The organism is Streptomyces luomodiensis (assembly GCF_031679605.1).
Lineage (GTDB): Bacteria > Actinomycetota > Actinomycetes > Streptomycetales > Streptomycetaceae > Streptomyces > Streptomyces luomodiensis.
Window position 1 is genome coordinate 7,166,907 of sequence record NZ_CP117522.1, and the last position, 56,596, is coordinate 7,223,502.

Genomic DNA, 56,596 nt, shown 5'->3' on the forward strand with positions numbered 1-56,596 from the left:
CGCACGGCTGCGCCGGGACCGGGCCGCGCTCGAACTCCGCTGGGTGACGCAGGAGATGATGCGGGGGCACCGGCGGTGACCGGGAATCACCAGAGCCTGGCGCTGCTGCTCTTCGGCGCCTTCGTGGCGGCCACCTTGGGGATCACCACCTGGGCGGGGCGCAGACGGTACGGCTCCCCGGAGGAGTTCTACGCGGGCGGGCGGCTGTTCTCCCCGGTGGAGAACGGCTTCGCCATCGCGGGTGACTACCTGTCCGCCGCCTCCTTCCTCGGGATCTCCGGACTCGTCGCGCTCTTCGGCTATGACGGGGTGCTGTACTGCGTGGGCTTCTTCGTGGCCTGGCTGGTGGTGCTGCTGGTCGCCGAACTGGTCCGCAACTGCGGCCGGTTCACCCTGGCCGATGTGGTGGCCGCCCGGACGCGGGAACGCCCGGTCCGGATCGCCGCGGGCGTCTCCTCGATCACGGTCTGCGTGCTCTACCTCGTCGCCCAGATGGTCGGCGCGGGCAGTCTGATCGCCCTGCTGATCGGGGAGACGGGCGGCCGCGCCCGCGCCTGGACGGTGATCGGCGTGGGCACCCTGATGGTGATCTTCGTGGCGCTGGGCGGGATGCGTGCCACGACCTGGATCCAGATCGTGAAGGCCGTCCTGCTGATGGCCGGGGCGATCGCGCTGACCGCCCTGGTCCTGATCCGCTTCCACGGCGATCTCGACGCGCTGCTCGGCACCGCGGCGCGGAACAGCGGACACGGCGCGGACTTCCTCGCCCCCGGGCTCCATTACGGCGGTGACTGGACCGCCCGGCTGGACTTCGTCAGCCTCGGCCTGGCCCTGGTGCTGGGCACCGCCGGGCTGCCGCACATCCTTACGCGCTTGTCCACCGTGCCCACCGCCCGTGCCGCCCGCCGGTCGGTGATCTGGTCCATCGGGCTGATCGGCGGCTTCTCCCTGATGACGATCGTGCTCGGCTTCGGCGCGGCCGCCGTGCTGGGCACCGATGCCGTACGGACCTCCGACGCGGCCGGGAACACGGCCGTTCCGCTGCTCGCGCTCGACCTCGGCGGGGGCGCCGGATCGACCGGGGGCACGGTGCTGTTCGCGGTCGTCGCCGCCGTCGCCTTCGCCACTATCCTCGCCGTCGTCGCCGGGATCACCCTCGCCTCCTCCGCCTCGGCCGCCCATGACCTCTACGGCGCGCTGAGCCGGCGGACGGACCGCACACCGCGCGGGGAGGTGGCGGTGGCGCGGATCGCCGCGGTGGGCATCGGGGCGGCCGCGATCGGGCTCGGGCTGCTCGCCGAGGACCTCAATGTCGCGTTCCTGGTGGGGCTCGCGTTCGCCGCCGCGGCCTCGGCGAACCTTCCGGTGCTGCTGTACTCGCTGTTCTGGCGGCGGTTCACCGCGCGCGGCGCGGTGTGGGCGGTGTACGGGGGACTGCTCCCGGCGGTGGTGCTGGTGGTGCTGTCCCCGGTGGTCTCCGGCAGCCCGGACGCGATCTGCTCCGGGGTGGACTTCCACCTCTTCCCGCTGCGGAACCCGGGCCTGGTCTCGGTGCCGCTCGGCTTCATCGCCGGCTGGCTCGGGACGGTCACCTCACTCGCGCCCGCCCCCGGGCATGCCGCCAAGCACGCCGAGACGGAGGTGCGGGCCCTCACCGGGGCGGGCGCGGCCTGACGGGCGGACCGGGGGCAGGGCGGGGTTCAGACCCAGGCATAGCGGTGCTCGGGGCGGCCGGTCTCGCCGTATTTGAGGCTGAGCCGCACCCTGCCGGTGCGCTCCAGCAGCTTGAGATAGCGCTGTGCGGTCTGCCTGCTGAGCGAGGAGCGCTCGGCCACCTCCTGTGCCGACAGCGGGCCCTCGGCGCCCCGCAGCACCTCCCGTACGAGGTCGGCGGTGAGCGCCGAGTGGCCCTTGGGCAGCTCGGTGGGGCCGGCCGAGGCGCCGCCCAGGGCGCCGAAGATCCGGTCCACCTGGTCCTGCCCCGCCTCCCCGCCGTCCTCGAGCGCACGGCGCAGCGCCGCGTAACCCTCCAACTTGGCGCGCAGCCCCGCGAAGGTGAACGGTTTGACCAGGTATTGCAGCGCGCCGTGGCGCATCGCCGCCTGGACGGTCGCGATATCGCGGGCCGCGGTCACCATGATCACGTCGGTGTGGTGGCCGAGCTGCCGCAGCCGCCGCACCAGCGCCAGCCCCGTCTCGTCCGGCAGATAGTGGTCGAGCAGCACCAGGTCGACGGGGGTGCCCGCCAGGAAGGCCAGCGCCTCGGCGGCGGTGTGCGCCTGCCCCGCGACGCGGAAACCGGTCACCTTCCCGACGTACGCCGCGTTGACCCGGGCCACCCGGACGTCGTCGTCCACGACCAGCACCTCCAGGGGCCCGTCCGGTCCGGTTCGATGGGTCATCGTGACTCTCCTGTCGCGGTCGGCGGCGTCCCGGCCGGCTGTTCGGCCAGCGCCTCGGGGAGGACGACGGTGAACTCCGCGCCCCCGCCCTCGCGGTCGGACACGCGTACGCTGCCACCCTGGCGTTCGGCGAGGCGGCGGACCAGCGCGAGCCCGATGCCGCGTTTCCCGTGCGCGGGCGGCTGCTTGGTCGACCAGCCCTCGGTGAAGACCACATCGCGCCGGTCGGCGGGGATTCCGGGGCCGGTGTCGGAGACCCGCAGCAGCACCGTGCGGTCGTCCGCGCCCAGCGCCACCTCGACCCGCGGCTCCGGCGAACCGGCCGCCGCGTCCACGGCGTTGTCGATGAGATTGCCGACGATCGTCACCAGACCCGGTGGATCCACCAGCCGGTTGGGCAGCAGGCTGTCCTCGGCGACGCACAGCGACACCCCGCGCTCGGTGGCCACCGTGGCCTTGCCGACCAGCAGGGAGGCCAGCAGCGGATCCCGCACCCGCTCGGTGACCTGTTCGGCGGTGGCCCGGTGCACCCCGATCGCCTCGGTGATGAACTCCATCGCCTCGTCGTGCAGCTCGAGTTCGAGCAGGCCCAGGAGGGTGTGCATCCGGTTGGCGTGCTCATGGTCCTGCGCCCGCAGGGCGTCGATCAGCCCGCGGGTGCCGTCCAGTTCGCGGCCCAGCCGCTCCAGCTCGGTGCGGTCACGCAGGGTGGCCACCGCACCGCCGTCGTCCGTCGGCATCCGGTTGGCCACCAGCACCCGGCCGCCGCTGACGGTCAGCAGATCGGCGCCGGTGACCCGGCCGGCCAGCACATCGGTGGTGCGGCCCGGGGGCAGCACCGCCTCCAGCGGCTGCCCGGTGTCCTCGGCGCGCAGATCCAGCAGCCGCTGCGCCTCGTCGTTGAGCAGCCGGATACGGCCGTGGGCGTCGAGGGCGACGACGCCTTCCCGGATGCCGTGCAGCATCGCCTCGCGCTCGGCGAGCAGTGCGGAGATATCCGAGAAGGCCAGGTCATGGGTGCGTCGCTGGAGCCGGCGGGCGACCAGGAAGGCCGCCAGGGCGCCGACGGCGAGCGCGCCGCCCGCGTAGGCGAGCATCTCGGGGACGGCGGCGACGAGCCGGGCGCGCACGCTCTCGTAGGAGATGCCCACCGAGACGGCGCCCACGATGCGGCCGTTCCCGGTGCGCAGCGGGACCTTGCCGCGGGCCGACCGGCCGAGGGTGCCCTCGTCGATCTCCATGATCTCCCGGCCGCCGAGGGCGGCGGTGGGGTCGGTCGAGACGTGCTTCCCGATCTCGTCGGGGGAGGTGTGCGACCAGCGCACCCCGCGCCGGTCCATGATCACGACGTATTCGGCGCCGGTCGCGAGGCGGATGCGCTCCGCCTCGGTCTGCACCGGTCCGTCGGGGCTGGGCCGGGTGTGCTGGAGCGCCTCGGCCAGCCGGGGCTCGGCGGCCGTGGTCTGGGCGATGGCCAGGGCGCGGCGCATGGCCTGGTCGTCGAGGTGGTCGCTGAGCGGCGCGAGGAAGAGGCCGGTCGCGAGCACGGTGACCCCCGTGGCGATGGCCAGCTGCATCAGCAGGACCTGGGAGAAGACGCGTCGGGGCCAGCCGATGCGCCACCTGGTGGCCGTGGCTGCCGGCCCCGGCGGTATCGCGGCGCTCATGGCAACGAAGGGTAACCAAGGGCAGCCCGCGGGAGCCCCGGCAGGATCCCGGAGCGCGGGGCCGGGGAAGGGTGGTCCGGGCCTGGGGGAGGTTGGGCTGGGGTCCTGTGGGTGTGGGGCCGGGAACGGCGGTCTGGGTGCCGCACGCGGGCCCGGGGGCGGCGGTTCGGGGCGCTACGGGCAGAGGCCGGGGAACGCGGGCCGGGTACTCCGGGGCAGGGCGCGGGCTCAGGAGTGGCCGGCGGCCATCGCCCGTACGCCGGAGGCGGGCCGCCGCCGGGCGGCCCGGATCCCGATGACCTCCATCCGGGCCGGGGAGCCCAGCGGGAAGCCGCAGCTCTGCGGCCGCGGCGGCGTCTCGGCGACCTGTGCGACGCTCACCCGCCAGGCCCGGCCGTCGCGGTGCGCGACGGTCACGGTCCAGACCGGGGCCCCGCCCTCGGCCCTCGCGACGGTCAGCGCGTCGGCCCCGTCCTCACCGGTCATCTCCCGGACGGCCAGCTCCGCCGCCTGACCGGGGCGCTCCCAGGTGGAGCGGCCACGGCAGTCGTCGGTGACGACCTTGCCGTGCCGCAGCGCCTCGATGACGTCCTTGACGCCCTGCGCGGTGGCGCGGCCGTAGGTGTAGCCGTGCGGCAGCACGACGAGGGTGGGGGAGAAGCGATGGCCGCCGATATGGGTGATCTCCCAGGTGCCGTGAACCCCGGAGGCGGCCAGCTCACCGGCGAGCGGGCGGCCGAGGAGGGCGCAACAGCGGTCGCGCTTGCCGTTGGTGCACACCAGCACCAGCGGGTCGCCGGTGTACTCCTCCCAGGCCGTGGGGTCGTGGGGGCGCAGGGTCAGCCCGGCGGGGTCGCCCGCGCCCAGCGCGGCGAAGTCCAGGCCGAGCAGCCGTGCGGGGTCGTCCAGGGCAGTGGTACGGATCCAGGAGCGGCCGGGCCCGGTGTGCGCCACGAACACCCGGTGCCGGGCGCCGGTGTGCAGATCGGCGTGGCGGCCGGGGCGGCGGATCAGCGCGACCCGCACGCCGGTGGTCTCGGCGGCGCGCTCCAGGGCGCGTCCGACGGCCGCGTCCAGACGGCTGGCGGTGAGGGCCTCGGCGCCCCAGGGGCCGGGTTGTTCCACCAGCAGCCAGGTGGAGGCGGTGGCCGCCGTCCCGGCGAGCGGCTCGGACAGGTCGCGGGAGGCGGTCGTGCACGTGCTCACGAAGGTTAGCCTAACCTCTCTTGATCGAGAACGCCCGCCGGAGCCGTGAGGGGGAGAGGCAACTGGCCGTATCCGCCCGCATTCGCCCGCATGCGCCTGTATCACGTCCGTATCCGGCCCGTATCCGGCTGGGTATCCGTCGCGTACCGCCGTTCCATGGGATGGGAGCGGGCGGGACAATGACGCCCCGGGGGCGGAGGGGGCGGATATGGGCGGCTTATGGGCGCGGTGGCGCAGACGCCGGGACAGACGCGCGGCGCGTTCGCTGGATCCCGCGCTGACGGCGAAAGTGAGGGCGGCCTACGACGAGGGGCGGCCGATTCCCGAACCGCTCGCCCGTCAGGCGGCCGAGGCCGGTGATCCGCGGGGGATGACCGTCTACGGCATCGTGCTGGGCAAGCGGGGCGCGTACGCCGAGGCGGTCCACTGGCTGGGCAAGGCCGCCGCGACGGGTGACATCCAGGCCATGGTGGTGCTCGGCACCCTCCACCTGGACCTCGGTGATGTGGGCGAGGCGGAGCGGCACTTCCGCCGGGCGGCGGACCGCGGACACGCCGGCGCGCGCCTCGCCCTCCAGCAGATGCGCGCCCGACGCAACGGCAGCGGCCACTGAGGGCGGTTTCCGCGGCCCTTACGCCGTCCGGGGGACGAGGCGGGCCGGGGCGGCGGATGGCGGTTCGGGGGCGAGGTCGAGGGCGTGGACGGCGCCGGGCGGGGGCGCGGGTGTGGATGGCGCGGTCCGGGGCGAACCCCGGACCCGGACACGAATGGCGCGGTGGGGGAGCGAGGTCGAGGGCGCGTACGCCGCCGGGCGGGGGCGTGGGTGTGGACGGCGTGGTCCGGGGGCGAACCCCGGACCCGGACACGAACGGCGGGTGGGGGAGCGAGGCCGAGGGCGCGGACGCGGCAGGGTCGAGGGCGTGGACGGCGCCGGGCGGGGGCGCGGGTGTGGACGGCGTGGTCCGGAGCGAACCCCGGACCCGGACATGAACGGCGCAGTGGGGGACCGAGGTCGAGGGCGCGGACGCGGCAGGGCCGAGGGCGCGGACGGCGCGGGGCCGGGAACGGCCAGGGGCGCGGCACTCTCGCGGTGCCGCGCCCCTGCGCGCTCGTCGTGCTCGTCCGGGCTACACCGGCCCGGCCACCACCGCCACCGGCTTGGTGAGCGGCACACCCGAGCCGTCCCGGCGCGGGTCGATCTCCGGCAGCGTGGCCGGGGTTCCGCTCGCCGTCGCCGCGCGGGCCGGTGCCGCGCCCGCCCAGGCCAGGACCAGGCGGTCCTCGCCCTTCAGGAACCGCTGGCAGCGCACCCCGCCCGTGGCCCGGCCCTTGCGCGGGTACTGGTCGAAGGGGGTGAGCTTGGCCGACTGCTGCACCGAGTCATCGAGCGTGCCGCTGGCCCCCGCGACCGTGAAGACCACCGCGTCGCCCGCCGGGTCGACGGCCGTGAACGAGATCACCTTGGCGCCGGAGCCGAGCTTGATGCCCGCCATACCACCCGCGGCGCGGCCCTGGGGCCGCACCTGGCTCGCCGCGTAGCGCAGCAGCTGGGCGTCGTCGCTGATGAAGACCAGGTCCTCCTCGCCGGTGCGCAGCTCCACCGCGCCCACGATCCGGTCGCCCTCCTTGAGGCTGATGACCTCCAACTCGTCCTTGTTGGCGGGGTAGTCGGGGACCACGCGCTTGACGACGCCCTGCTCCGTGCCGATCGCGAGCCCTGGTGAGGACTCGTCCAGGGTGGTGAGGCAGATCAGCTCCTCGCCGTCCTCCAGCGAGAGGAATTCGGCGATGGGCGCCCCGCCCGCCAGATTGGGGGACGCGGCCGACTCCGGGAGGATCGGGAGGTCGATCACCGAGAGCCGCAGCAGCCGCCCGTCCGAGGTCACCGCCCCCACGGAACCCCGGGCCGTGGCCGGGACCGCCGAGACGATCACATCGTGCTTGGCGCGCTTGGCCTTCGTCTCGCCGGGGAACGGCTCGCCGTTGGCGGTGCGGGCCAGCAGCCCGGTGGAGGACAGCAGCACCCGGCAGGGGTCGTCCGCGACCTCCAGCGGCACCGCGGTCACCGGTGCGTTGGAGGACTCCAGCAGCACCGTGCGGCGCGGGGTGCCGAACTTCTTGGCCACCGCGGCCAGCTCGCCGGAGACCAGCTTGCGCAGCTCGGCGTCGGAGTCGAGGATCCGGGTCAGCTCCTCGATCTCGGCGTTGAGCCTGTCGCGCTCCGACTCCAGCTCCAGCCGGTCGAACTTGGTCAGCCGGCGCAGCGGAGTGTCCAGGATGTACTGCGTCTGGATGTCGGAGAGGCCGAAGCGCTCGATGAGCGACCGCTTGGCCTCCGCCGCGTTCTCGCTCTGCCGGATGATGCGGATGACCTCGTCGATGTCGAGGAGGGCCACCAGCAGACCCTCGACCAGGTGCAGCCGGTCGCGCCGCTTGGTGCGGCGGAACTCGCTACGCCGCCGGACCACGTCGAAGCGGTGGTCGAGGTAGACCTCCAGCAGCTCCTTCAGCCCCAGCGTGAGCGGCTGGCCGTCCACCAGCGCCACGTTGTTGATGCCGAAGGACTCCTCCATCGGTGTGAGCTTGTAGAGCTGCTCCAGCACGGCCTCGGGGTTGAAGCCGTTCTTGATCTCGATCACCAGCCGCAGCCCGTGCTCACGGTCGGTGAGGTCCTTGACGTCCGCGATGCCCTGGAGCTTCTTCGCGCCGACCAGGTCCTTGATCTTGGAGATGACCTTCTCGGGGCCCACGGCGAAGGGCAGTTCGGTGACGACCAGACCCTTGCGGCGGGCCGTCACGTCCTCCACGGCCACGGTGGCGCGGATCTTGAACGTGCCGCGCCCCGTCTCGTAGGCGTCCCGGATGCCGCTCAGGCCCACGATCCGGCCGCCGGTCGGCAGGTCCGGCCCCGGTACGTACCGCATCAGGGTGTCGAGATCCGCGCCCGGGTGCTTGATCAGATGGCGGGCGGCGGCGATGACCTCGCCCAGGTTGTGCGGCGGCATATTGGTCGCCATGCCGACCGCGATTCCGGACGTGCCGTTGACCAGCAGGTTCGGATAGGCGGCGGGGAGGGTGACGGGCTCCTGCTCACTGCCGTCGTAGTTCGGTGCGAAGTCGACCGTGTCCTCGTCGATCGACTCGGTCATCAGCGAGGTCGCCGACGCCATCCGGCACTCGGTGTACCGCATCGCCGCCGGCGGGTCGTCGTTGCCCAGCGAGCCGAAGTTCCCGTGGCCGTCGACCATCGGCAGGCGCATGGAGAACGGCTGCGCCATGCGCACCAGCGCGTCGTAGATCGACGCGTCGCCGTGCGGGTGGAGCTTTCCCATCACCTCACCGACGACACGGGCGCACTTCACGAACCCGCGCTCGGGGCGCAGCCCCATCTCGTTCATCTGGTAGAGGATGCGGCGGTGCACGGGCTTGAGCCCGTCACGGGCGTCGGGCAGCGCGCGCGAGTAGATGACCGAGTAGGCGTACTCGAGGTAGGAGCCCTGCATCTCGTCGACGACGTCGATGTCGAGGATGCGCTCCTCGAAGTCGTCCGGCGGCGGGGTTTTGGTGCGGCGGCGGGCCATCGCGCTTGCGGCTCCTTCAACTGCCGATGAGGGATCTGACGCCGACCATTGTGGCCCGGCCCGCCGACAAGTGTGGAACGGCCCGGGGTGGCCGGGGCCGGGACGGGCCCGCGGACCGTGCCCGGCACCCTGGTGTGACGGCCCTTCGCGGAGGGGCCGGTCCGGCGTCCGAGGGATCGCGGAAACGGTTCGCGGAAACGGTTCGGGGGGATGGGAACGGACCGGAACTTCGCCAGATGTCCGTGCGCTTGCATACAGTGACAGAAGCGCTGCGCAAGCGGCTGGCACGCGCTCATCACGCGATGGAAGGGACGTACATGCCCATGGGTCACACGGCCACGCAGCAGGCCGGTTCCGGCGGCCTGAAAGCGACCGAGCACCGGCTGGCCAATGGCCTGCGCGTGGTGCTCTCCGAGGACCATCTGACCCCGGTCGCCGCGGTCTGTCTGTGGTACGACGTCGGCTCACGTCATGAGGTCAAGGGGCGCACGGGTCTGGCCCACCTCTTCGAGCACCTGATGTTCCAGGGCTCGGCGCAGGTCACCGGGAACGGCCACTTCGAGCTGGTGCAGGGGGCCGGCGGCTCGCTCAACGGCACGACCAGCTTCGAGCGCACCAACTACTTCGAGACCATGCCCGCCCACCAGGTCGAGCTCGCCCTGTGGCTGGAGGCCGACCGGATGGGGTCCCTCCTGACCGCGCTGGACGAGGAGAGCCTGGAGAACCAGCGCGACGTCGTCAAGAACGAGCGCCGCCAGCGGTACGACAACGTCCCGTACGGCACCGCCTTCGAGAAGCTCGTGGCCATGGCGTACCCCGAGGGCCACCCGTACCACCACACCCCGATCGGCTCGATGGCCGACCTGGACGCGGCCTCCCTGGAGGACGCGCGGGAGTTCTTCCGCACCTACTACGCGCCGAACAACGCCGTGCTGTCGGTCGTCGGCGACATCGACCCCGAGCAGACGCTCGCCTGGATCGAGAAGTACTTCGGCTCCATCCCCTCCCACGACGCCAAGCGGCCGCCCCGCGACGGCACGCTCCCGGACGTGATCGGCGGGCAGTTGCGCGAGGTCGTGGAGGAGGAGGTCCCGGCCCGCGCCCTGATGGCCGCCTACCGGCTGCCCCACGACGGCACCCGTGAGGCCGACGCCGCCGACCTGGCGCTGACCGTCCTCGGCGGCGGGGAGTCCTCCCGGCTCCACAACCGCCTGGTGCGCCGCGACCGCACCGCCGTGGCCGCCGGATTCGGCCTGCTGCGGCTGTCGGGCGCCCCCTCGCTCGGCTGGCTGGACGTGAAGACCTCCGGCGGTGTCGAGGTGCCCGCCATCGAGGCCGCCGTCGACGAGGAGCTGGCCCGCTTCGCCGAGGAGGGGCCGACCCCGCAGGAGATGGAGCGCGCACAGGCGCAGATCGAGCGCGAGTGGCTCGACCGGCTGGCCACGGTCGGCGGCCGCGCCGACGAGCTCTGCCGGTACGCGGTGCTCTTCGGCGACCCGCAGCTGGCGCTGACCGCCGTGGAGCGGGTGCTCGCCATCACCCCCGAGGAGGTGCGGGCCGTGGCCGCCGCGCGGCTGCGCCCCGACAACCGCGCCGTGCTGGTCTACGAGCCCGTCCAGGGCGCCGAGGACGCAGCCGACACCGACGCCGACGAAGCCGCCGAGACCGACGCAGAAGGGGAGGCGGCCCAGTGAGCGACGCCGTCACCGCGACCATGACCTTCCACCCGCAGCCGAAGGGCGGCGCCCCCAAGCCGTGGGCGTTCCCGGCGCCCGAGCGCGGTGAGCTGGCCAACGGCCTCACCGTGCTGCGCTGCCACCGCCCCGGCCAGCAGGTCGTCGCCGTCGAGATCAATCTGGACGCGCCGCTGGACGCCGAGCCGGCCGGGCTCGACGGCGTCGCCACGATCATGGCGCGCGCCCTGTCGGAGGGCACCGACAAGCACGACGCCGAGGAGTTCGCCGCCGAGCTCGAGCGCTGTGGCGCCACGCTGGACGCGCACGCCGACCACCCCGGCGTCCGCGTCTCCCTGGAGGTTCCGGCCTCCCGGCTGCCCAAGGCGCTCGGTCTGCTGGCCGACGCGCTGCGCGCCCCCGCCTTCCCGGACGGCGAGGTCGAGCGGCTGGTGCGCAACCGGCTGGACGAGATCCCCCATGAGCTGGCCAATCCGGCCCGCCGCGCCTCGATGGCCCTCTCCGCCGACCTCTTCCCGGCCGCGTCGCGGATGTCCCGGCCGCGGCAAGGCACCCAGGAGACCATCGAGGGCATCGACGCCGCGGCCGTGCGGGCCTTCTACGAGGCGCATGTCCGGCCCTCCACCTCCACCGCCGTCATCGTGGGCGACCTCGGCGGCGTCGACCTCGACCGGGCGCTCGCCGACACCCTCGGCGCCTGGACGGGCGGGGCGGCCGTGCCGCGCACGGTGCCTCCGATCGTCGCGGACGACACCGGCCGCGTGGTGATCGTCGACCGGCCGGGCGCGGTCCAGACCCAGCTGCTCATCGGGCGCGTGGGCGCCGACCGCCACGACCGCGTCTGGCCCGCGCAGGTGCTGGGCACCTACTGCCTGGGCGGCACCCTCACCTCCCGCCTCGACCGTGTGCTGCGCGAGGAGAAGGGCTACACCTACGGGGTGCGCGCCTTCGGCCAGGTGCTGCGCTCCGCGCCCCCCGCGCCCTCCGGCGGTTCCTCGGGCGCCGCGATGCTGGCGATCAGCGGCTCGGTGGCCACCGAGGTCACCGGCCCCGCGCTGGAGGACCTCTGGAAGGTGCTGCGCACGCTGAAGGAGGAAGGGCTGACGGACGAGGAGCGCGATGTCGCGGTGCAGAACCTGGTGGGCGTCGCGCCGCTGAAGTACGAGACGGCGGCGGCCGTCGCGGGCACCCTCGCCGACCAGGTCGAACAGCACCTTCCGGACGACTTCCAGGCGCAGCTCTACGCCCGCCTCGCGGAGACCGGCACGGTGGAGGCCACGGCGGCGGTGGTGAGCGCCTTCCCGGCGGACCGGCTGGTCACGGTGCTGGTCGGCGACGCCTCGGCGATCGAGGAGCCGGTCAGGGCGCTGGGCATCGGCGAGGTGCGCGTCATCTCCGGCTGAGCCGGCCTGACGCTTCGTCGGCTGACGGCCCGACGACTGACGGACCGTCCGGCCGGCGATGCGGCCGATGAGCCGGTCCGCGATCCGGTGCGGGAAGGACCCCGGCCCCAAGGGGGTGCCGGGGTCCTTCCTTCATGCCCGATTTAATGCCCGATTTGTGGGAGTGACTACGTGTTTGGTTTGTGGGGAGAGCAACAAAAAACCGGAACCGTTTGGTGATCGAAAGCGGGCCCGTTTAGCGTCAATCCGGCTGTTCGCCAGCGACCCGCCGCATCCGCGGCACGGACAGTCATCGCCGAGTCCCCGTACGGCGCGAGCCAGGGGAGCCGGGGACCCAACACGTCCCCTGGGGTGAATCGGGCGCCTTCCCCGGTGGGGGAGGGGCTCGTAGGAGACCTTCCTGCTCCGAACCCGTCAGCTAACCCGGTAGGCGAGAAGGAAGGAAAGGAGTGCGCCAGACCATGGCGTTCACCCGTACCGCCACCGGGAAGCACCGTCGTCCCCGCAAACCCGGCCTGCGCACCGGCGCGAACATCGCGGGCATCACCACGGTCGCTTCGGGAGTCGTCGCCGGGATAGCCGGACAGGCGTTCGCGGCCGACGAGGGCCCCTCCTCCCACGAGACCGGTCTGACCCAGGCGATCGTGATCGGCGACGGGATCGCGGACCACATCGAGGCCCAGGCGCAGTCCCAGGAGACCGCCGCCGAGCAGGCCGCCGCCAAGGCCAAGGCGGAGGCCGTCGCCCGGCAGGAGGCCGCCAGGAAGGCGGAGGCGGCGGCGAAGAAGGCCAAGGCGGAGCGCGATGCCAAGCTGCGCGCGGCGCGCGAGGCCGAGCGCAAGCGCCTCAACACCTTCGTGGCGCCGATCAGCGGCTCCTACGTCTCCACGGCCTACCAGGCGTCCAGCGGTCTGTGGTCCTCCGGCACCCACACCGGTATCGACTTCCACGCCTCCACCGGCACCTCGGTGCACGCCGTGGGCTCCGGCGAGGTCGTCGAGGCGGGCTGGGGCGGTGCCTACGGCAACAACATCGTCATCAAGATGAACGACGGCACCTACACCCAGTACGGTCATCTGTCGTCGATCGGCGTCTCGGTGGGCCAGAAGGTGACCCCGGGCCAGCAGATCGGCCTGTCGGGCGCCACCGGCAACGTCACCGGACCGCATCTGCACTTCGAGGCCCGCACCAGCGCGGAGTACGGGTCGGACATCGACCCCCTGGCGTACCTGCGCTCGCACGGCGTCAACGTCTGACCGCCTGCTCCCGGAACACCGCGAGCATTCCGTGAAGGCCCCGTCCGCCGGACGGGGCCTTCGGCGTGCGCACCGCCGCCCGCCGCCCCAAGCCGTCGCCGCCCCAGCCACCGTCACCCCAAGCCGCCGCTGACCAAAAAATATCCATGAAATGCTCCCCGCCATCGGAAATGGCGTCCGCTTGGAATAGAGTATTCAACGCGTGTTCAATGGGTGCGTTTCGCGGGCGTTTAGGCGGAGGTTCGGCAATGTGGGACCGGAAATGAACGGGGATACGACCGCGGTCCAGGGCGGTCGCCGGATTTCGGCGCACGCACTGTGTACGGCGATTCGCGACGACATCGTCTCCGGTGCGTACCAGCCCGGCAGCCGGCTCACCGAGGAACTCCTCGCCCGGCGCTACGGGGTCTCGCGGGTGCCCGTCCGGGAGGCGCTGCGCACCCTGGAGTCCGAGGGTTTCGTGACCACCCGGCGGCATGCGGGGGCCTGTGTCGCCCAGCCCTCCGAACGTGAGGCGGCCGATCTGCTGGACATCCGCGCGCTGCTGGAGCCGCTGGGCGCCGCGCGGGCCGCACAGCGCCGCACCGAGGCGCATCTGAAGGTGCTGCGCGGGCTGGTCAGGCTCGGCCGGGAGCGGGCCCAGCGCGGTCAGCTCGGTGAACTGCGGCCGCTGGCCGACTGGTTCCACGAGACGCTCGCCCAGGCGTCCGGCAGTCCGAGCCTGGCCGGGATGCTCGTCCAGCTGCGCCGCAAGACCGCGTGGGTGTTCGCGGCCGTTCCGGCGCCGCAGCCCGCGCCGGCCGAGGGCGCCCGGCGCCCCGACCCGGCCGCGCGGGCCGTGGAGTCGTGGGCGGAGCACGGCGCGCTGGTGGACGCGGTCGCGCGCGGCGACGCCGACCGGGCGCGGACGCTCGCCACCGTGCACACCGAGCGCTCGCTGTCGGAATACCGGCTGCACCGCCCCATTCCGGTGAGGACTTCGAAACATTCCGTCAACACGGCGAGCGGCCAGAATTAACAGTGGTCGGAAATTATTGGCGCTGATTCACGGCTCGGTTCTCCGTCGCCGAGTCCGGGCGGAAACAGAAAAACAACGGGGCCGCGGTGACCGGAATGGTCACTGCGGCCCCGCCGCGCCGTTTCCCCGAATCGCTCGGGATTCACACGGGAATTCAGACGGTCTCCGGAAGCTCCTCGAGGCCCTCCGCCACCAGCTTCGCCAGGCGGTCGAGCGCCACCTCGGCGTCGTCGGCGTCGGAGGCGAGGACGACCTCCTCGCCGCCCTGGGCGCCCAGGCCGAGCACGGCCAGCATGGAGGCGGCGTTGACCGGGGTGCCGTCCGCCTTGGCGATCGTGATGGGGACGCCGGCGGCGGTGGCCGCCCGGACGAAGATCGACGCAGGGCGGGCGTGCAGGCCCTCGGCCCAGCCGATGGTGACGCGGCGCTCAGCCATGGTGTTGCCCTTCAGGTGGGTGCGGTTGTCTAGACCAAAGCATACGGTGTCCGTATGCATCCGGGGGATGCCCGAGTGAGTCCGGTCGTGCCCGGACCGGCCCGATACGGACCTTCCCCCGACACCTGGCCGCGACGCAAGGGTGTCCACCATGCGGACCGCGCGCGGCCCGTACCCTGGCCCCATGCGGAATCCGCCGGATCAGCACGCCTACCCGACCCACTGGGAAGCCGACGTGGTGCTCCGGGACGGTGGTACGGCACAGATCCGCCCCATCACCCCCGATGACGCCCAGCGGCTGATCAGCTTCTACGAGCGGGTCTCGGACGAGTCGAAGTACTACCGCTTCTTCGCGCCCTACCCCCGCCTCTCCGACCGCGACGTCCACCGCTTCACCCACCACGACTACGTCGACCGGGTGGGCCTCGCGGCGATCGTCGGGGACGAGTTCATCGCCACCGTCCGCTTCGACCGCATCGACAGCCGGGGAATGCCGGCCCACTCGGCCCCCGCCACCGCCCCGGACGGCGGCCTCACGGCCCCTTCCGGACCCGCCCTCGCCGACGAGGCCGAGGTCGCCTTCCTGGTCCAGGACGCCCACCAGGGCCGCGGGGTGGCCTCCGCGCTCCTCGAACACATCGCCGCCGTCGCGCGCGAGCGGGCCATCCGCCGGTTCGCCGCCGAGGTGCTGCCCGCCAACACCAAGATGATCAAGGTGTTCACGGACGCGGGCTACACCCAGAAGCGCAGCTTCGAGGACGGGGTCGTCCGCCTCGAGTTCGACCTCGAACCCACCGACCGCTCCCTGGCCGTCATGCGCGCCCGCGAGCAGCGTGCCGAGGCCCGCTCCGTCCAGCGGCTGCTCGCGCCCGGTTCCGTCGCCGTCATCGGCACCAGCCGCAGCTCCGGTGGCGTCGGCCGCACCGTGCTGCGCAACCTCCTCGACGGCGGCTTCACGGGGCGCGTGCACGCCGTCAACCAGGCCTTCCCCGACGATCTGACCCGCCTGGAGCCGGAGGGCGTCCCGGCCCACCGCTCGCTGCGCGCCATTGCGGACCCCGTCGACCTGGCCGTCGTCGCCGTCCCCGCCGAGCGGGTGCCCGACGTGGTGGCCGAATGCGGCGACCACGGTGTCCAGGGCCTCGTCGTGCTCTCCGCCGGATACGCGGAGAGCGGGCGCGAGGGCCGCGACCGCCAGCGCGACCTCGTCCGCCAGGCGCGGACCTACGGCATGCGCGTCATCGGCCCGAACGCCTTCGGCGTCATCAACACCGCCGAGGGCGTCCGGCTGAACGCCTCCCTGTCCCCACAGCTGCCCAACCCCGGCCGGCTGGGCCTGTTCACCCAGTCCGGGGCGATCGGCATCGCGCTGCTGTCCGGGCTGCACCGGCGCGGCGCCGGGCTGGCGAGCCTCGCCGGGATCGCGGGGATATCGACCTTCGTGTCCGCGGGGAACCGCGCCGACGTCTCGGGCAACGACCTCCTCCAGTACTGGTACGACGATCCGCGGACGGACGTCGTCCTGATGTACCTGGAATCCATCGGCAACCCCCGCAAGTTCACCCGGCTCGCCAGGCGCACCGCCGCCGTCAAACCGGTGGTCGTCGTCAAGGGCGCCCGCCACAGCGGCAGCGCCCCCACCGGCCATGCCGTGCCCACCACCCGGATCCCCGACGCCACCGTCTCCGACCTGCTGCGGCAGGCGGGCGTCATCCGGGTCGAGACCGTCACCGAGCTCGCCGACGCCGGGGTGCTGCTCGCCTCCCAGCCGCTGCCCGCCGGTCCGCGCGTCGCCATCCTCGGCAACTCCGAGTCGCTCGGCCTGCTCACCTACGACGCCTGCCTCACCGAGGGACTCAGCCCGCTGCCGCCCCGCGACCTCACCACGGCCGCCGCCCCGGACGACTTCCGGCGCGCCCTGACCGAGGCCCTCGCCGACGACGCCTGTGACGCCGTCGTCGTCACCGCCATCCCCTGGGTCGGTGACGCCCGCGCGGACGCCCTCGCCGCCGCCGTACGGGAGGCGGCCCAGGTGTCCGGGCCCACCCCGGCCAAGCCGGTGGCGGTGGTCCACCTGGAGATCCAGGAGCTCGCGGCGGCCCTGGCCGGCACCGGCGGCGAGCCCGCGCCGGGCACCCGGCGGATCCCCGCCTACCCCGCCGCCGAGCGGGCCGTGCGCGCGCTCGCCGAGGCCGTGCGGTACGCGCGCTGGCGGCAGGAGGCCGCCGAGCCCGGACGGGTCCCGGAGTACGACGACATCGACGAGGCGGGCGCCGCCGCCGACATCCAGGTGCTGCTCACCCCGGCCGACGACACCGGCGGGACCGGCGACGACACGGACCCGGGCGTCGAGCTGTCGCCCGGCGACACCCAGCGCCTCCTGGCCCGCTACGGCGTCAGCGTGCTGCCCGCCCTCCCCGCGCCCGACCCCGACACCGCCGTACGGGCCGCCGGGCGGCTCGGCTTCCCGGTCGCCCTCAAGCCCACCGCCGCGCATCTGCGCCACCGCACCGACCTGGGCGGGGTACGGCTGGAACTGGGCAGCGAGGCGGAACTGCGCCGGGCCTACGCCGAGTTGACCGACTACCTGGGCCGGCCCGAGGAGCTGGGGCTGGTCGTGCAGCGGATGGCGCCGCGCGGCGTGGACACCGTCGTACGGGCCGCCATCGACCCCGCCGCCGGGGCCGTGCTCTCCTTCGGACTCGCCGGCGCACCCTCCGAACTGCTCGGCGACACCGCCCACAGCCTCGTCCCCGTCACCGGCCGGGACGCCGCCGAGCTGATCCGGTCCATCCGGACCGCGCCACTCCTGTTCGGCTGGCGCGGCTCCAAGCCGGTGGACACCGCCGCCCTGGAGGAGCTGCTGCTGAGGGTGTCCCGCCTGGTGGACGACCATCCGGAAGTGGTCGCCGTGGACCTCGAGCCCGTCGTCATCGCCCAGCAGGGCCTCTCCGTGCTCGGCGCCTCGGCGCGGCTCGCCCCGCCACCGCCGCGCACCGACCTCGGCCCCCGCCACATGCCCGCCTACTGACCTCCCCGGCCCCGGCGGCCCGGCCGTCCGGCCCTTCGCGGCCATGGGCGCCAGTGTCGGTGCGGCCCCGTAGGATGGTGCACATGGCGAAGACCGGTACGACGACCCAGGGGCTGCGCGCGGCGATCGAGCGCAGCGGCTATTACCCGGCACTCGTGGCCGAAGCGGTGGAAGCCGCCGTGGGCGGTGAGCCCATCGTGTCGTACCTGGTCCATCAGGAGACCACCTTCGACGCCAACGAGGTCCGCCGCCATGTCACGGTCCTCGTCCTCACCGGCAACCGCTTCATCGTCAGCCATACCGACGAGCAGGCCGCGGACGGCACCTCCCCGTCGCCGTACGCCACCACCTCCACCGAGTCCGTGAAGCTCCAGCGGATCTCCTCGGTGGTGCTCAGCCGGGTCGTCGCCAACCCCGAGTCGTACACCCCGGGCACGCTGCCCCGCGAGGTCGTGCTGACCATCGGCTGGGGCGCCGTCAGCCGCCTCGACCTGGAGCCCGCCGCCTGCGGCGACCCCAACTGCGAGGCCGACCACGGCTACACCGGCTCCTCCACCGCCGACGACCTCAGCCTGCGCGTCAGCGAGGCGGGCGACGGTCCCGACAGCGTCCGTCAGACCCTCGCCTTCGCCCAGGCGCTCTCCGAGGCCACCGCGGCCACCCCGGACACCGGCCGCTGATGTCCGGCTCCGCCACCGGCCCGCTGCCCTCCGCCGACTCCCTCTGGCCCGAGCCCACCCCGCTCGACCCCCGGTCCGCCCCGGTGCCGAAGTACGGCACCGGCTCGCTCGCCGATCTGCTGCCCGCCGTCGCCGCGGGTCAGGAGGTCCCCGGGCTCTCCTCCGGTCTGGCGCTCGCACCCGCCGACCGGGTCTGCGTCTTCCTGGTCGACGGCCTCGGCTGGGAGCTGCTGCGCGCCCACCCCGCCGAGGCGCCCTTCCTGACCTCGCTGCTGTCCGGCTCCAAGGGCGGCTCCGGGGAGCCGCTCACCGCGGGCTTCCCGTCCACCACCGCGACCTCGCTCGCCTCGGTGGGCACCGGACTGCCCCCCGGCGCCCACGGCCTGGCCGGCTACACGGTGCTGGACCCCGGCACCGGCCAGCTGATGAACCAGCTGCGCTGGCAGCCCTGGACGGATCCGTACGCCTGGCAGCCGTATCCCACCGTCTTCCAGCTCGCGGACGCCGCGGGCGTGCACACCTGCCAGGTCTCCGCGCCGACCTTCGCCGAGACCCCGCTCACCAAGGTCGCGCTGAGCGGCGGCACCTTCCACGGGCGGCTCTCCGGCGAGGAGCGGATGGACCTCGCGGCCGAGCAGCTCGGCGCCGCGGGCCGCTCGCTGGTCTACACGTACTACAGCGAAGTGGACGGCAAGGGGCATCGCTTCGGTGTGGACTCGCCCGAGTGGCGTGAGCAGCTCCGCTATGTCGACGGGCTCGCCCAGCGGCTCGCCGAGCGCCTCCCGCCCCGCTCGGCGCTCTATGTCACCGCCGACCACGGCATGATCGACATCCCCTTCGACCCGGAGTCGCGCATCGACTTCGACGAGGACTGGGAGCTGCGCGCGGGCGTCTCGCTGCTGGGCGGCGAGGGCCGCGCCCGGCATGTGTACGCCGTTCCCGGCGCCGCCGGCGATGTGCTGGCCGTCTGGCGTGAGGTGCTGGGCGAGCGGATGTGGGTGGCCAGTCGCGACGAGGCCATCGAGGCGGGCTGGTTCGGCGGGCCCGGCGGTGCCGACACCGGCGGCAGGGGTGTCGACCACCGGGTGTACCAGCGGATCGGCGATGTGGTGGCCGCCGCGCGCGAGGACGTCGCGATCGTCGCCTCGCACACCGAGCCGAAGGAGTCCGCCATGGTCGGGCTGCACGGTTCGATGACCCCCCTGGAGCAGCTGGTGCCGCTCCTCGAAGTACGCTCCTGAAGCCCTCACCCCCTCTCCCCGCCCGTACGAAAGGCCCTGCCTCCCCATGCCCGAGCTGGTGTTCTTTTCCGGAACGATGGACTGCGGGAAGAGCACCCTCGCTCTGCAGATCCAGCACAACCGCTCGGCGCGGGGGCTCCAGGGGATGATCTACACCCGGGACGACCGGGCCGGCGAGGGCAAGCTCTCCTCGCGGCTCGGACTGGCCACCGAGGCGGTGGAGGTCGCCGACCACCTCGACTTCTACGCCCATGTGGTCCAGGCGATGACCGCCGGGGGCCGGGTCGACTACGTCATCGCGGACGAAGCCCAGTTCCTGACCCCGCCGCAGATAGACCAGCTCGCCCGGGTGGTCGACGACCTGGATGTGGACGTCTTCGCCTTCGGCATCACCACCGACTTCCGCAGCAAGCTCTTCCCCGGCTCCCAGCGCCTGGTGGAGCTCGCCGACCGGGTGGAGGTGCTTCAGGTCGAGGCGTTGTGCTGGTGCGGTGCCAGGGCGACGCACAACGCCCGTACCGTCGGCGGCCAGATGGTCGTGGAGGGCGCCCAGGTCGTCGTGGGTGACGTCAACCGGCCGGAGAGCGAGGTCGGTTACGAGGTGCTGTGCCGGCGTCACCACCGGCGCCGGATGACGGCCGCCGGAGCCCGCGCCGCCGCCCTGTCACCGGATGTGCTCCCGCTCGACCAGCCCTCCGGCCCGTCAGCGCGCTAGGGTCCGTCTTCAAACGGATCTTGCCCAGAGCAGGAACGATGCGAGGGTGACCGCCGCTTCGTAGGAAGTGGCGGTCTTCTCGTATCTGGTGGCGATCCCGCGGAAGCCCTTGAGCCGGTTGAAGCAGCGCTCGATCATGTTGCGCCGCCGGTAGGTCTCCCGGTCGAACCCTGGCGGTCGGCCGCCGTGGCCTCCGCGTCTCAGCCGGTGCCGTCGCTGGTCGGTCTTCTCGGGGATGGTGTGCGCGATGCCGCGTCTTCGCAGGTAGGCACGGAAGCCGCGGGAGCTGTAAGCCTTGTCTGCGATGACCTGGCCGGGCCTGCACCGAGGCCGGCCCAGGCCGGTGCGGGGAACACGGATCCGTTCCAGCAGAGGGCGTGCGCAGACACTGTCGTGGCGTTGGCCGGGCGTCACCAGGATCGCGAGCGGGCGGCCCTTGCCGTCACAGGCGAGGTGAATCTTGGTTGTCAGCCCGCCTCGGGATCGGCCGAGGGCGTGATCGTCCGGTTCGTCCTGCCGATGCCGCCCCCTTTTCGGCCGGTGGCGGCGGCGTGCTGGTGGGCGCGGACGATGGTGGAGTCGATCTGGACGAGCCAGTCGATGTCGCCGGCCGCGTCGGCGTGGGCTTGGATCTGCTGCAGGGCCCGTGTGAAGACTCCGTCGAGGGCGTAGCGGCGGAAGCGGGTGTACACGGTCTTCCACGGCCCGTAGCGTTCCGGCAAGTCACGCCAGGAGATCCCGGTGCGGATCTTGTAGACCATCCCGTTGACGACCTGCCGGTCCTCCACGCGAGGACGCCCCGTCGCAGCCCGGGGTATCAGCGGAGCGAGTAACTCCCACTCCTGATCAGTGAGTTCATGACGACGTACCACGACACCATGATCTACTACCCGGATGATCTTTGAAGACGGACCCTAGGTCCGTCGTCCATGGGGGCGCCCTGCTCCCGACGGCTGGCACGGCCGCTCACCGCGTTGTCGCATCACCCGGGTACGTCCCGTGCGAGGGCGACGCTCGCATCGCGGTCGACCGCACCGGCCTCCCCGGCTACCGCTGGGAGGCGCCCCCGCTCGCGGCCGGGCGCCCCCTGTGACGACGGACCCTAGCCCCGGTCTGCCGATACGACGGTGAAGGCGGCCCCTTCCGGGTCCCGCACCGTGGCCCGGTGTCCGGTCGCTCCCCGCGACGGCGGCCGGACCACCTGACCGCCCAACGCGGTGACCCGGCGCACCGTCTCCGCCACGTCGGCCACCGCGAAGTGCGTCATCCAGTACGGGCCCCGGCCGCGCGGCAGGGCGTCGCCGACGCTCTGGATCGCGCAGACCGGCCGGTCGCCCAGGCGCAGGGTGCGGCAGCCCGGCTCCTCGGAGGCCGCCGGTTCCGCCCGGTAGCCGAAGACCATCTGGTAGAACTTCAGAACCCCGGTGCCCTCGCGGGTCAGCAGCTCGTGCCAGACCGGCGTCCCCGGCGCCCCGGGCTCCGCCGCCGCCGTGTACGTGCCCTCCTGCCATACGCCGAACACCGCGCCCTCGGGGTCGGCGGCGATCAGCATCCGGCCGGCCTCGTCGGCGTCCAGCGGGCCCACCGCCACGGTGCCGCCGCAGGCGCGGATCATCTCGGCGGTCTCATCGGCGTCGTCGGACGCCAGATAGGTCGACCAGGCCACCGGCAAGTGGCGTTCCGGAGGCAGCTCGCTCAACCCGGCGACCGGCCGGCCGCCCTGGACCGCGCGGACATACGCGCCGAGTTGCTGTGGGCCCGGTGTGAACTCCCAGCCGAACAAGGCGTGGTAGAAGTCCTGTGTCGCGGCAAGGCTGTGCACCATCAGACTCGTCCAGCAGGGCGTGCCCGGTGTGCGCCGAGTCGCTGCCTCGGTCATACGTCATTCTCTCCTCGGACCATCGAGTGGTGGCCGTGCGGCCCCGCGCCGGTCGGCGACACGGGGCGGTTGTGCGGAGGTGCTGATGCGGGGGGTCCGACAGATATTTGCACCACCTGTCGCCGATGGCGCCCTGGCGGAGCCGCAATTCATCGCGCCCCGCAACAGAATGCCCGACTTACTGCCGCATGTCCGTTTCGGCTTCATTGCGCTCTGGTGGCGCCCAGCTGTCCGCAGGGTGACCAGGTGGTCCAATCGACGCAGAGATATCTACGCAAGGGTGGTTCCTATGCATGCCATCATCACCGCATTCGATCTCATGGGTGAGCTGGCGGAGGATCAGCCTCCGCTCCTGCTCGATGTGCGCTGGCAGCTGGGCGGCCCTCCCGGCCGCCCCGCATACGAGGCGGGACATCTGCCCGATGCCGTCTACGTCGATCTCGACACCGAGCTCGCGGGCCCGCCCGGAAAGGCCGGCCGCCATCCCCTGCCCGATCTTTCCGCGTTCGCGGCCGCGATGCGTCGCGCCGGAGTGCGCCGGGACCGGCGCGTGGTGGTGTACGACGGCGGGCAGGGGTGGGCCGCGGCGCGTGCGTGGTGGCTGCTGCGCTGGGCGGGGCATCCCTCCGTAAGGGTGCTCGACGGAGGTCTGCCCGCCTGGACGGCGGCCGACGGCGTCCTGACCACCGACGCGCCCGACGCGACCGAGGGCGACTTCGTCCCGGAGCCCGGGGCCCTGCCGCTACTGGAGGCGGACGACGCGGCGGCGCTCGCGCGGCGCGGGGTGCTGCTGGACGCGCGTGCGGCCGAGCGCTACCGGGGGGAGGTCGAGCCCATCGACCCCGTCGGCGGCCATGTCCCGGGCGCGATCTCCGCCCCCACGGTGGAGAACGTCACCGCCGACGGCCACTTCCTGCCCGCCGGCCAACTGGCCGAGCGGTTCGCGGCCCTGGGCGCCACCGAGGACGCCGAGGTCGGGGTGTACTGCGGCTCCGGGGTCTCGGCCGCGCACCAGGTCCTGGCGCTGGCGGTGGCGGGCATTCCGGCGGCCCTGTACGTCGGCTCCTGGAGCGAATGGTCCGCGGACGGCGCCCGCCCGGTGGCCACGGGACCCGAGCGGGGCTGACCACGCCGAAGGGCCCCGCCACCGGTGATGCGGTGGCGGGGCCCGAACCGGCCGTCGTGGACCGCGGTGCGGTCCACGGCTTCTTCCGCCGCTACTCCTGCTTCTTGCGGCGGGTGCCGAAGACGATCTCGTCCCAGCTCGGCACCGCGGCCCGGCGTCCCGGACGGACGCCGTCCGCTTCCGCCTGGCGGTCCGTCGTACCGGTCAGCCGGTCGCGGTGGCCGGCCACCGAACGCGGCATCAGCACATCCGCGTACGCCGAACCCGCGCTCGCCGCGGGGGCGGGCGGCTCGACGGCCTCCGGCTCCTCGGCGGGCTCGTCCGGCGGAGGGGCCGACGCGTCGGGCACGACCATGTCGCCCCGGAAGTTCGGCACCGCCTCCAGCAGGCTGGTGAGCGAGTCCCGCTCACCGAAACCGTCGTCCAGCGCGGCGGACGCGGACGTGGGCGCCGAGTCGTCGTCCAGGCGCTCGGACGACGACCGGTCGCGGTCGCGGTCCCGGTCCCGGTCGCGCGGCAGTCGGGCGATCCGCGGCACGAACGGGAAGCTCGGCTCGGGCGTGTCGTCGGCCTCGCCGATCAGCGCCCGTGCCTCGTCGTCCACCGCCTGGACCAGCCGCCGGGGCGGGTCGTAGGTCCAGCTCGCCGAATGCGGCTCACCGGCGACCCGGTAGACCAGCAGCACCTCCCAGGTGCCGTCGTCCCGCCGCCAGGAGTCCCACTGCGCGGTGTCCTTCTCCGCGCCGCGCAGCAGCAGCCGCTCCGCGACGGCCTCGCCGAGCTGCGGTCCGGTGTTCTCGCCGGGACGGCGCACGGGAGTCTTGCGGGCGCGCTCGGCCATGAAGGCGCGCTCCGCGAGCACCGGGCCCTCGAAGCGCCGCACGCGGTCGACGGGGATGCCCGCCATCTGCGCGACCTCTTCGGCGGTGGCGCCGGCACGTATCCGGGCCTGGATGTCACGGGGCCGCAGATGGCTCTCGACCTCGATCTCGATCTGGCCGAGCCGAGCGCGGTCATTGCGCACCGCGGCGCGCAGTCGCTCGTCGATGGGAAGTGTGTACTCCGTGCTGTCCGCAGCCTTGAGCACCAGCCGTGTGCCGTCGTTGCTGACGGCCACGACACGCAGTTCGGGCATGGGGACCTCCCGGGTGGTGCCTGCCGACGTCACGGTTGCGTCGCTGCTCTCCCGCTAGACGAGTGTGGCCTGCCCGGGTGCAGCCTGCCACAACTTTGCCGAGTTGCCCGGGCCGGTTGGTTGCCGCCCTCTGACCCCTCCCGATGGGTCCGGGCGGCCGGACGGGAAAGCGGGGCCAGGAGTCGTCACAGTACTCCATTCGGGCCGCTCAGGTGGAGCGGCGCGCCAGCCGAGTTCATGGCCGGAGGGGGCTTCGGAGCCTGAATCCTTCGAAGTGAGGCGTGATTTGGGTGGCAAGTTTCACAGAAACGTCAGAATCGGAACGATCTGCTTCGCTTAGCGGTCACTTCTCCCTGCAGGGTGGAACGAATGTCCAAGCGAGGCGGGAGATGCAAGGCAAGGCCGACGTCGACGGACAACACAAGAGACAACACAAGAGCAGACGGATGGAGCTGAGCGTGGCCCAGGTGGCCGGCAGTGCCCTGGCGGCCGTCGCCGCCGCGGTGCTCGCCTCCAAGCTCGGCGTCTACGGGACGATCCTCGGTGCCGGTGTGGTGAGCGTGGTGGCGACCGCGGGCGGCACCGTCTTCCAGCATCTGTTCCGCCGTACCGGTGAGCAGATCAAGGAGGTGCGGGTCCAGGTCCAGACGCGGCCGCCGGGGCGCCGGCGGTCCGCCGAGCCGGGAGCGCCCCCGCAAGCGGCGCCCACCGGTGAGTACGGCGCGCCGACCACGCACGGCACCCGGCTGCGCGGCCGGCGGCGGCACGCCCTCGGGGCGCTCGCCGCCTTCGTCGTCGCCATGGGCGTCATCACGGGGATCGAGATGTTCTCCGGAGGCCCGGTGTCCAACGTCTGGGGGGAGGAGCGGAGCGGAACCACCGTCGGCGACAGCGTGACCGGCTCCTCGGGCGCGAAGTCCACCCCCGCGCCCTCGCGTCGGGACCCGGCCACCCCGTCCCAGAGCCCCGGCTCGTCCCAAGGCGGCGATCCGGCGCCGTCCGCGAGCACCTCCCGCGGGGGCGGCGCGGCCGACGCGTCGACCACGCCCACGCCCGGTCCGTCCGGATCATCCGGCTCCGGAAAGGACTCCGGCGAGGGCTCCGGCTCGGGGAGCGGCACCGGTGGCGCGAGCGCGCCGGGCACCTCCGCGCCCGCCGCCCCCGGCCCGTCCCGGACCCCGTCCGGCGGTGCCACGGACAGCGGAACGGAAGATTCCGAGGACGCCACGCCCACGGCCGGTGCCACCGCCGGGCGGTGACGGGTCAGTCGCCGAGCACCCGCCGCAGATAGTCGTTGGTGAACAGCCGGTCCGGGTCCAGCCGGTCGCGCAGGGCCGTGAACTCGCCGAACCGTGGATAGACCCCGGCCAGATAGGCGGCGTCGCGGCTGTGCAGTTTGCCCCAGTGCGGACGGCCGCCGTGCGCGATCATGATCTGCTCGGCCACCGTGAAGTACGCCCGGTGCGGGGTGCCCCGGTACAGATGGACGGCGATGTAGGCGGTCTCGCGTCCGGAGGCGGTGGACAGCGGGATGTCGTCGGCGGGCGCGGTGCGCACCTCCACCGGGAAGCTGACCCGCACACCGGACCGCTCGACGGCCGCCTTGAGCTCGCGCAGCACCGTGACCGCGGCCTCGCGCGGCACCGCGTACTCCATCTCCAGGAACCGCACCCGGCGCGGAGAGGTGAAGACTTTGTAAGGGATGTCCGTGTAGGTCCGGGCGGACAGGGCGCGGCTGGAGATCTTGGCGATTCCAGGGATGGTGGCGGGGACCGCCCGGCCCACCGAACAGGCCACCTGGAAGATGCCGTTGGAGAGCAGTTCGTCATCGACCCAGCCGCTGAGCCGGCCCACCGGGGCGGCGGGGCCGGTGCTGCGGTTGTTCCGCTTGGTGTTGCAGTTTCCGGTGTGCGGGAACCAATAGAACTCGAAGTGCTCATTCTCGGCCACGAGTTGATCGAAATCGGCCATCACGCGGTCGAAGGGCATCGGTTCCTCACGCGCGGTGAGCAGGAACTCCGGTTCCACACCGAAGGTGATCTCGCTGACCACACCGAGCGCACCGAGCCCGATCCGGGCGGCCGCGAAGATCTCCGGGTGCTCCGCCGCGGAGCAGCGCAGCACCGAACCGTCCGCCGTCACCAGCTCCAGGCCCTTGATCTGGGCGGCGATCGAGGCGCTGGCCCGGCCGGTGCCATGGGTGCCCGTGGCGGTCGCCCCGGCCACCGTCTGCTCCATGATGTCGCCCATATTGACCAGCGACAGCCCATGGGCCGACAGCGTCTCGTTGAGCTGCCGCAGCGGTGTGCCGGCCGCGACGGTCACGGTCCCCGCCTCGCGGTCCAGCCCGCGCACGCCCGCCATGCGGTCCGGGCGTATCAGCAGCCCGTCGGTGGCGGCCACGGTGGTGAAGGAGTGCCCGGTGCCCACCGCCTTCACCTTCAGCCCCTCCGCCGCGGCCCGGCGGATCAGCTCGGCCAGCTCCTGGGTGGACGACGGGGCCACGCTCCGCACCGGGCGGGCGGTCACATTCCCCGCCCAGTTACGCCACACGCCGCTCCGCACGGTCTTTACGGTCATCCGTACCCGACCCCTCCCGCTGTGGCGCCGGCCGGAGCCGGCGGTACCCGAGGAACGCCATCGCCGCCGCGAGCGCCCCGGCCACGGCCGGCACCGCGTACCCCGCACGGGCGCCGGCCGCGTCCACCACCCCTCCGGCGGCCGACGAGCCGAGCGCCACCCCGACCGCGAGCCCGGTGCTCACCCAGGTCATGCCCTCGGTCAGATGCGCGCGTGGTACGTGCCGTTCGACGAGGGCCATGGTGGTGACCATCGTGGGTGCGATGGCCAGGCCCGCGACGAAGAGCGCCACGGCCAGGAACGGCAGGTTCCCGACCAGTTGGAGCGGGATCATACTCACGGCGATCGCACAAATTCCCCACAACCAGCGACGGGCCGCCGATCCCTTCAGGCGCAGCAGCCCGAAGACCGCGCCCGCGAGGCAGGAGCCCAGCGCGTACACCGAGAGGGCCAGGCTCGCCGCGCCCTTGTGGCCCTCGTCCTCGGCGAAGGCCACCGTCACCACGTCGATCGCCCCGAAGATCACCCCGAGCGCCACGAAGGTGGCCACCAGCACCTGGAGCCCGCGCGAGCGCAGCGCCGAACCGCCGGAGTGGTGCCCGCGCGGATGCGGTACGGGCTCGGTGGCCCGCTGCGCGGTCAGCGAGAAGACCCCGGCCGCCAGGAAGCAGGCGGCCAGCAGCGGGCCCGCCTCCGGGAACCAGGAGGTGGACAGCCCGATCGAGACGACCGGCCCGACGATGAAGCAGACCTCGTCGACGATGGACTCCCAGGCGTACGCGGCGTGCAGCTCCCGCGGGGAGTCCCCGTAGATCGCCGCCCAGCGGGCCCGCACCATGGAACCGACACTGGGCACACAGCCGGCCCCGGCGGCGAAGACGAACAGCGTCCAGTCCGGCCAGCCCCAGTGCGCGCTCAGCAGCAGCCCGGCGACGGCGGTGAGCGCCACCAGGGTCGCCGGGCGCAGCACCCGGCGCTGGCCGTGCCGGTCGACCAGCCGGGAGATCTGCGGGCCGGCGACGGCGGCGGAGAGCGCCAGCGTGGCCGACAGGGCGCCCGCCAGCCCGTACCGGCCGGTGAGTTCGGAGACCATGGTGACCACGCCGATGCCCGCCATGGACAGCGTCATCCGCCCCAGAAGACCGGCCGCGGAGAACTCCTTGGCACCGGGAGCGGCGAAGATCGCGCGGTAGGGGCTGGTACTGGACAAGGCAGGCTCCGCCGGTGAGCAGGGTAAGGATCGTAGAAGCTGATACAGATTACGGTCCCGGCACCGGCTCGCCCAGGGCCGTTTTCCGCCCGTCAGGGGCTGGTGGCAGGATCGGGAGCATGCCGGATCAGTCAGTACAGCCATCCCCCGACCCCTATGACGCACTGCTGCTGCTCTCCTTCGGCGGGCCGGAGGGCCCCGAGGACGTGGTGCCGTTCCTGGAGAACGTCACGCGCGGGCGGGGAATCCCCCGCGAGCGGCTGAAGGAGGTCGGCCGGCACTACTTCCTCTTCGGCGGGGTCAGCCCGATCAACGCGCAGAACCGCGAGCTGCTGGCGGCGCTGCGCGAGGACTTCGCCGAACACGGCCTGAACCTGCCGGTCTACTGGGGCAACCGCAACTGGGCGCCGTATCTGACCGACACCCTGCGCGAGATGGTCGCCGACGGCCACCGCCGCATCCTGGTGCTGGCCACCAGCGCCTACGCCTCGTACTCCGGCTGCCGCCAGTACCGGGAGAACCTCGCGGACTCCCTGGCCGCCCTGGAGGGCGAGGGCCTGCCGCTGCCGCGCGTCGACAAGCTGCGGCACTACTTCAACCACCCCGGCTTCGTCCGGCCCATGGTGGACGCCACGCTGACCGCGCTCGCCCAGCTGCCCGAAGAGCGGCGCGCCGGGGCCCATCTCGCCTTCACCACGCACTCCATCCCGACCGCCGCCGCCGACACCTCGGGCCCGGTGGAGGCGCACACCGAGCACGGCGAGGGGGGCGCCTATGTCGCCCAGCACCTCGATGTCGCCCGGCTGATCGCCGACGCGGTGCGTGCGGAGACCGGCATCGACCACCCCTGGCGGCTGGTCTACCAGTCGCGCAGCGGCGCGCCGCACATCCCCTGGCTGGAACCGGACATCTGCGATCACCTCGAGGAGCTGCACGGCGAGGGCGTGCCCGCCGTCGTCATGGTCCCGATCGGCTTCGTCTCGGACCACATGGAGGTCAAGTACGACCTCGACACCGAGGCCGCGGCCAAGGCCGCCGAGCTCGGTCTGCCGGTCGCCCGCGCCTCGACCGTCGGTGCCGATCCGCGGTTCGCGGCGGGCGTGCGCGATCTGGTGCTGGAGCGCGCGGCCGCCGAGCGCTTCGCCGAGGACCGGGCGGCGGCCGCCCCGGAGCGCTGCGCCCTGGGCGCCCTCGGCCCGAGCCATGACGTGTGCCCGGTGGGCTGCTGTCCGGCCCGGTCGCCGCGCCCCGCCGCCGCGGGGTCCGACTGAGCGCGCCCGCCCTGCCGTTCCCGGCCCGCCACCGCTCGCCCCTGGCGGGTATTCCACCAAGGAGCACGATGACCGACCCGCTCATGACCGAACTCCTCGACACGGCGCTGGAGGCCGCCCGCGGCGCGGGTGACCTGCTGCGCGACGGCCGTCCGGCCGACCTCGGGGTGGCGGCCACCAAGACCAGCCCGATCGACGTCGTCACCGAGATGGACATCGCCGCCGAGAAGCTGATCACCGACCTCCTCGCGCGCCGCCGCCCGCAGGACGGGGTGCTGGGGGAGGAGGGCGCCAGCAGCGCGGGCAGCAGCGGTGTGCGCTGGGTGATCGACCCGCTCGACGGCACCGTGAACTACCTCTACGGCCTGCCGTCGTGGGCGGTCAGCATCGCCGCCGAGAAGGACGGCGAGACGGTCGTCGGGGTGGTGATCGCCCCGGTGCGCGGCGAGACCTTCCAGGCGGTCCTGGGCCAGGGCGCCCGGCTGAACGGGGAGCCGGTGCACTGCCGCCCCGCGCCCCCGCTCGAGGAGTCGCTGATCGGCACCGGCTTCGGGTACGTGCGCGAGCGCCGTATCGGGCAGGCCAGGGTCCTCCAGGAGGTGCTGCCGCGGGTGCGGGACATCCGGCGCGGCGGATCGGCCGCCATCGACCTGTGCGATGTGGCCTGCGGCCGGCTGAACGGCTACTACGAGCGCGGGCTCAACCCCTGGGACTTCGCGGCCGGGGCGCTGATCGCGCGCGAGGCGGGCGCGCTCACCGGAGGGCGGCCGGGCGTTCCGGCCGCCACGGAGCTGACCGTCGCCGCCCCTCCCGGCCTCTTCGAGCCGTTGCAGCGGCTTCTGGAGGACCTGGGCGCCTGGCACGACTGACCCCGCCCCGGCCCGGCCGCTGGGCACGCCAAAGCGCTCCGGTGCCATGAGGACACCGGAGCGCTTCGGCGTGGTGACCGGATGTTTTCTGGATCACATCCGGCGGTGAAAGGGGAATCGGCTACGTGGATTCCGGATCTGGATCGGGTCCGGAATCCACCACGGGATCAGGCAAACGAGGCGCTTACTTCGACACCGTGCTCGGCGGCGAGGCGACGGAGGTCTTCCAGCTCCGACTGCTCCACGTCCACAAGGAAATCGTCGCCCGTCTCACGGGCGCGAATGAGATCGGACTTGGTGTTTTCTATGCGCTGCAGAATGCCTGCGGTGAACGCGTCCATGTTGCGCCCCCTCATCGTGGGTCGGTGGCACGGGGGTGTGCCGACGGTGGGACGATCACGTGCGTGGCCCCTGCCGACGGCAAGGACAACCAAGGGGATGCCGGAGACAGGGCGTGATCGCGGGTGTGCAGTCGTCCTCCCCACCCCGTCCTCGGCGGAAACCTCGGCCGCCAAAAGAATCTGAATTCGGTCTTCCCGGGTCCGCCCGCCCCGCGCGGCCGCCCACCGCACCGGCCGCAAGATCCCGCGACGATCCCTCTTACCGCCGGTTTATGAGACTTCGAGGCAGGATGGAGGCGCCGAACGCTCATGGAGTTTGGCGAGATCACGCCCACTGCGGCAACACGCCCACTGCGGCAATGAAGGAAGGACTAACGACGTGCGTGTACTCGTCGTCGAGGACGAGCAGCTGCTCGCCGACGCGGTGGCCACCGGACTGCGCCGGGAGGCCATGGCCGTCGACGTCGTGTATGACGGAGCCGCCGCCCAGGAGCGGATCGCCGTCAACGACTACGACGTCGTCGTCCTCGACCGGGACCTGCCCCTCGTCCACGGCGACGACGTATGCCGCAAGATCGTCGAACTCGGCATCCCCACCCGTGTCCTGATGCTCACCGCCTCCGGTGACGTCAGCGACCGCGTGGAGGGCCTGGAGATCGGCGCGGACGACTATCTCCCCAAGCCCTTCGCGTTCAGCGAGCTGATCGCGCGGGTCCGCGCGCTCGGCCGCCGGACCACCGTCGCCCTGCCGCCCGTGCTGGAGCGCGCCGGGATCAAGCTGGACCCCAACCGCCGTGAGGTGTTCCGGGACGGCAAGGAGATCCAGCTCGCCCCGAAGGAGTTCGCGGTCCTCGAAGTGCTCATGCGCAGCGAGGGCGCCGTGGTCTCCGCGGAGCAGCTGCTGGAGAAGGCGTGGGACGAGAACACCGACCCGTTCACCAACGTGGTCCGGGTGACCGTGATGACCCTGCGCCGCAAGCTCGGCGAGCCCGCGGTGATCGTCACCGTGCCCGGCTCGGGCTACCGGATCTGATCCGGCATGGCGACGACTCCGACCCCACCGCCGCCGACGGTGCCGCCCAAGCCCAGCTGGGACCCGCAGCACGGCTCGCGCCCCAACCCCTGGCTGCGCCCCACGATCCGGATACGGCTCACCCTGCTGTACGGCGGGATGTTCCTGATCGCCGGGGTGGTGCTGCTGACGATCATCTACCTGCTGGCCGCCCAGGCCCTGCACGTGGGCAACGAGCTGCCGTTCAAGCTGGTCGGCGGCAGTGTCCAGCCGACCAACAACACCTGTCCCGAGATCATCGGCCAGAGCAGCCCCGACCAGTTCAACGCGGTGCTGAACACCTGCATGAAGGAGCAGCGCCAGCTGGCCCTGGACGGGCTGCTGCGCCGCTCCCTGATCGCCCTCCTGGGCCTGTCCGTGATCGCCTTCGCCTTCGGCTACGCGATGGCCGGGCGGGTGCTCTCGCCGCTCGGCCGGATCACCCGGACCGCGCGCCAGGTGGCGGGTTCGGACCTGTCCCGGCGGATCGAGCTGGACGGCCCGGACGACGAGCTCAAGGAGCTCGCCGACACCTTCGACGAGATGCTGGAGCGGCTGGACCGGGCGTTCACCGCCCAGCAGCGGTTCGTCGCCAACGCCTCGCATGAGCTGCGCACCCCGCTGGCGATCAACCGCACCCTGCTGGAGGTGCAGCTCTCGGACCCGCAGGCGTCGCCGGAGCTGACCCAGCTGGGCAAGACCCTGCTGGCCACCAACGAGCGCAGCGAACAACTGGTGGAGGGCCTGCTGCTGCTGGCCCGCAGCGACAACGAGATCGTCGACCGCAAGCCGGTGGATCTCGCCGAGGTCGCCTCCCAGGCGCTGGAGCAGGTCCGGGCGGAGGCCGAGGACAAGGGCGTGGAGCTGCGCGGAAACCGCGGTCCCGCGGTGGTCCAGGGCAACGGGGTGCTGCTGGAGCGGATCGCGCTGAACCTCGTGCAGAACGCGGTGCGCTACAACGTGGCCACGGACGGCTGGGTGGAGGTCACCACCGAGAGCCGGCAGGGCCAGGCGGTGCTGGTGGTCGCGAACACCGGCCCGGTCGTCCCGGCCTATGAGATGGACAACATCTTCGAACCGTTCCGCAGACTGCGTACCGAGCGCACCGGCAGTGACAAGGGCGTCGGCCTCGGGCTGTCGATCGCGCGCTCGGTGGCGCGCGCCCACGGCGGCAGGATCGCGGCGGAGCCGCGCGAGGGAGGCGGCCTGGTGATGCGGGTGGTGCTCCCGGTCTGACGCCGGAGGGACCGGGGCCGGGACGCGCCCGGGGTCTGTTCGCTTTGGGCGGAATTTTGGTGATCCGCCCACCACCTGCATGGTGTGTGATCGATCACATGGGCGATTTTCCGGCCATATACACTGAGTGATCGTCGCGGTTGACGGAAAGCCGGGAAAATCCGGGTTTTCGGGGGCCGTGATCACGGGAAGTACACGTCATGGCGCATGCGAGTGCGACATTCGGACCGTGTACGGTCCCGATGGCCATCCAACCCGATCACCTCTTCAGGGGTGCGGTTGGGTGTCGATTGAGTAACAGACCTTGATGTGAGGCAAAATCTCCGCCTCGGGTCGGGCACAAGTCCGGCCTCTCACGCGTTACGTGCGCTGGAGACACCGCAGACACCCAGAGGGGGAGAGCGACATGGCAACGGATTACGACACCCCACGCAAGACCGACGATGACGTCAACGAGGACAGCATCGAGGAACTGAAGGCCCGGCGGAACGACAAGTCCGCGTCCACCGTCGACGTGGATGAGTTCGAGCAGGCGGAGGGCCTCGAGCTGCCCGGCGCGGATCTCTCGAACGAGGAGCTGTCCGTTCGGGTGCTGCCTCGCCAGGCGGACGAGTTCACCTGCATGAGCTGCTTCCTCGTGCACCACCGCAGTCAGCTGGCCAGCGAGACCAAGAACGGCCAGCCGATCTGCCGCGACTGCGCGGCCTGAGCCGCGGGGTCGGCGTGGAGGCGGAGCACGACGGCGTGGACGAGGCGTATGTCGAGCGAGGCCGGACGGCCTCGCTCGCGACCGCCGTCCGCCACGGCGTGCGACGCGGCGGTGAGCGTGCGAGAGCGGGGGTTCACGCGGTCGCCGACCGGATCATCGCGAACGCTCCACGCGTCCCGGTCCGCGACCTCGCGACTCTGCGTCGGCAGTTCCCGGGGCTGGGCCCCGAAGAGCTCGCGGACAAGCTGGTGGCAGGTGCCGCCCATGGCACCTCCACCGTGGGTGCGGGCGTTGGCGCCGCGGCGATGCTGCCGGCCCCGCCCGCCATGCCCACCGAGCTGGCCGCCGAGATCGTCGGCGTGGCAGCCGTGGAGATCAAGCTGATCGCCGAGCTGCACGAGGTCTACGGAGTGCGTGCGCCCGGCACCGCGCGCCAGCGCGCCATCGCCTATCTCGGGTCCTGGGCCGACGAGCGCGGTATCGACGTCACCGTGCCGGCGAGCGTCAACGCGGCCCTCGGCGTCCAGATGAAGCGGGAGCTGCGGCAGCAGATCCTCAGACGCAGCTTCCGGAACCTGCCGGTCCTGGCGCCCTTCATGGTCGGCGCGACCGTGGGAGCCGCGATGAACCGGCGCGACACCAAGAGGCTCGCGCGCAGGGTCCGCAAGGACCTGCGGATCAAGCAGACCCCCTGGGACCTCCCGCTGCCCCTCGTGAAGTGACCCCCGGCACGCGCCCGGTCACGCGGAGCGCACGGCCGTGAGCGCGGCGGCGAGCGCCTCCGGGTCCCGCGTGGACACATACACATACGGAGTCGGGTCCTCCGGGTCAGTGACGGTCACCCGCAGCGCGGTCGGGATGTAGCTGCGCAGCAGCATGAACGCCCGCGGATCGGCCTTGTGCGTCCGCCAGGCGGTTGCCTCGGCGGCGTCCAGCACCTCCGGGGTCCCCAGGGCCGACACCGGAATCCTCGCCTCGCCCGCCACCAGTGAGTCCGCCACCACGCGCACCCGCGCCGAGCCGTAGGAACTCACCGCGACACAGGCCAGTGCCGCACCACCGATCAGCCCGCCGAGCATCGGCAGGGTGCCGAACGGCAGCATGATCAATCCCACCGAGACCCCGATCAGGAAGGCGATGAACCACCAGGAACGGGGCGCGCTGAGGCGTTCTTCGTAACGCTGCATACGTATCAGCTTGGCATGGCCGCCGATCCGGGGTGTTCTCGCGGGTAAGGTCAGCCGTTGTGACTGGACGAACGACAGGGCTGACGCCGCCGGAGGGCGCCACGGCGCCGGTGCGCCATCCCGACGCGCCCCCGCCCGGGGAGCCCCTCGGCGCGCACTACGACCAGTGCTTCGGCTGTGGCGATCAGGCGCGGGGCCTGGGGCTGATCGCACGGGCGGGCGAGGGCGTGAGCGTCACCGCCGAGTTCACCGTGCGCTCCGGGCACCAGGGCGCACCGGGCCTGGCCCACGGCGGGGTGCTGGCCGCGGCGCTGGACGAGACGCTCGGTTCGCTCAACTGGCTACAGCGGGTGATCGCGGTGACCGGGCGGCTGGAGACGGACTTCGTGCGGCCCGTGCCCGTCGGCACCCAGCTGCACCTGGAGGCACGGGTGACCGCCGTGCACGGCCGTAAGATCTACTGCTCGGCCACGGGCCGGATCGGCGGCCCGGACGGCAGCCTCGCGGTGCGGGCCCAGGCCCTCTTCATAGAGGTGCGGGTCGACCACTTCATCGAGAACGGCCGGGCGCAGGAGATCGACGCGGCGCTCGCCGATCCGGATCAGGTGAGGGTCGCGCGCGCCTTCGAGGTGAACCCGTGAGCGGCGCACGCGGGTCCGCCCGGCCGAGGACGATGACGCAGGCCGCGCCGTCGCGTCTCGCGGGCGAAGCGCTCGCGGGCGGGGCGGCGGACGAAACAGTAAGGACCTCATGAGCCCGGTGCCCGTCGACGTGCTGATCCGCAGGGTGGACCCCGAGGTCCCGCTCCCCGGGTACGCCCACCCCGGCGACGCGGGGGCCGACCTGGTCACCACCGAGGCGGCCGAGCTGGCCCCCGGGGAGCGCGCGGTTCTGCCCACCGGAGTGTCTATCGCGCTCCCGGAGGGGTATGCCGCCTTCGTGCATCCACGGTCCGGACTCGCCGCGCGCTGCGGCGTCGCCATGGTGAATGCCCCGGGGACCATCGATGCCGGGTACCGTGGAGAGATCAAGGTGATCGTGGTCAATCTGGACCCGCGCGAGAGCGTGCGGTTCGAGCGCTTCGACCGGATCGCCCAATTGGTCGTCCAGCAGGTCGAGAAGGTGCGCTTCCAGGAGGTGGCGGAGCTTCCCGGGTCGGCGCGGGCCGAAGGGGGCTTCGGGTCCACCGGCGGTCATGCCGCCGTGGACGGCACAACGGGTAGGGCAACGGGCGGGAATAGATACGCTTCGGTCGGTTCCGACCGGGAAGGACGATGACGTGTTCGGACGTCGCCGCAAGCGCAGCAGCAAGGAGGACGTCGAGTCGCTCGACGTGGCCTCCGAGGAGTTGGCCGAGGACGCGAAGGACGCGGACGGCGCTGAGGACACCGGCGCATCCGCGGAGACCGGCCGGGTGAGCCTGCCGCCGGCCCCGCGCCCCGAAGGCCCCTGGGACGTGTCCGAGGTGCGCGAGCCCGGCGAGGGCCGGGTGGACCTCGGCGGCCTGTTCGTGCCCGGCGTCGAGGGCATGGAGCTGCGGGTGGAGGTCGCCGGGGACGCGATCGTCGCCGCGACCGTGGTGCTGCGGGACAGCGCCGTGCAGCTCCAGGCGTTCGCCGCGCCCAAGAAGGAAGGCATCTGGGGCGAGGTGCGCGACGAGATCGCCACCGGCATCACCCAGCAGGGCGGGGTCGTGGACGAGGTCGAGGGCCCGCTCGGCTGGGAGCTGCGCGCCCAGGTGCCGGTGCAGCTCCCGGACGGCAAGAACGGTGTGCAGGTGGTCCGCTTCGTCGGCGTGGACGGGCCCCGCTGGTTCCTGCGCGGAGTGATCTCCGGGCAGGGCGCGGTGCAGCCCGAGACCGGCAGCCTCCTGGAAGCGATCTTCCGGGACACGGTCGTGGTGCGCGGCGAGGGCCCGATGGCCCCGCGCGATCCGATCGTCCTCAAACTGCCGAACGACGCGCAGATGGTGCCCGACGGGGTGCAGCAGGACCAGGCGCAGGGCTCGCGGTTCGCGGGCGGCGCCGACCGGCTCCAGCGCGGCCCGGAGATCTCCGAGGTGCGCTGAGCCGCGCCGTCGCGCACGGCAGGGAAGCCAAGGCCCGCAGGGGCCCGGGGCAGGGCCCCCGGGCCCCTGCGGCGTTTCCCGGAGCTTCTTCGAGCCTCTTCCCGCGACGCGTTGAACACACCCGCCGCACCGGCCGTACTCAGGGGCGCGAGACCTCGTGACGCTCTCAGGGGGAGAGGGGCGAGCCGCGAGTCACACCCGCTGTCCGACCTCGACGAGGTGAGTGATCAGATGTCGCGTGGCCTTCCGTTACCGCACCGCCGGAGAATCCTCCTCTCCGGCGCGATCGGTGGCATCACCTGTGCGGCCGTCGTGGTGGGAGCCGCCATGGCCGGTCAGGGCGGCGGCGACGGCGCCGATGCGCCGGCCGGGGCGGCCCCGGCCATCAGCTGCCCCGCCGTCGCCGGTTCCCTCCCCGAGATCCCGGCGGCGTCCCGGGCCGAGGTGGACCGCAATCTCGCCCTCCTGGACACCCAGCTAGCGGAGGCCGACGAGCGGCTCGGCAGCAGCCGGGGCGAGGGCGGCCCGGACTTCGTACGGAACGCCATCCTCGGGCCCCTGGCGGACAAGCGGAAGTCCACCCTGGACCGCATCGCGATCTCCATCGGACGGCATGCCGAGAAGCCGACGGGGCTCGACGCGCTCGCCGAGTGCACCCTGTCGGACGGCGCGGCGGCAACGGGCGGCGGAGCCGGGCAGGGCGCAGACGCGGAGCAGGGCGGCGGGGCCGGGGCGGGCTCCGGCCAGACGATCAGCTGCCCGGACGTCGCCTCTCGGCTCAGCGGCGTGCCGGCCGCCGCACAGGCCGAGGTGGACCGCGATATCGCGCTGCTCCGGACGCAGATCGACGAGGCCGGCAAGCGGCTGGCGTCCTCCGCGGGCGAGGGCGGCCCGGACTTCGTACGGAACGCCATCCTGGGCCCGCTGAAGGACAAGCGCGCCTCGACCATCGACCGCATCGAACTCGCGTTCTCCCGCCAGGGCTCGACCGCCCCCTCCGGTCTCGACGCCTTGGCGGGCTGCGCGCTCGCGTCCGGGTGAGCCGACGGCGTCAGGCCGGTCCGGTGTGAGCGTCCACCGGTGGGCCGTACTCTTCTCCGCGGAGTACGGCCCACCGGCTTGTCGCACGGGGTCTCGCCAGGGACGGGGCGTCGGGCGTCAAGGGCGCGTCAAAAGGGCGCCGACGGCCGTAAGGGGGACGTCAAGGGACGGCCGGTCCGGCCGCGGCGGGGGTTTGCTCCAGAGGGTCGCTCCGCAGGAGCTCACCCAGCGCTGAGGCGCCGGCCGACAGGGAAACTAGGCACATGGGACGCGGAAAGTTGCGGATCTACCTCGGTGCGGCACCGGGCGTCGGCAAGACGTACGCGATGCTGTCCGAGGGGCACCGGCGGGCCGAGCGGGGCACGGACCTCGTGGTCGGCTTCGTGGAGCACCACGGCCGCCGGCGCACCGAGGTGCTGATGCACGGGCTCGAGGAGGTGGACCGCCGGGAGCTGGAGTACCGGGGCAGCACCTTCACCGAGATGGACGTGGACGCGGTGCTGGCGCGCCGCCCCGCCGTCGCGCTCGTGGACGAACTCGCCCACACCAACGTCCCCGGCACCCGCAACGCCAAGCGCTGGCAGGACGTCGAGGAGCTGCTGCGGGCGGGCATCGACGTCGTCTCCACCGTCAACATCCAGCATCTGGAGTCGCTGGGGGACGTGGTGGAGTCGATCACGGGGGTACGCCAGCGGGAGACCGTTCCGGACGAGGTGGTGCGCCGGGCCGACCAGATCGAGCTGGTCGACATGTCGCCCCAGGCGCTGCGCCGCCGTATGGCGCACGGCAACATCTACGCACCCGACAAGGTCGACGCCGCGCTGTCGAACTACTTCCGGCCCGGGAACCTGACCGCGCTGCGCGAACTGGCCCTGCTGTGGACCGCGGACCGGGTCGACGAATACCTCCAGCAGTACCGCGACGAGCACTCCATCCGCTCCACCTGGCAGGCGCGGGAGCGCATCGTCGTCGGGCTGACCGGCGGCCCGGAGGGGCGGACGCTGATCCGCCGGGCCGTCCGGATGGCCGCCAAGGGCTCCGGCAGCGAGATCCTCGCCGTCTACATCGCCCGCAGCGACGGCCTGACCTCGGCCTCGCCCAAGGAGCTGGCGGTCCAGCGCACCCTCGTCGAGGACCTCGGGGGCACCTTCCACCACGTCATAGGGGAGGACATCCCGGGGGCGCTGCTGGAGTTCGCCCGCGGGGTCAACGCGACCCAGATCGTGCTCGGCTCCAGCCGCCGCAAGACCTGGCAGTACGTCTTCGGTCCCGGTGTGGGCGCCACCGTCGCCCGTGACTCCGGGCCCGACCTGGACGTCCACATCGTCACCCATGAGGAGGTGGCCAAGGGCCGCGGGCTGCCGGTCGCGCGCGGCGCCCGGCTCGGCCGCTCCCGGCTGATCGCCGGCTGGGCGGTCGGGGTGGCCGGGCCGGTCCTGCTGACGCTGCTGCTCACCGGCACCGGCGCCACCCTCGCCTCCGAGGCCGGGCCCGGCTTCGCCAACGAGGTGCTGCTCTTCCTGTTCCTCAATGTGCTGGCGGCCCTGCTGGGCGGCATGGTGCCCGCGCTCGGCTCGGCGGCCGTCGGATCGCTGCTGCTCAACTACTACTTCACCCCGCCCACCCACACCCTGACCATCGCCGACCCGGACAACATCGTCGCCATAGCGATCTTCGTGGCGGTGGCCGTCTCCGTGGCCTCCGTGGTCGACCTGGCCGCGCGCCGCACCCACCAGGCCGCCCGGCTGCGCGCCGAGTCCGAGATACTGTCCTTCCTCGCGGGCAGCGTGCTGCGTGGCGAGACCAGCCTGGAGGCGCTGCTCGAGCGGGTCCGCGAGACGTTCGCGATGGACACGGTGGCGCTGCTGGAGCGGGAGAGCGATGTCGCCCCCTGGACCTGCGCGGGCAGCGTCGGCGGCCACGGCGGCACCCCGCCGCCGCAGCGGCCCGAGGACGCGGAGGTGGACATGCCGGTCGGTGACCATATGGCGCTCGCCCTCTCCGGCCGGGTCCTGCCCGCCGAGGACCGCCGGGTGCTCGCCGCCTTCGCCGCCCAGGCCGCCGTCGTCCTCGACCGGCAGCGGCTGGCCCAGGAGGCCGAGCAGGCCCGTGAGCTGGCCGAGGGGAACCGCATCCGCACCGCGCTGCTGGCCGCCGTCAGCCACGATCTGCGCACCCCGCTGGCGGCCATCAAGGCGGCCGTCAGCTCCCTGCGCTCCGATGACGTCGCCTGGTCGGCGGAGGACGAGGCCGAGCTGCTGGCGGGCATCGAGGACGGCGCCGACCGGCTGGACCACCTGGTGGGCAATCTGCTGGACATGTCCCGGCTCCAGACCGGCACCGTCACCCCGCTCATCCGGGAGATCGACCTGGACGAGGTGGTGCCGATGGCGCTCGTCGGCGTCCCGGAGGCCGATGTCACCCTCGACATCCCCGAGCAGCTGCCGATGGTCGCGGTCGACCCCGGGCTCCTGGAGCGCGGCGTCGCCAACATCGTCGAGAACGCGGTGAAGTACAGCCCGCCGGACCGCCCCGTCCTGGTGTCCGCCAGCGCCCTCGGCGACCGCGTGGAGCTGCGCGTCGCCGACGGCGGGCCGGGCGTGCCGGACAGCGAAAAGGACCGCATCTTCGAGCCGTTCCAGCGGTACGGGGACGCCCCGCGCGGCGCCGGGGTCGGCCTCGGGCTCGCCGTCGCCCGCGGCTTCGCCGAGGCCATGGGCGGCCGGCTGACCGCCGAGGACACCCCGGGCGGCGGGATGACGATGGTGCTCACGCTGCGTGCCGCCCCCGGCCGCCCGCCGGCCGCCCCCGGCCTTCCGGCCCAGGCCGTCTCATGAGCGCGCTCGGGGCCGCCGGAACACCGGGCACACCAGCACAACGGACAGGCACAGCAGCACAACAGAACGGAAAGGCAGGCCGCCGGATGAACCGGGTGCTCGTGGTGGATGACGAGCCGCAGATCGTACGCGCCCTCGTGATCAACCTGAAGGCGCGCAAGTACGAGGTGGACGCCGCCGCCGACGGCGCCACCGCCCTGCGGCTCGCCGCCGCCCGCCATCCCGATGTGATCGTGCTCGACCTGGGCCTGCCCGATATGGACGGGGTGGAGGTGATCAAGGGGCTGCGGGGCTGGACCCGGGTGCCGATCCTGGTGCTCTCCGCCCGGCAGACCTCCGACGAGAAGGTCGAGGCCCTCGACGCCGGGGCGGACGACTACGTCACCAAGCCGTTCGGCATGGACGAGCTGCTCGCCCGGCTGCGTGCCGCCGTCCGCCGCGCCGAGCCCGCCGGGCGGCCGGACGACTCGGTGGTGGTGCGGACCGACGCGTTCACCGTCGACCTGGCGGCCAAGAAGGCCCATCGCGACGGCCTTGACGTACGGCTGACCCCCACCGAATGGCATCTGCTGGAGGTCCTGGTGCGCAACCCGGGCCGGCTGGTCAGCCAGAAGCAGCTGCTCCAGGAGGTCTGGGGCCCCTCGTACGGCACCGAGAGCAACTACCTGCGGGTGTACATGGCGCAGCTGCGCCGCAAGCTCGAGGCCGACCCCTCGCATCCGCGCCACTTCATCACCGAGCCGGGGATGGGCTACCGGTTCGAGCGATGAGTGCGGGGACGGCGTTTCGCCGGGGGCTCACCGGTACGCTGGCCGTATGAGTTCCGTACGCCACCCCTCCGACGGGGCTGACAAGGGAGACAGGGCCGACAAGGGTGACAAGCCGGCCGGCCGGTTCCGGCGGATGCTGGACCGGCTGTCGAGCTCCCAGGAGGAACTGCACTCGGCCGAGCTCCAGCAGGACGCGGAGGCCGCGGGCTGTACCAAGATCGGCGACTGCGGTGACCGCCAGATCGTCAAGGTGACGGGTACGCTGCGCACGGTGACGCTCAGGCCGCGGGCCGGAGTCCCCGCGCTGGAGGCGGAGCTCTTCGACGGCACCGCCGCGCTGGACGTGGTGTGGCTGGGCCGTCGCTCCATCATCGGCATAGAACCCGGGCGCAAGCTGATCGCCTCGGGCCGGATCTCCATGAGCCATGGGCGCCGGGTGCTGTTCAATCCGAAGTACGAACTCCGACCGCTCGGACAGGAGTAGCCGGTGACGTCAGACGACAAGACGACCCCGACCGGGCACCGCCGCACCGCCGCCGACAGCAGGGCGGCGGCGGACACCGCGCTCCTGGAGGCGTTCGGCGGGGTGCGGGGCATGGTGGACACCACCGTCCCCGGTCTGGTCTTCGTCCTGCTGTACACGATCAAGCGCGACATCCACCTCGCCGCCATCGCCGCGCTCGGGCTCACCGTGCTGCTCGGGGTCGTCCGGCTGGTGCGCAAGGAGACGCTGAAGCACGCCTTCAGCGGGGTCTTCGGGGTCGCGTTCGGCGCGATCTTCGCGATGATGTCCGGCGACGCGAAGAACTTCTATCTGCCGGGCATGCTCTACACCCTGGGCCTGGCGATCGCCTACATCCTCTCCGCGATCTTCCGCTACCCGCTGATCGGGGTGCTGCTCGGGCCGATGCTGAAGGAGAACCTCTCCTGGCGCACCCGCAACCCCGGCCGGTTCCGCGCCTACACCCGGTCCACCTGGGCGTGGGGACTGATCCTGCTGGCCAAGTCGGCGGTGCTGTTCCCGCTCTACTGGTGGGGGGACGCCACCCAGCTCGGCTGGGTCAAGGTCGCGCTCGGCATCCCGCCGTTCCTGCTCTGCGTCTATCTGACCTGGATCTTCCTCGCCAAGGCCCCGCCGCCGATCGACGTCATCGCGGAGATGGAGGCGGCGGAGAAGGCCGAGCGGGAGCGGGAGCGGACGTCGTCCGACGCCGAGCAGGCCGCCGAGCCGCTGCTCTCGGAGTGGACCGACCAGATCGTGACCGAGGCCCGTACCGAATCGGCCGACCGGCAGCCGCCGCCCCGGCACTGAGGACCGCCGCCCCGGGCTCCCGGCCGCGCCGGGAGCCCGGAAGCCCGGAGACCGGTCAGCCGGCGGCGTCCTGGCGCTGGACGGACAGGAGCTGCTCGAGCTGCTCCTCGCGCGCCTGGGCCGCGACGAACAGCAGCTCGTCACCGGCCTCCAGCACATCGTCCTTGTTCGGGGTCAGCACACGGGTGCCGCGGATGATGGTGACCAGCGTGGTGTCCTCCGGCCACTCCACATCGCCGACCCGTGTGCCCACCAGTGCCGCCTCCGGCGGCAGCGTCAGCTCCACCAGATTGGCGTCGCCGTGGCTGAAGCGGAGCAGCCGCACCAGATCGCCGACGCTCACCGCCTCCTCGACCAGCGCCGACATCAGACGTGGGGTGGAGACGGCGACATCGACGCCCCACGCCTCGTTGAACAGCCACTCGTTCTTGGGGTTGTTGACCCGGGCGACCACCCGGGGGACCCCGTACTCGGTCTTGGCGAGCAGCGAGACGACCAGGTTGACCTTGTCGTCGCCGGTGGCCGCGATGACCACGTTGCAGCGCTGCAGCGCCGCCTCGTCCAGCGAGGTGATCTCGCAGGCGTCGGCCAGCAGCCACTCGGCCTGCGGCACCCGCTCCACCGAGATGGCGGTCGGCGCCTTGTCGATCAGGAGCACTTCGTGCCCGTTCTCCAGCAGCTCACTCGCGATGGAGCGCCCCACGGCGCCCGCACCGGCAATGGCGACCCTCACGGTGCCTCCTTGTTCGCCCCGCCGCGCCGGCGGCTGATGTGACTGCCGTCCGCACGGCGCGGAGATGCGGCTTTCGTCGTCGGGTGCGGCCCGGTGGCCGGGTGTGCGTCGCTCACCGGGTCACCTCCTCGGGACCCTTCTCGAACGCCGCCTCGACCGTCTCCACCTCGTCGGTGCGCATCATCACATGCACCAGGTCGCCCTCCTGAAGCACCGTTTCGGAGGTGGGCAGCATCGCCTCGCCGAGCCGGGTGAGGAACGCGACCCGCACTCCGGTCTCCTCCTGGAGCCTGCTGACCTTGTGGCCCACCCATGAGGGGGAGGTGTGCACCTCGGCCAGCTGCACCCCTCCGCTGGGGTCCCGCCACAGCGGCTCCGCGCCGGACGGCAGCAGCCGCCGCAGCATCTGGTCCGCGGTCCAGCGGACGGTGGCCACGGTCGGGATGCCCAGGCGCTGGTAGACCTCGGCGCGGCGGGGGTCGTAGATGCGGGCCGCCACGTTCTCCACACCGAACATCTCCCGGGCGACCCGGGCCGCGATGATGTTGGAGTTGTCGCCGCTGCTGACCGCGGCGAAGGCCCCGGCCTCCTCGATGCCCGCCTCGCGCAGGGTGTCCTGGTCGAAGCCGACGCCGGTCACCCGGCGCCCGCCGAAGCCCGCGCCCAGGCGGCGGAAGGCGGTGGGGTCCTGGTCGACGACCGCGACCGTGTGCCCCTGTTGTTCCAGGGTCTGGGCGAGCGCCGCGCCCACCCGGCCACAGCCCATGATCACGATATGCATGCGTCCTACCCCGCACTCCCGATGACAGTGCCGACCTGCACAAACACCCTGATCACATCTTCCTTCCAGGACTTACGGGGCGACAGCGGGGCGGGACCCCGGTGCCGGTGCCCGGGGACGACGGGGGTCGGCCGCCGCGGCACCTGTTCCCACCGTATCCGCACCGGTGGCCCGCTCCTGAGCCCGCGCGGCCCGCGCGCGGGGTCCCGAACGAACGGGGTGACGTGCGACATAGCGGGAAAGTTCCCATAGTGATCAAGGGTGATCAGTCGTGAGCGGTGATGAGCGGGTGTGGTCGGAAGTGATCACAGACGTACCGAGGCTGATCAAGTAACGATCATTTCCGCTTGCGGACGCGCAGTGAAAACGCTGTCGGCGACCGGCTCGGACCACTACGGTGGGCCCGGACCGCGACGCTCCATTCGTGGTCGCGCCCCTTCATCTTCGCCTGGCATCCAGGGCCTTCACCGAAACGACACGACAAGTGCCGGGTCCGTACCGCAGGTTCGAACTGTGTGACGGACGTCGGACGCATGGTCACGACATGGTTAAGATGATCGCCGTATTCCGTTTTTGGACGGGACATCAGGGCACTGACTAATCCCTTCCGCGCCCGCGTTCTTTTGCACGAGGTTCCTGATGACTGATCACATATCGGAGGCGGTGAGCTGGTGTCTTGCCGTCGCGTTCCTCGTCGTCCTGGTGCTCCTGATCCGCCAGCGGCAGATCACCGCCGGCGTTCGCAGACGCAACGTCACGCTCGAGGACAGCGTGCGGGCCCGTGACGAGGAGGTGCGGCACCTCGTCGACGTACGGCTGCCCGCGATCGGGGACGCGCTGAGCCAGCCCGGCCCGCTGCCGGGCCTGCGGGACGAGAAGCTGGCCGGTACGGCCTTCGCACAGAGCCTGCACGCCGTCACGGAACAGTTCACCCGAGCGGTGGACAAGGCGCAGGCGCGGGCCGAGGCCTCCGCCAAGGCGGCGCTCAAGTCGTCCATGCGCGCCGTCCAGGGACTCGCGAACGAACAGCAGGTCTTCATCTCCGAGATGCAGGAGCGGCACGACAACCCCGATGTGCTGCGGGACCTGCTGGAGATCGACCACGCCAACGCCCAGTTCGGCCGGCGTGCCCAGGCCATCGCGGTGCTCTGCGGGTCCTGGCCCGGCCGTCAGCGGGTGGCCTCCTCGCTCACCGACGTGGTCCGCGGCTCCAAGTCGCGTATCCGCGACTACCAGCGGGTGCAGGTGCACACCCTGACCGACCTCGCCGTGGTGAGCCGGGCCGTGGAGCCCGTCGTGCTCGCGGTCGCCGAGCTGCTGGACAACGCCGCCCGCCACTCGCAGCCCAACACCACCGTGGAGGTCAGCCTCCAGCCGGTGCACAACGGGGCCTGCATCGTGATCGACGACGCCGGTGTCGGCATGGACGGCCTGGAGGTCCAGCGGGCCGCCGCCCTCCTCTCCGGCAGCCGCGCCGTGGACGTCTCCCGGCTCGGCGACCCGCCGCAGTTCGGCTTCCCCGTCGTGGGCCTGCTGGCCGCGCGGTACGGCTTCACCGTCTCGGTGGACACCCGGTCCCCGTACGGCGGTGTGCGCGCCGTGCTGTTCCTCCCGGCCGAGCTGCTCACCCGCCTCGACGCCGACGGGAGACAGCCGGGCGCCGCGGCCCACGCCTCCGAGGACGCCGAGGGCGCCGAGCCGCTGCGCACCCTGCCGTCCCGCCGCACCTTCGCCCCCAGGACACAGGCGCCGGCCGCCCCGCCCCAGGCCCAGCCCCAGTTCCAGGGTCGGCCGCAGCCTCAGGCCCAGCCTCAGCCCCAGGCCCAGCCCCGGCCTCCGGCGCCCCGGGCGCCCTTGGACGACGAGGGCACGCGCGTGTACGGCTCCACGGCGGGCGGTCTGCCCAAGCGCCGCCGTCGGCAGGCCGCCGCCGCCCCGCCGGCCGCCGACTGGTCCACCGGAGCCGGGCGGACCGGCGCCGCCGAACCCGGCACGGGCGCGTACCGCGTGCGCTCGGCCGAGGAAACCGCGGCGCGGATGGGCGCGTTCGCCCGCGGTACCCGCTCCGGCCGTGCCGCCAACCAGGATTCCGCCCCTCACCACGAAGAAGGGAATCGCCAGGCATGAACGACCATCTCACCAACGAGCTCGGCTGGATGCTCGACGAGGTCGTCAAGATGCCGGAGGCACGGCACGCGATCCTGCTCTCCGCGGACGGGATGCTACGGGCGCACTCCGAGGGCATCGCCCGCGACGAGGCCGAGCGCCAGGCCGCCGCACTCTCCGGGCTCCAGTCGATCAGCCGCTCCACCTCCGAGTTCTGCGATCCGCAGGAGACGCCCTGGCAGCAGACGCTGGTCGAGTTCGTCGGCGGGTACGTCTTCCTGACCGCCGCCGGGCCCGGCTCGTACCTGGCGGTCTCGGCCACCGAGGCGGTGGACATGGAGGCGGTCAGCTACCGGATGCAGAAGCTGGTCGACCGGCTCGGCAAGGAGCTCACCAGCCCGCCGCGGCAGGGCATCGCGCGCCACGGAATCGGCAGTTCATGAGTCCAGGGCGGCGCGAACGCGGACTGGTACGGCCGTATGTGGTGACCGACGGCCGTGCCTACCCGACCCGCAACACCTTCGACCTGGTGACCCTGGTCATGGCCCACCCCGACCGGCCGCTCACCGGACTCAGCCCCGAGAAACGGCGGGTCATGGAGCTGTGCCTGGGCGGCGCGCTTTCGGTCGCCGAGGTCGCCGGGCATCTGGAGCTGCCCGTCAGCGTCACCAAGGTGCTGCTCGGCGACCTCGTGGACAGCGGGCACGTCTCCACGCGGTCCCCGATCCCCGCCGCCGAACTCCCCGACACCCAGCTCCTCCAGGAGGTGCTCGATGGGCTCCGCGCTCGTCTCTGACGGCGCGGTCCATCCGCTTCCCACGGTGCGGGCGGCGGCGGGGACCCTGGCCGTCGGGCACGTGGCCATCGGCACGTCCCGACCGGCCCGCACCTCACCGGAGAGGCCGGTCCGTACCTCACGGGAGAAGCAGACCCGTACCTCACCGGAAAGACCGGCCCGTACCTCACAGGAGAGAGTGTGACCTACCGCCCGAACGCCGAGGCCGCCACCGGAGCCGTCCCGCCACCGGGCTGCCCGGCGCACACCGGCGGCCCGGCCGTCGGCTACCTCGGCGGCGGCGCCCGGGTGCCCATGTACGGCTCCGACTTCGCCGCCGACCCGCACGGGCACTACGCGCGGATGCGCGCGGCGGGGCCGATCATCCCGGTGGAACTCGCCCCGGGCGTGAACGCCTGGCTGGTCACCGGCTACTCCCTGGCGCTGGACGTCCTGCGGGACACCGAGCGGTTCACCAAGGACCCGCGCAGCTGGGCCGCCCTCAGTGAGGGCCGGATCCCCGAGGACAGCCCGGTGCTGGGCATCATGATGTACCGGCCCAACGCCCTGTTCTCCGACGGCGCGGCGCACGCCCGCTACCGCGGCGCGATCAACGACAGCCTCAGCCGTATAGATCCGCACGCGCTGAGCGAGTACGTGGAGCGCAGTGCCGAGACGGCCATCGACTCCTTCGCGGAGCGCGGCGAGGCCGATCTGCTGGGCGAGTACGCCGCGATCATCCCGCTGCTGGTGTTCAACCAGCTCTTCGGCTCCACGCCCGAGCAGGGCAGCGAACTGGTCCGGGTCACGGCGATCATGTTCGACGCCACCAGCGACGAGACCACCCAGGCCAACGTCGACATGCTGCGCTACCTGGCGGACCTCGTCGAGGCCAAGCGCCACCGGCCCGGCGCGGATGTCACCTCCTGGATGATCGCACACCCCTCCGAGCTGTCCGACGAGGAGCTGATGCAGCAGATCGCCCTGCTGCTGGCGGCCGGCACCGAGGCCCAGATGAACCTGATCGCCAACGCGCTGCGGCTGCTGCTGTCGGACGACCGGTTCGCCGGCGAGCTGTCCGGCGGCAGCCTGCCCGTCCAGGACGCCCTGGACGAGGTGCTGTGGACCGATCCGCCGCTGGCCAACTTCGGCGCCCGGTTCGCCCGGTACGACGTGGAGATCGGGGGCGCGTGGCTGCGCATGGGGGATCCGGTCCTCATCAGTTACGCGGCCGCCAACAACGACCCCGAGCTGGCCGGGGCGGACCGTATCGGCAACCGCGCCCACCTGGCCTGGAGCGCGGGCGAACACCGCTGCCCGGCCGACGGCACCGCTCGGGCCATTGCCTCGGTCGCCATCGAGAAGCTCCTCGACCGCATCCCCGACCTGGAACTCGCCGTGCCCGCCGAGCGGCTGACCTGGCGGCCGGGCCCCTTCCACCGGGCCCTGACCTCCCTGCCGGTACGCTTCCCGGTCCTGGCGAAGCCCACCCCCGGGCCCGCCCCTGGGCCCGCCTCCGGCCCCGTCCCCGCGTCCGCCCCCGTGCCCCCGTTGTCATCGGCCCCTCCGGCCGGGACCTCCACGGCGAGGCCGTCCGGCTCCGAGAGCGGGGACCGGCGACGCCCGTGGAGCCCCCTGGGAGAGTGGTGGCGTGGGCGATGAGCGGCCGGCGTCCGCTCGAACAGCTGCGCGCCGACCCCCGCGTCGCCAAGGACCCCACCCAGCAGCGGCCTCTCGCCCGCGGCCGGACAGGACGAGCTGAGTCGCTTCCAAGCCGTTCTCCCGCCCCTTGAGTTTTCCGAGGGTGGGCGGGTGGGCGGGGGCACGGGCTACCCCTTACGATCCTCAGCGTGTCCAAACTGACCGACCTCCCGAAACGGATCCTGATCGGGCGGGCCCTGCGTAGCGACAAGCTGGGGGAGACGCTCCTCCCCAAGCGCATCGCGCTCCCCGTCTTCGCGTCCGACCCCCTGTCCTCCGTCGCGTACGCGCCGGGGCAGGTGATGATCGTCCTGTCCGTGGCGGGTGCGTCGGCCTACCACTTCAGCCCGTGGATCACGGTCGCCATCATCGTGCTGATGTTCACGGTGGTCGCCTCCTACCGCCAGAACGTGCACGCCTACCCCAGCGGCGGTGGTGACTACGAGGTCGCCACCACCAACCTGGGCCCCAAGGCCGGTCTGACCGTCGCCAGCGCCCTGCTGGTCGACTACGTCCTCACGGTCGCGGTGTCGATCTCCTCCGGGGTGGAGAACCTCGGCTCGGCCGTCCCGTTCTTCGTCGAGAACAAGACCCTGTGCGCGGTCGGGATCATCCTGCTGCTGACGCTGATGAACCTGCGGGGCGTACGGGAGTCGGGCAAGCTCTTCGCGATCCCCACCTATGTCTTCGTCGGCGGCGTCTTCGTGATGATCCTCTGGGGCGCCTACCGCGGGCTGGTCCTGGGCGACCACATGAAGGCCCCCACCGCGGGCTACGAGGTCCACGCCGAGCAGACCGGTCTGGCCGGCTTCGCGCTGATCTTCCTGCTGCTGCGCGCGTTCTCCGACGGCTGCGCCGCCCTGACCGGCGTCGAGGCGATCAGCAATGGTGTGCCCGCCTTCCGCAAGCCCAAGAGCCGGAACGCGGCGACGACGCTGGCGTTGATGGGCGGGCTCGCCGTGACCATGTTCGTCGGCATCATCACCCTCGCCCTGACCACCGACGTCAAGATGGCCGAGAACCCCGCCCACGACCTGCTGAAGAACGGGGCACCGCTCGGCGCCGACTACACCCAGAACCCGGTGATCTCGCAGGTCGCGGCCGCCGTCTTCGGCGACGGCTCGTTCCTCTTCGTGGTGCTGGCCGCGGCCACCGCGCTGGTGCTGTTCCTGGCCGCCAACACCGCGTACAACGGCTTCCCGCTGCTCGGCTCGATCCTCGCCCAGGACCGCTATCTGCCCCGGCAGCTGCACACCCGGGGGGACCGGCTCGCCTTCTCCAACGGCATCGTGCTGCTCGCCTCGGCCGCCGCCGTCCTGGTCTACCTCTACGGGGCCGACTCCACCCGGCTGATCCAGCTCTACATCGTCGGCGTCTTCGTCTCCTTCACCCTCAGCCAGACCGGCATGGTGCGGCACTGGAACCGCCACCTGGCGACCGAGCGGGACCCGAACGTCCGCCGCCGCATGGTCCGCTCCCGCGCGATCAACGCCTTCGGCGCCTTCTTCACCGGCCTGGTGCTGGTCGTGGTGCTGCTGACGAAGTTCACCCACGGCGCCTGGGTCGCCCTGCTCGGCATGGTCATCTTCTACGTCACCATGACGGCCATCCGGCGCCACTACGACGGCGTCTCCGAGGAGCTCGCGGCCGCCACCGAACAGCTCGACGAGGAGGAGGTGCGCCCCTCCCGGGTGCACTCCATCGTCCTGGTCTCCAAGGTCCACAAGCCGACGCTGCGCGCCCTGGCCTACGCCAAGCTGATGCGCTCCCACCGGCTGGAGGCGCTGAGCATCAACGTCGACCCCGCCGAGACCAAGGCGCTGCAGACGGTGTGGCACGAGCGCGGCATCGATGTGCCGCTGAAGATCCTCGACTCGCCCTACCGCGAGATCACCCGGCCGGTCATCGACTACGTCAAGAGCCTGCGCCGGGAGCGGCCGCGCGATGTGGTCTCCGTCTTCATCCCCGAGTACGTGGTCGGCCACTGGTACGAGCACCTGCTGCACAACCAGAGCGCGCTGCGGCTCAAGGGCCGGCTGCTGTTCACCCCGGGCGTCATGGTGACCTCCGTGCCGTGGCAGCTGGACTCCTCCGAGCTGGCCCGGAAGCGGGCGCGCAAGCGGGCCGAGTGGAACGCGCCGGGCGCGGTGCGGCGCGGTCCGGTGATCCCGGCCAAGCGGGAGAAGGGCGAGAAGGGGCCGAAGGGCGAGCAGCCGGGCGTCACCTCGCGGGTTCCGGGACCGTAGCCTCCCCGGCCCCCTGCCCCTGCTCCCCGGCCGTCCGGCGTGCCGGGTGCGGGCCGGCGCGACGTAGACTGGTGGGCTGTTGTCCCACCGACCGGTGGACCGCTGTCCCGTCGCGCCCCCTCACCCCCTCTGGAGCCTGAACCCGCCATGCAGAGTGAACCCAAGGCATCGCTGGTCGGCGAGGAGTACGAGGTCGAGGTCGGCCCGGTGGCGCACGGCGGCCACTGCATCGCCCGGACCGCCGACGGCCAGGTGCTGTTCGTCCGGCACACACTGCCCGGTGAACGGGTCGTCGCCCGGGTCACCGAGGGCGAGGAGGGCGCGCGCTTCCTGCGCGCCGACGCGGTGCGGGTGCTGGATCCCGCCAAGGACCGGGTCGAGGCGCCCTGCCCGTTCGCCGGCCCCGGCAAATGCGGCGGCTGCGACTGGCAGCACGTCGCCCCCGGAGCCCAGCGCCGGCTGAAGGCCGAGGTGATCACCGAGCAGCTGAGCCGGCTGGCCGGACTGACCCCCGAGGAGGCCCGCTGGGACGGCACGGTCGAGCCCGCGCCCGGCGACAAGGTGCCGCGCGGCGAGGTCCCGGCCTGGCGCACCCGAGTGCAGTACGCGGTGGACGAGCAGGGCCGGCCCGGACTGCGCCGGCACCGCTCGCACGAGGTCGAGCCGGTCGACCACTGTCTGATCGCGGCCCCCGGCGTCAGTGAGCTCGGCGTCGAGAAGCGCGAATGGCCGCAGATCGCCACCGTGGAGGCCATCGCCGCCACCGGCTCCTCCGACCGGCAGGTCGTCCTCACCCCGCGCCCCGGCGGCCGGCTGCCGCTGGTCGAGCTGGACCGGCCGGTCTCCGTGCTGCGGGTCGGCGAGACCCGAGGCCGTAACCGGACCCCTGTGGTGCACCGCGTCCACGGCCGCCCCTTCGTCCGCGAACGCGCGGCGGGCCGCACCTGGCGGGTCGGCGAGGGCGGCTTCTGGCAGGTCCACCCCAAGGCGGCGGACGTCCTCGTGGAGGCCGTCATGCAAGGGCTGATGCCCCGCAAGGGCGAGACGGCCCTCGACCTGTACTGCGGCGTCGGCCTCTTCGCGGGCGCGATCGCCGAGCGGGTGGGGGAGCGCGGCGCGGTCCTGGGCATCGAGTCGGCCAAGCGCGCGGTCGAGGACGCCCGCCACAACCTCCAGGACCTGGAGCGCGTCCGCATCGAGCACGGCAAGGTCGAGCAGGTGCTGCCCCGCACCGGGATCACCGAGGCCGACCTGATCGTCCTGGACCCGCCCCGCGCGGGCGCGGGCAAGGAGACGGTCACCCGGCTCGCCGCCCTGGGCGCCCGCCGTATCGCCTACGTCGCCTGCGACCCGGCGGCGCTCGCCCGCGACCTGAAGTACTTCCGCGAGGCGGGCTACGTCCCGCGCCGGATGCGCGCCTTCGACCTCTTCCCGGTCACCCACCACGTGGAGTGCGTGGCGGTGCTGGAGCCCGCTCGCGAGAACGGCTGAGGCGGGGGCGGCCCGTCCCGTACCGGAGCGCTCCGATACGGGACAGGCCCTTGTCAGCGCTTGGCCGTGTAGGCGACGAAGTCGGCCCACGCGGTGGGGGAGAAGGCGAGCTGTGGGCCCTCCTTGTCCTTGGAGTCGCGCACGTGGACTGTGCCGGGGCAGGTGGCCACCTCGACGCAGTCGTTGGAAGCACTACTGCTGTAGCTGCTCTTGAACCAGGCCAGTCCCGACGTGTTCATAGCTCCCCTCGCATCCGCTGCAACAGGCTCAGAGAGTCTTCGAGAGTCAGAGCCTGCGAGCGCATCCTGGCATACCGCATATGGAGCACGCTGACCACTTTCGGATCCGCGATGAACTGACCGCTCTCCTGACCTTCGCAGTAGGCGAACCAGCGGTTCTCCGGCGTCTCCAGGAGCTGCACGGGGCCAGCCATGCCCGCGTGTTCCCGTGCCAATGGCATGACCTGAATCTCCACGTTCCGCAACTCGGCGACTGCCAGCACGTGGTCGATCAGTTTCCGTGTGACTTCCGTCCCGCCGGTCCGCCGTAGAAACAGATGCTCGTCGATGATGAAGCTGAATGCCGTATTGTCCCGCTCCGACAACAGCCGTTGACGTTGGGCCCTTACTGCCCACTGGGACTCGATCTGGGCATCGTTCATGGGCGGCAGTTGGTTACCGTACAGCGCCCGCGCATACGCCTCCGTCTGCAGTAACCCCGGAATCAACCGGCACTCGTACGTATACAGGGCGAGCGCCACCGCCTCCAGCCTCGCCCACTGCCGGAACCAACTCGCCAACCCCTGCTGCCGGGACAGATGCTCGGCCGCCTTCCGCAGCGCGCCGGTGTTTCCCAGTACCTCCTCCGCCCGCTCCACGAGGGACAGGTCCGGCATGCGCCGTCCCTGTTCCACCGACGCGATCGTGTGCTTCGAGAAGCGCACCAGGTCCGCGAGTTCCGCCCGGCTCAGTCCCGCATGTTCCCGTAGGGCCTGGACGAACGCCCCGAACGTCCGCAGACTGTCGGAGGATTGTGGCTCCCCGCCGCAGGACGGTCCCGGAACTCTGTCCGCCCCTTCGTCCGCACCTTCCACGCCGACACCGTCTTCGGCCATCGTCGGCCACCTCCTGTGCAACCCGCCCGCCTCGCCCCTCCTGACCGCACACAGGCTTACGGCCGGTCACGAGTACCGTCCACCATCTGTGCGCGTACGCTGACTCAGCGTACGCAGTGTCTCCGTGGCGCGCAGGCGAAACCGCAGGCCACAGTGGGCGCATGACACCACCCCCCACGCACCAAGGGTCCGTCACCGTACGCGTGTTCACCCAGCGGTTCAGCTCCACTCCGCTCGGGGCGCGCCTCGCCCGGCGGCTCACGCTCCATCAGCTCCAGGACTGGGGCATCCCGCACGGCACGCGGACCTCGGACGCGGCCGCCCTGGTCGTCGCCGAGCTGGCCGCGAACGCCGCCACGCATGGCCGCGTCCCGGGCCGGGACTTCGAACTGCGCCTCACGCTCACCGAGACCGTGCTCCGCATCGAGGTGTCGGACACCCGTGGCGAGAAACGGCCCCCGAGTCCCGGTGCGGTCGCCGCCCCGCCGGCCCTCTCCGAGACCCGGCGGGGACTCCTCCTGGTCGACAGCCTCGCCGACCGCTGGACGGTGCTGGATCGCACACCCGTCGGCAAGACCGTCCGCGCCGAACTGGATTTGCCGCAGTGATGGTCTGGCAGTGAGAGGGCGAGGTTGAGGGATGTCCAAGGCCGCGGCTGTGCGCTCGGCTATGGAGGATGCCGTGCAGCGGCGGTTGCGTCAGGAGTTCGCCGACGCTGTTAAGTCAGGGGAACTGGACTTCGGCGAGATCATCGAGAACACCGGCCCCACGGGGACCCGCCGCAGGGACCGGGACAGCACACTGTCATGGGCGCGGTCGAGCTGATGCGAGCTCGTGCACGTCTGGCCGCCAATCCTGCAGCGGCATATTCCCATCCCGGTTGGCGTGACTTCCGGAGCCGGCAAGTCGCTCTGCGCATTGCAGTGTTGCTGTCGATAGGCTGTTCGGTGCGGGGTGGGACCTCTGCCGGGGGAGGAGCGGCAAATGGCGGACGTGCGTGTCAAATCGGACCAGTTGGTGGGTATATCCGGTGGCTTCAGTACGCACATGAACTTCCTGGTGGAGGTCGTCAACGCCCTGGTGGTCGCCTTGGAGACGTCCAAGGGCATGGCCGGAGACGATGAGGGTGGTCGCAACTTCGCGAAGATGTACCAGGGTGCCGCCCGTGAGGCCGTGGCCCAGATGGCCTTTTCCACGTACACCATGGGCAACCTCTCCGCCACGGTGATGGAGATGGCCTTCGACTTCCTTGCGACGGAGAGCAAGGTCGCGGCTTCGATGCTGAAGCAGTTCTCGCCGGACGAGGCCATCAACATGCTCAAAGGTCCCGCTGCGGGTAGCGAGTGCAATCCGGTGGGCAGCGAGGACGACCTTCCGGAGGTCGTGGCCAAAGAGGACTGGCTCGACGATTTCGTCACCCAGGGGCCACGCGGAGACGCGGGAAAGGCCAAGGAAGCGGGTAAGGCTTGGCGTAAAGCCGGAGATCTGCTGGATGATACGCGTATCAGCGCGCAGACGGGACAGCGGCTCCTGGTCAGGGATTGGGCCGGGCGAGCCGTTACGGCGTTTGTCGACTATTTCGACTTATTTATAGGCGCAGGTGACCGTCCGGCCGAGACCGCCGAGGGCGAGGCATTGTTGGCGAACCTGGCCACGGCTTGCCATGAGATCGCCGATGCCTGCTATGCCTATGCCGGGCATGTTGAGGACGCCAAGGCCGATTGGATGGCGGGCGGCATGTCCCTCGGTGACTCCTTGCTGGACAACGACAACGACCACGGTCTCAACGATGCTGTCTGCGGCGACACGCGCATCAACGGGCTCGGGCGCATTCCCGGTGTCCTCGACGGCTCCGGACGCAAGGCGAAGCTGCCCGAGCCTTCGGGCCCCTGGGATCCGGACCTCCCGTCGATCTTCCCGGCGGTTCCTCTGCGTGTGCCGTTGCCCTCCATTCCAGTGGTGGCGAAGGCTCCGGTTCCATCAGGAACGAGCGGTATCTTCGCTGCCTTCTATGGAAATCGCAGAACTCCCAGCCCGGGTCCGCCCCGCCCTGGAGTCAATCCCAAGGGGCCGCTGCCTCCTGAGCCGGGCGCGACTCGGCTGAGTGCCGAGGAACAGGCCGACTTCCGTAAGTGGATGTCCGGCCTGCACCAGCACGATTTCGCCAACCAGCGGACCGAGAAGGACCCGGCCAACCGCTATCAGGCAGATACTGCGGGCTATCCCGAATATGATCTCCCTCTGTCGTCCAAGGAAGGCAGGAAGAGGGTTCAGCAAGCCGATGGGCTACGGGCCGAGGACGGATACGCCCTCGATGGTAAGTATGTCAAGGACCCGGACTCTTGTAAGACACCGCGCACCCTGGAAAAGCTCCAACTGCCCGAAGAAGCCAAGAAAGAGTGGGAAAAGAGGCCGCATACGGAGGATGCGAGAGAGATCAGAGACTACGGTCGTGCAATCAATGCTGATGGCAGTAAGGTAAGAGGCTTGGAGATCATTACGAACGGTCCGGAGACTATGGCGTATTGGAAATACTTAATGGCGAAAGAGGGAGTGCCGGGTAGTGTCCGGTACCACCCTGCCTAGAACGACTGAGAAATGAGTGACCTATGACTCCCGATGAAGCCGCCCTCGTCATCACGAGCTACTACTTCGCCCCGGCCGGAGGTGAGGGCTGGGGGGTCACGCACGAAGACT

The 56,596-nt window shown here is 72.0% G+C and carries 53 protein-coding genes and 1 riboswitch (2 of these 54 only partly in view); of the genes, 37 read left to right on the top strand and 16 right to left on the bottom strand.

Features of this window, described 5'->3' with window-relative positions; translation table 11 throughout:
• Both PS467_RS30270 and PS467_RS30275 read left to right on the top strand, forming a co-directional pair.
• A protein-coding gene (locus tag PS467_RS30270) for a DUF485 domain-containing protein (protein ID WP_432280652.1) crosses the window boundary here: on the top strand, positions 1-79 show its 3' portion. The gene continues 410 nt to the left of window position 1, outside the view; only the last 79 of its 489 coding nucleotides appear in the window; its start codon lies off the left edge, out of view; its stop codon occupies positions 77-79.
• Entirely contained in the window at positions 76-1,674 is a 1,599-nt protein-coding gene (locus tag PS467_RS30275) for a monocarboxylic acid transporter (protein ID WP_311037862.1), read from the top strand. Before PS467_RS30270 ends, PS467_RS30275 begins: the two co-directional genes overlap by 4 nt.
• A gap of 26 nt (positions 1,675-1,700) precedes the next feature.
• Here PS467_RS30275 and PS467_RS30280 read toward each other — a convergent pair whose 3' ends face one another.
• From PS467_RS30280 to PS467_RS30290, 3 genes are all read right to left on the bottom strand, one after another.
• The gene (locus tag PS467_RS30280; RefSeq protein WP_268974837.1) at positions 1,701-2,402 is read right to left on the bottom strand and encodes a response regulator; all 702 of its coding nucleotides are present in this window, start codon (positions 2,400-2,402) and stop codon (positions 1,701-1,703) included.
• Positions 2,399-4,069, bottom strand: coding sequence for an ATP-binding protein (locus PS467_RS30285; protein ID WP_311037863.1), 1,671 nt, complete (start codon positions 4,067-4,069; stop codon positions 2,399-2,401). Before PS467_RS30285 ends, PS467_RS30280 begins: the two co-directional genes overlap by 4 nt.
• A 228-nt stretch (positions 4,070-4,297) precedes the next feature.
• Positions 4,298-5,275, bottom strand: coding sequence for a ferredoxin family protein (locus tag PS467_RS30290; protein WP_311037864.1), 978 nt, complete (start codon positions 5,273-5,275; stop codon positions 4,298-4,300).
• A gap of 208 nt (positions 5,276-5,483) precedes the next feature.
• On the opposite strand from PS467_RS30290, the gene PS467_RS30295 reads away from it, so the two are divergent.
• Positions 5,484-5,888, top strand: a complete 405-nt coding sequence (locus PS467_RS30295) for an SEL1-like repeat protein (protein WP_311037865.1) — start codon at positions 5,484-5,486, stop codon at positions 5,886-5,888.
• A gap of 514 nt (positions 5,889-6,402) precedes the next feature.
• Here PS467_RS30295 and PS467_RS30300 read toward each other — a convergent pair.
• Positions 6,403-8,856, bottom strand: coding sequence for a DNA gyrase/topoisomerase IV subunit A (locus PS467_RS30300; RefSeq protein ID WP_311037866.1), 2,454 nt, complete (start codon positions 8,854-8,856; stop codon positions 6,403-6,405).
• Between the two features lie 317 nt (positions 8,857-9,173).
• Here PS467_RS30300 and PS467_RS30305 point away from each other — a divergent pair, with 317 nt between their 5' ends.
• From PS467_RS30305 to PS467_RS30320, 4 genes are all read left to right on the top strand, one after another.
• Positions 9,174-10,550, top strand: coding sequence for a M16 family metallopeptidase (locus tag PS467_RS30305; RefSeq protein ID WP_311037867.1), 1,377 nt, complete (start codon positions 9,174-9,176; stop codon positions 10,548-10,550).
• Positions 10,551-10,570: 20 nt separating this feature from the next.
• Positions 10,571-11,953 (top strand): M16 family metallopeptidase, encoded by a 1,383-nt coding sequence (locus PS467_RS30310; protein ID WP_432280763.1) that lies wholly within the window; start codon positions 10,571-10,573, stop codon positions 11,951-11,953.
• A 283-nt stretch (positions 11,954-12,236) separates the two neighbouring features.
• Positions 12,237-12,400: riboswitch (cyclic di-AMP (ydaO/yuaA leader) on the top strand.
• Between the two features lie 14 nt (positions 12,401-12,414).
• A complete protein-coding gene (locus PS467_RS30315) occupies positions 12,415-13,209 on the top strand; it encodes a M23 family metallopeptidase (RefSeq protein WP_311037868.1) in 795 nt (264 codons plus the stop codon).
• Between the two features lie 262 nt (positions 13,210-13,471).
• A complete protein-coding gene (locus PS467_RS30320) occupies positions 13,472-14,227 on the top strand; it encodes a GntR family transcriptional regulator (RefSeq protein WP_311037869.1) in 756 nt (251 codons plus the stop codon).
• Positions 14,228-14,381: 154 nt separating this feature from the next.
• Here PS467_RS30320 and PS467_RS30325 read toward each other — a convergent pair whose 3' ends face one another.
• Complete coding sequence (locus PS467_RS30325; protein WP_030842668.1) at positions 14,382-14,663, bottom strand: HPr family phosphocarrier protein; 282 nt, start codon at positions 14,661-14,663, stop codon at positions 14,382-14,384.
• Between the two features lie 184 nt (positions 14,664-14,847).
• On the opposite strand from PS467_RS30325, the gene PS467_RS30330 reads away from it, so the two are divergent.
• From PS467_RS30330 to PS467_RS30345, 4 genes are all read left to right on the top strand, one after another.
• Positions 14,848-17,694 carry a bifunctional acetate--CoA ligase family protein/GNAT family N-acetyltransferase gene (locus tag PS467_RS30330; protein ID WP_311037870.1) on the top strand — a complete coding sequence of 949 codons (2,847 nt, stop codon included), beginning with the start codon at positions 14,848-14,850 and terminating at the stop codon, positions 17,692-17,694.
• Positions 17,695-17,777: 83 nt separating this feature from the next.
• Positions 17,778-18,374, top strand: a complete 597-nt coding sequence (locus tag PS467_RS30335) for a DUF5998 family protein (protein ID WP_268974848.1) — start codon at positions 17,778-17,780, stop codon at positions 18,372-18,374.
• Positions 18,374-19,615 (top strand): alkaline phosphatase family protein, encoded by a 1,242-nt coding sequence (locus tag PS467_RS30340; protein ID WP_311037871.1) that lies wholly within the window; start codon positions 18,374-18,376, stop codon positions 19,613-19,615. Before PS467_RS30335 ends, PS467_RS30340 begins: the two co-directional genes overlap by 1 nt.
• 46 nt (positions 19,616-19,661) lie before the next feature.
• A complete protein-coding gene (locus tag PS467_RS30345; RefSeq protein ID WP_268974850.1) occupies positions 19,662-20,330 on the top strand; it encodes a thymidine kinase in 669 nt (222 codons plus the stop codon).
• Positions 20,331-20,339: 9 nt separating this feature from the next.
• On the opposite strand, the gene PS467_RS30350 is transcribed toward PS467_RS30345, so the two are convergent.
• Positions 20,340-21,202, bottom strand: a protein-coding gene (locus tag PS467_RS30350) for an IS5 family transposase (RefSeq protein ID WP_311037872.1) whose coding sequence is annotated in 2 segments (ribosomal slippage) — positions 20,340-20,843 and positions 20,846-21,202 — 861 coding nt in all. Because the reading frame shifts where the segments join, the coding sequence is not laid out codon by codon here.
• Positions 21,203-21,432: 230 nt separating this feature from the next.
• Positions 21,433-22,209 (bottom strand): VOC family protein, encoded by a 777-nt coding sequence (locus tag PS467_RS30355; protein WP_311037873.1) that lies wholly within the window; start codon positions 22,207-22,209, stop codon positions 21,433-21,435.
• Positions 22,210-22,498: 289 nt separating this feature from the next.
• On the opposite strand from PS467_RS30355, the gene PS467_RS30360 reads away from it, so the two are divergent.
• Positions 22,499-23,335: a sulfurtransferase gene (locus tag PS467_RS30360; RefSeq protein ID WP_311037874.1), complete on the top strand. Its 837-nt coding sequence runs from the start codon at positions 22,499-22,501 to the stop codon at positions 23,333-23,335.
• A 91-nt stretch (positions 23,336-23,426) separates the two neighbouring features.
• Here the strand turns inward: PS467_RS30360 and sepH are convergent, their stop codons facing one another.
• A complete protein-coding gene (gene sepH, locus PS467_RS30365) occupies positions 23,427-24,503 on the bottom strand; it encodes a septation protein SepH (RefSeq protein WP_432280653.1) in 1,077 nt (358 codons plus the stop codon).
• Between the two features lie 413 nt (positions 24,504-24,916).
• Here sepH and PS467_RS30370 point away from each other — a divergent pair, with 413 nt between their 5' ends.
• Positions 24,917-25,729, top strand: a complete 813-nt coding sequence (locus tag PS467_RS30370) for a hypothetical protein (protein ID WP_311037876.1) — start codon at positions 24,917-24,919, stop codon at positions 25,727-25,729.
• 4 nt (positions 25,730-25,733) lie between these two features.
• On the opposite strand, the gene PS467_RS30375 is transcribed toward PS467_RS30370, so the two are convergent.
• Positions 25,734-27,050, bottom strand: coding sequence for a D-arabinono-1,4-lactone oxidase (locus PS467_RS30375; RefSeq protein ID WP_311037877.1), 1,317 nt, complete (start codon positions 27,048-27,050; stop codon positions 25,734-25,736).
• On the bottom strand, positions 27,013-28,260 hold the full coding sequence (locus PS467_RS30380; RefSeq protein WP_311037878.1) for an MFS transporter: 1,248 nt from the start codon (positions 28,258-28,260) through the stop codon (positions 27,013-27,015). Before PS467_RS30380 ends, PS467_RS30375 begins: the two co-directional genes overlap by 38 nt.
• Positions 28,261-28,379: 119 nt before the next feature.
• On the opposite strand from PS467_RS30380, the gene PS467_RS30385 reads away from it, so the two are divergent.
• Together PS467_RS30385 and PS467_RS30390 are read left to right on the top strand one after the other, a co-directional pair.
• Positions 28,380-29,531, top strand: coding sequence for a ferrochelatase (locus PS467_RS30385; RefSeq protein WP_268974857.1), 1,152 nt, complete (start codon positions 28,380-28,382; stop codon positions 29,529-29,531).
• Between the two features lie 68 nt (positions 29,532-29,599).
• Entirely contained in the window at positions 29,600-30,400 is an 801-nt protein-coding gene (locus PS467_RS30390) for an inositol monophosphatase family protein (RefSeq protein WP_311037879.1), read from the top strand.
• 167 nt (positions 30,401-30,567) lie between these two features.
• On the opposite strand, the gene PS467_RS30395 is transcribed toward PS467_RS30390, so the two are convergent.
• Positions 30,568-30,741 carry a hypothetical protein gene (locus PS467_RS30395; RefSeq protein WP_020867951.1) on the bottom strand — a complete coding sequence of 58 codons (174 nt, stop codon included), beginning with the start codon at positions 30,739-30,741 and terminating at the stop codon, positions 30,568-30,570.
• A 379-nt stretch (positions 30,742-31,120) separates the two neighbouring features.
• Here PS467_RS30395 and PS467_RS30400 point away from each other — a divergent pair, with 379 nt between their 5' ends.
• From PS467_RS30400 to PS467_RS30415, 4 genes are all read left to right on the top strand, one after another.
• Entirely contained in the window at positions 31,121-31,774 is a 654-nt protein-coding gene (locus tag PS467_RS30400; protein WP_268974859.1) for a response regulator transcription factor, read from the top strand.
• 6 nt (positions 31,775-31,780) lie between these two features.
• Positions 31,781-33,028: a sensor histidine kinase gene (locus tag PS467_RS30405; RefSeq protein WP_311037880.1), complete on the top strand. Its 1,248-nt coding sequence runs from the start codon at positions 31,781-31,783 to the stop codon at positions 33,026-33,028.
• A 406-nt stretch (positions 33,029-33,434) separates the two neighbouring features.
• Positions 33,435-33,737 (top strand): DUF4193 domain-containing protein, encoded by a 303-nt coding sequence (locus PS467_RS30410; RefSeq protein ID WP_268974861.1) that lies wholly within the window; start codon positions 33,435-33,437, stop codon positions 33,735-33,737.
• The gene (locus PS467_RS30415) at positions 33,656-34,459 is read left to right on the top strand and encodes a hypothetical protein (protein ID WP_311040001.1); all 804 of its coding nucleotides are present in this window, start codon (positions 33,656-33,658) and stop codon (positions 34,457-34,459) included. The genes PS467_RS30410 and PS467_RS30415 overlap by 82 nt, the downstream gene beginning before the upstream one ends.
• 18 nt (positions 34,460-34,477) lie before the next feature.
• Here PS467_RS30415 and PS467_RS30420 read toward each other — a convergent pair whose 3' ends face one another.
• Positions 34,478-34,924, bottom strand: a complete 447-nt coding sequence (locus PS467_RS30420; protein ID WP_311037881.1) for a DUF3093 domain-containing protein — start codon at positions 34,922-34,924, stop codon at positions 34,478-34,480.
• A gap of 59 nt (positions 34,925-34,983) precedes the next feature.
• On the opposite strand from PS467_RS30420, the gene PS467_RS30425 reads away from it, so the two are divergent.
• From PS467_RS30425 to PS467_RS30460, 8 genes are all read left to right on the top strand, one after another.
• On the top strand, positions 34,984-35,565 hold the full coding sequence (locus tag PS467_RS30425; RefSeq protein ID WP_311037882.1) for a PaaI family thioesterase: 582 nt from the start codon (positions 34,984-34,986) through the stop codon (positions 35,563-35,565).
• A gap of 109 nt (positions 35,566-35,674) precedes the next feature.
• Complete coding sequence (gene dut, locus PS467_RS30430) at positions 35,675-36,202, top strand: dUTP diphosphatase (protein ID WP_268974864.1); 528 nt, start codon at positions 35,675-35,677, stop codon at positions 36,200-36,202.
• Between the two features lies 1 nt (position 36,203).
• The gene (locus PS467_RS30435; protein ID WP_268974865.1) at positions 36,204-36,992 is read left to right on the top strand and encodes a DUF3710 domain-containing protein; all 789 of its coding nucleotides are present in this window, start codon (positions 36,204-36,206) and stop codon (positions 36,990-36,992) included.
• A gap of 231 nt (positions 36,993-37,223) precedes the next feature.
• Positions 37,224-38,033: a hypothetical protein gene (locus tag PS467_RS30440; protein ID WP_311037883.1), complete on the top strand. Its 810-nt coding sequence runs from the start codon at positions 37,224-37,226 to the stop codon at positions 38,031-38,033.
• Positions 38,034-38,296: 263 nt separating this feature from the next.
• Positions 38,297-40,870 carry an ATP-binding protein gene (locus tag PS467_RS30445; protein WP_311037884.1) on the top strand — a complete coding sequence of 858 codons (2,574 nt, stop codon included), beginning with the start codon at positions 38,297-38,299 and terminating at the stop codon, positions 40,868-40,870.
• A gap of 86 nt (positions 40,871-40,956) precedes the next feature.
• Positions 40,957-41,640 (top strand): response regulator, encoded by a 684-nt coding sequence (locus PS467_RS30450; RefSeq protein WP_311037885.1) that lies wholly within the window; start codon positions 40,957-40,959, stop codon positions 41,638-41,640.
• A 133-nt stretch (positions 41,641-41,773) separates the two neighbouring features.
• Positions 41,774-42,124, top strand: coding sequence for an OB-fold nucleic acid binding domain-containing protein (locus PS467_RS30455; RefSeq protein ID WP_037962343.1), 351 nt, complete (start codon positions 41,774-41,776; stop codon positions 42,122-42,124).
• A gap of 3 nt (positions 42,125-42,127) precedes the next feature.
• Complete coding sequence (locus tag PS467_RS30460) at positions 42,128-42,952, top strand: DUF3159 domain-containing protein (RefSeq protein ID WP_311037886.1); 825 nt, start codon at positions 42,128-42,130, stop codon at positions 42,950-42,952.
• A 55-nt stretch (positions 42,953-43,007) separates the two neighbouring features.
• Here PS467_RS30460 and PS467_RS30465 read toward each other — a convergent pair whose 3' ends face one another.
• Both PS467_RS30465 and PS467_RS30470 read right to left on the bottom strand, forming a co-directional pair.
• Positions 43,008-43,685 (bottom strand): potassium channel family protein, encoded by a 678-nt coding sequence (locus PS467_RS30465; RefSeq protein ID WP_030834322.1) that lies wholly within the window; start codon positions 43,683-43,685, stop codon positions 43,008-43,010.
• Positions 43,686-43,797: 112 nt separating this feature from the next.
• Positions 43,798-44,466: a potassium channel family protein gene (locus tag PS467_RS30470; RefSeq protein WP_268974870.1), complete on the bottom strand. Its 669-nt coding sequence runs from the start codon at positions 44,464-44,466 to the stop codon at positions 43,798-43,800.
• A gap of 639 nt (positions 44,467-45,105) precedes the next feature.
• On the opposite strand from PS467_RS30470, the gene PS467_RS30475 reads away from it, so the two are divergent.
• The 6 genes from PS467_RS30475 to PS467_RS30500 all read left to right on the top strand — a co-directional run bounded on the left by PS467_RS30475 (position 45,106) and on the right by PS467_RS30500 (position 52,785).
• Positions 45,106-46,593, top strand: a complete 1,488-nt coding sequence (locus PS467_RS30475; protein WP_311037887.1) for an ATP-binding protein — start codon at positions 45,106-45,108, stop codon at positions 46,591-46,593.
• Entirely contained in the window at positions 46,590-47,015 is a 426-nt protein-coding gene (locus PS467_RS30480; protein WP_311037888.1) for a roadblock/LC7 domain-containing protein, read from the top strand. Before PS467_RS30475 ends, PS467_RS30480 begins: the two co-directional genes overlap by 4 nt.
• Positions 47,012-47,368 (top strand): DUF742 domain-containing protein, encoded by a 357-nt coding sequence (locus PS467_RS30485; protein WP_268974873.1) that lies wholly within the window; start codon positions 47,012-47,014, stop codon positions 47,366-47,368. The genes PS467_RS30480 and PS467_RS30485 overlap by 4 nt, the downstream gene beginning before the upstream one ends.
• Positions 47,369-47,548: 180 nt before the next feature.
• Positions 47,549-49,009: a cytochrome P450 gene (locus PS467_RS30490; RefSeq protein WP_311037889.1), complete on the top strand. Its 1,461-nt coding sequence runs from the start codon at positions 47,549-47,551 to the stop codon at positions 49,007-49,009.
• Positions 49,010-49,197: 188 nt separating this feature from the next.
• A complete protein-coding gene (locus PS467_RS30495) occupies positions 49,198-51,294 on the top strand; it encodes an APC family permease (protein ID WP_311037890.1) in 2,097 nt (698 codons plus the stop codon).
• A 147-nt stretch (positions 51,295-51,441) separates the two neighbouring features.
• Positions 51,442-52,785 carry a class I SAM-dependent RNA methyltransferase gene (locus PS467_RS30500; RefSeq protein ID WP_311037891.1) on the top strand — a complete coding sequence of 448 codons (1,344 nt, stop codon included), beginning with the start codon at positions 51,442-51,444 and terminating at the stop codon, positions 52,783-52,785.
• A 53-nt stretch (positions 52,786-52,838) separates the two neighbouring features.
• Here PS467_RS30500 and PS467_RS30505 read toward each other — a convergent pair whose 3' ends face one another.
• Together PS467_RS30505 and PS467_RS30510 are read right to left on the bottom strand one after the other, a co-directional pair.
• Positions 52,839-53,024: a DUF397 domain-containing protein gene (locus tag PS467_RS30505; RefSeq protein ID WP_311037892.1), complete on the bottom strand. Its 186-nt coding sequence runs from the start codon at positions 53,022-53,024 to the stop codon at positions 52,839-52,841.
• Positions 53,021-53,899, bottom strand: a complete 879-nt coding sequence (locus PS467_RS30510; protein WP_311037893.1) for a helix-turn-helix domain-containing protein — start codon at positions 53,897-53,899, stop codon at positions 53,021-53,023. The genes PS467_RS30505 and PS467_RS30510 overlap by 4 nt, the downstream gene beginning before the upstream one ends.
• A gap of 161 nt (positions 53,900-54,060) precedes the next feature.
• On the opposite strand from PS467_RS30510, the gene PS467_RS30515 reads away from it, so the two are divergent.
• The 4 genes from PS467_RS30515 to PS467_RS30530 all read left to right on the top strand — a co-directional run.
• A complete protein-coding gene (locus PS467_RS30515) occupies positions 54,061-54,507 on the top strand; it encodes an ATP-binding protein (protein ID WP_311037894.1) in 447 nt (148 codons plus the stop codon).
• Between the two features lie 31 nt (positions 54,508-54,538).
• A complete protein-coding gene (locus tag PS467_RS30520; RefSeq protein WP_311037895.1) occupies positions 54,539-54,724 on the top strand; it encodes a hypothetical protein in 186 nt (61 codons plus the stop codon).
• Positions 54,725-54,883: 159 nt separating this feature from the next.
• Positions 54,884-56,485 carry a restriction endonuclease fold toxin-2 domain-containing protein gene (locus PS467_RS30525; RefSeq protein ID WP_311037896.1) on the top strand — a complete coding sequence of 534 codons (1,602 nt, stop codon included), beginning with the start codon at positions 54,884-54,886 and terminating at the stop codon, positions 56,483-56,485.
• 23 nt (positions 56,486-56,508) lie between these two features.
• A protein-coding gene (locus PS467_RS30530) for a hypothetical protein (RefSeq protein WP_311037897.1) crosses the window boundary here: on the top strand, positions 56,509-56,596 show its beginning. Its footprint extends 353 nt past the window's final position; the window shows 88 of its 441 coding nt (coding positions 1-88); the start codon lies at positions 56,509-56,511; its stop codon lies beyond the right edge, outside the window.

Coding starts and splice junctions, on each gene's coding strand:
- dut (WP_268974864.1), top strand. CDS start 35,675: ATGAGCCCGGTGCCCGTCGACGTGCTGATCCGCAGGGTGGACCCCGAG.
- PS467_RS30480 (WP_311037888.1), top strand. CDS start 46,590: ATGAACGACCATCTCACCAACGAGCTCGGCTGGATGCTCGACGAGGTC.
- PS467_RS30525 (WP_311037896.1), top strand. CDS start 54,884: ATGGCGGACGTGCGTGTCAAATCGGACCAGTTGGTGGGTATATCCGGT.
- PS467_RS30520 (WP_311037895.1), top strand. CDS start 54,539: ATGTCCAAGGCCGCGGCTGTGCGCTCGGCTATGGAGGATGCCGTGCAG.
- PS467_RS30285 (WP_311037863.1), bottom strand. CDS start 4,069: ATGAGCGCCGCGATACCGCCGGGGCCGGCAGCCACGGCCACCAGGTGG.
- PS467_RS30440 (WP_311037883.1), top strand. CDS start 37,224: ATGTCGCGTGGCCTTCCGTTACCGCACCGCCGGAGAATCCTCCTCTCC.
- PS467_RS30405 (WP_311037880.1), top strand. CDS start 31,781: ATGGCGACGACTCCGACCCCACCGCCGCCGACGGTGCCGCCCAAGCCC.
- PS467_RS30470 (WP_268974870.1), bottom strand. CDS start 44,466: ATGCATATCGTGATCATGGGCTGTGGCCGGGTGGGCGCGGCGCTCGCC.
- PS467_RS30410 (WP_268974861.1), top strand. CDS start 33,435: ATGGCAACGGATTACGACACCCCACGCAAGACCGACGATGACGTCAAC.
- PS467_RS30420 (WP_311037881.1), bottom strand. CDS start 34,924: ATGCAGCGTTACGAAGAACGCCTCAGCGCGCCCCGTTCCTGGTGGTTC.
- PS467_RS30340 (WP_311037871.1), top strand. CDS start 18,374: ATGTCCGGCTCCGCCACCGGCCCGCTGCCCTCCGCCGACTCCCTCTGG.
- PS467_RS30455 (WP_037962343.1), top strand. CDS start 41,774: ATGCTGGACCGGCTGTCGAGCTCCCAGGAGGAACTGCACTCGGCCGAG.
- PS467_RS30385 (WP_268974857.1), top strand. CDS start 28,380: ATGCCGGATCAGTCAGTACAGCCATCCCCCGACCCCTATGACGCACTG.
- PS467_RS30295 (WP_311037865.1), top strand. CDS start 5,484: ATGGGCGGCTTATGGGCGCGGTGGCGCAGACGCCGGGACAGACGCGCG.
- PS467_RS30360 (WP_311037874.1), top strand. CDS start 22,499: ATGCATGCCATCATCACCGCATTCGATCTCATGGGTGAGCTGGCGGAG.
- PS467_RS30320 (WP_311037869.1), top strand. CDS start 13,472: ATGAACGGGGATACGACCGCGGTCCAGGGCGGTCGCCGGATTTCGGCG.
- PS467_RS30300 (WP_311037866.1), bottom strand. CDS start 8,856: ATGGCCCGCCGCCGCACCAAAACCCCGCCGCCGGACGACTTCGAGGAG.
- PS467_RS30450 (WP_311037885.1), top strand. CDS start 40,957: ATGAACCGGGTGCTCGTGGTGGATGACGAGCCGCAGATCGTACGCGCC.
- PS467_RS30280 (WP_268974837.1), bottom strand. CDS start 2,402: ATGACCCATCGAACCGGACCGGACGGGCCCCTGGAGGTGCTGGTCGTG.
- PS467_RS30485 (WP_268974873.1), top strand. CDS start 47,012: ATGAGTCCAGGGCGGCGCGAACGCGGACTGGTACGGCCGTATGTGGTG.
- PS467_RS30335 (WP_268974848.1), top strand. CDS start 17,778: ATGGCGAAGACCGGTACGACGACCCAGGGGCTGCGCGCGGCGATCGAG.
- PS467_RS30325 (WP_030842668.1), bottom strand. CDS start 14,663: ATGGCTGAGCGCCGCGTCACCATCGGCTGGGCCGAGGGCCTGCACGCC.
- PS467_RS30305 (WP_311037867.1), top strand. CDS start 9,174: ATGCCCATGGGTCACACGGCCACGCAGCAGGCCGGTTCCGGCGGCCTG.
- PS467_RS30375 (WP_311037877.1), bottom strand. CDS start 27,050: ATGACCGTAAAGACCGTGCGGAGCGGCGTGTGGCGTAACTGGGCGGGG.
- PS467_RS30315 (WP_311037868.1), top strand. CDS start 12,415: ATGGCGTTCACCCGTACCGCCACCGGGAAGCACCGTCGTCCCCGCAAA.
- PS467_RS30515 (WP_311037894.1), top strand. CDS start 54,061: ATGACACCACCCCCCACGCACCAAGGGTCCGTCACCGTACGCGTGTTC.
- PS467_RS30370 (WP_311037876.1), top strand. CDS start 24,917: ATGGAGCTGAGCGTGGCCCAGGTGGCCGGCAGTGCCCTGGCGGCCGTC.
- PS467_RS30330 (WP_311037870.1), top strand. CDS start 14,848: ATGCGGAATCCGCCGGATCAGCACGCCTACCCGACCCACTGGGAAGCC.
- PS467_RS30510 (WP_311037893.1), bottom strand. CDS start 53,899: ATGGCCGAAGACGGTGTCGGCGTGGAAGGTGCGGACGAAGGGGCGGAC.
- PS467_RS30500 (WP_311037891.1), top strand. CDS start 51,442: ATGCAGAGTGAACCCAAGGCATCGCTGGTCGGCGAGGAGTACGAGGTC.
- PS467_RS30355 (WP_311037873.1), bottom strand. CDS start 22,209: ATGACCGAGGCAGCGACTCGGCGCACACCGGGCACGCCCTGCTGGACG.
- PS467_RS30505 (WP_311037892.1), bottom strand. CDS start 53,024: ATGAACACGTCGGGACTGGCCTGGTTCAAGAGCAGCTACAGCAGTAGT.
- PS467_RS30445 (WP_311037884.1), top strand. CDS start 38,297: ATGGGACGCGGAAAGTTGCGGATCTACCTCGGTGCGGCACCGGGCGTC.
- PS467_RS30310 (WP_432280763.1), top strand. CDS start 10,571: ATGACCTTCCACCCGCAGCCGAAGGGCGGCGCCCCCAAGCCGTGGGCG.
- PS467_RS30475 (WP_311037887.1), top strand. CDS start 45,106: ATGACTGATCACATATCGGAGGCGGTGAGCTGGTGTCTTGCCGTCGCG.
- PS467_RS30395 (WP_020867951.1), bottom strand. CDS start 30,741: ATGGACGCGTTCACCGCAGGCATTCTGCAGCGCATAGAAAACACCAAG.
- PS467_RS30390 (WP_311037879.1), top strand. CDS start 29,600: ATGACCGACCCGCTCATGACCGAACTCCTCGACACGGCGCTGGAGGCC.
- PS467_RS30345 (WP_268974850.1), top strand. CDS start 19,662: ATGCCCGAGCTGGTGTTCTTTTCCGGAACGATGGACTGCGGGAAGAGC.